Below are 57,671 nucleotides of genomic sequence, written 5' to 3'. Positions count from 1 at the left end.
ATTGTAGCAACCTCTCTATATTGCTGGGTGTACTCATTAAAATCCTTGTATTGATGGTACGCATTCATGAGCTCCACCATGCCGGGATAACGACGGTTCGCCATCTCCTTTAGCCTTTTATCGAACATCAGCCCATTTGAAATATCTGTTGGCACACGTAGTAAATTTGCTGTCTGGCTCTTAATCTTTTCCACATTATTTACCGTCTGGGCAATCGCACTGTCCAGTGCCTGCTCTCGCAAATAAAAAGTAACGCAGCCGCCCACCACCAGCACTGGGATCATGACAATCAGTACGTAGGAGAAGAGCAGCTTATTCCGCATACGCATATTATTCATCAGATGCCGGACTCCACGATACATGCCATCCCTCCCGCGAAATAAGCGCTTACATGTTTTCAGTTTAAAGCTTCACAACATTTATATCCATATTTTCTTGCAAAATAAAAAGGTGGTGAACGGAGTCACCACACTTTACAGATCACGAACTATTTACGTACAAAAGGTTCGATATGCACTCCCTGTGGCAGCTTATGCGGATCTTCCGGGTTGATACGGTCATAGAACATAATGCCATCCAGATGGTCCATTTCATGCTGTACAACAATCGCTGCATAACCCTTAAACGTTAACAGCTCCTGAGTTCCGTCCGGCAAATTGGCCTTGATGCGAATCTTCTCGTAACGCGGTACATATCCGGGTATATACCGATCTACAGACAAGCATCCCTCCCCCTGTTCCAAGTAAATCATGGATGTAGAGTGGCTGACCAGCTTCGGATTAAACAGGGCGTATTCTACCGTTTGGTCTCCGTCCTCATAATAAATAGCACACATTCTTTTATTTAACCCAACCTGGTTGGCGGATAGTCCTACACCCGGGCGCAGCTCATAGCGGGTGGCCAGCTCTTCATTTTGGCTATTTTTCAGATAATCCAGCATCCATTGCATCTGTTGAAGATCCTCTTCAGACAGCGGCAGACATACCGGATCAACCTTTTTGCGCAAAATCGGTTCCCCTTCACGCACGATATCCTTCGTGAGAAGCATGTCCATCGATTGATTGCTCATTCGTCAGCCTCGATTCATTTAAATAAATATACGATCATGTGATGTACAGCAAAAGCTGGAGAATTCCGCGCTTTTCTGCAAGTTTTATCCCATAAATTATATCTATTCATGAAATGAATTGTCAAAATAGAGCGAAAATATCCTCTCTTATAGATTAAGTCATTAAAATATTCATTGCGTTAATTGTTTATCTAATTAAATTATACTTATGCTCTTTGTAGTACTGAACCAAAAACCTCCTAAACCAATGAAGTGTTCAGGAGGTCTTTAACTAGCTTTTCTTACGATTAAGACGGCTGCTCTAATGCTTCAGGTGTTTCACTGAACAGCTTTGCCTTCGGATTCGGCTGTGTCCAGGTATTATAATATTGCGAATTCTTGCCGTAAGAATTGTCAATGACAACATGCGGCATATCAAGCAGACAGGCCAGAATGTGACCGTGCAACCGTGAAGTGCGAACCTCACGGTAAGAACTGAACAGCGTAACCGCCTTGTTCATGAGATGGTCAGTGTACTTGTACCAGAATGTACGGGTAGGCAACGGGCCACCAATTTTCTTATTCAGACGGTAAAACTTTTGGAAATAGACGATCCCCTTCACTTCCAGCGGAGTGAATAAAGTATCCCAGTCCAGACGGTGAGAGGCATCAGCCTCGTCATCGAATTTCTTTTGCCCCCCCACCGTTTCAATATCCGTACGCAGGAAGTACAATACATCCTTCACGGTTTCCGTAGTTGGCTTCAATGGCCAAAGCTGGTGCGCCATATCAGGACATAATGTGATGCTGCACTGGTTCAGCTTATCCTTAGCCCACTGATAAGAGCGTGTATCCCGCACAAACATATGTAGATCCGGGTGAGCATTAAACAGGGCAGCCACCTCATTAGCCTTCTGTTCAGACTGGAAGTGGATCGTCTGCGGCATGATTACAATTCGGTGGTTAGGGAAATCACGAACGATGCGTTCTCGCAAATTTTGGTGATTTGAATATAAGTCGCCAAAGTTGCCACCACCGTGGCATACGATAATCCAGTCGCCCGGAATATGAAGCTGATCGGGAATATCCATGGCGCTATAACGGGCACGGACACGAATATCATTATCCTTAAAGAACGCTTCGGTGCCTTTCATGATCAGTACATCCCCACCGTTATTATAGACGGGATAATCGACATAAATAATATTCGAACCTTGAGGGACTACGTCGAGAATGACGCTTAGCTTATTTTTTAGTTTAGCCATGGGATGCGAATTCGGCATCTTTCAGTTCTCCCTTCCTGCGCTTCTTTTGTATAGTCTGTAAGACAAATGTAATATCACTTTTATCAAATATGATCCGGGATAGCGGAACATTGAAAAACATGGGGAACGAGAACAGCGAGAACGCCAACCGTACACAAGCACCTACAAGCAAAGCAATAGCAATGCCGTCCAGACCGAAGATCGGTGTACAAATAAAAAACAGACCGACGGTGATCGCATAGGCTACAATTTGCCGGAACAGTACCAGTCCCGGACGACCGAGTGCGTTAAAGGCCGAAGCCAAAATCCATGAGCCACCACCAATGATACATTCCAGTGACAGCAGGTAGAACGTTAGCGACGCTTCCAGAAAAGCGGGACCGTACAGCAATCCCAGCATGTATCGTCCAATGAAGAGAGCCGGTACAATGACGATTAGCATCGCAGCCATAGAGATGCGAAAAGCACGACCCACCGTTTCGACAATTTTGCCGTGTTCCATCCCTGTCACCTTCGGGAAGGTGACATTAGTGACGGCATTTTGCACCACATTGAACACACGGGACAAGGCGTAGACAACAGAGTACAGACCGAACGCTTTGGGTGACAGCAGCGCCACAATTACGATTTTGTCCGTTTGTGTGGACAGCGTCCCCATCAACTCCATCCCATACACCCGCGCTCCATAGCTATAATAAGGGCGCAGCACTTGGCGGCTGGTCAACGGACGAAATGCGCGCAAATTCATATGCTTGCGCAAACGGAGGAACGCCCACATGAGCGCAAGGAAACTCGCAGCAAAATTCACTGCCCCCGCCAGTTGCACATTGAGTAAGCCCATCAGCCACAGGGTCACTAGACCGATGAAATTCAGTAACGGATAGTAAAACAACAGACCGTTATATACGCTAAATCGATCCAGTCCTTGCGATAATGCCGTCGTGAGTGCTGTAAGTACCGCTAGCGGTACTGCTGCCGCACAATAAATCTGCGACAGTTGGATGATGTCTGCACCATAGCCATTCAGCCACAACGGCATACATATCCAGGCCACCGCTCCCGCCAACAGACTGGCAGGCAACTGAATCCAGAGCGACAACGCCAGCAGTTCTTCCGTCGTGCCTGTTTTCTTCTTGAGGTTATAAATTAACGATGTTGGCAAGCCGAAGCTCAATACACTGCCGATCAGCGTAGGCCAGAACAGAACAGCCGCCAGTTCACCTTTCCCCTCTACTCCGAGCATACGTGCGGTCAGGATGGAAGTCAGGGTCGTGACGATTAGCACAAAAAAATTGTTAAAGCTTGTGCGCATGATCGTTTTGGCGAGACTGTCACCCGTGAATACTTTCCTTGCTGCTGTCCATGTGCTCATGTTACGTCCAACTCCTGTTCCTTATTAAGCCTCTCGTCTCTATGCTCACATCGCGTCTTTTGACGCACCTCCATCAGCCCACCGTTTTTTTGGAATTGCGCTCAGACAACTGTCCTCCGCTAACAGGCTCCTTCGTACTTGAGAAAATTTCTTTCAGTGCTCTTCTATAGCCTTGAATGGCTTTATGATTTTTTTTGGGTCTTTCCCTCAAAATCTGATACAACGTCGTCCAATATAGGGCTGCATAACCGATCGGCCCAGACCCCTCGTCACGTAGTAGATGAATATGATTCATCACCCGCATATAAGTAACCTGTTCCATATTGTCGCGCGAGGACGGCGATTCGTGATGAAGCAGCGTAAGCGCCGGATTAATATACAATGGACCGCTTTTCATGGCGATACGGGAAAGTAATAAATCCTCGCCGACGCTATAGCTTTGCAACCAAGGTACCGGCTCCAGACTTAGAATCGCATCACGGCGAAATGACATATTACAACCATGAAAAAACTGGGTCTTAAACGTCTTCTTGGCCTTATGCCAGTTGTACATCGAGCCAGACTGACCGCTGAGGGACAATCTTCCTTTGGACAAGGATTGCTGGAACGAAAGCAAGCAGCGAATCGTACCCATGAAACTGTTATTCATTCCCTGTGCTATGCCTCCAACACCAGCTGCCTGCGGATACGCCTCATAGGTGCGCATTAACTCATTCAAGTAGTTGCTCGGCAGCTCAACATCATCGTCAAGGAACAAAATGATGTCACCTTGGGCAAGCTCCACCGTCTTTACACGTGATAACCATAGTCCGGGTTGCTCCTTACGATGATATCGGTAGGCAATTCCCGCTCTGCCCAACTGACGCTCATAACGTTCCAGCACATGCTTTGGCAGTTTTCCGTCATCAATAATCCACAGCTCGGTTTCACATGCCTCTGGTGCTCCCCCCATGGCAATTGAATTGATGCATCGGGTCAGGTCGTCAACCCGATTGCGGGTGCACAGAGCAATGGACAAGCTTAACATCATACTCCCCCTTTATCCTGTCAATGTGTATAAAGCAGATTACTGAACCGCCGGGCCTAAATATTCGTTATATTTTTGCTTACGCGGGTTCAGAATGAACAACACCCCCTGCTTGTATCCATCTGCTGCGTTAAAATTACGGCGCAGCGTTTCTTTGAGCATCAAGTAGGTTAAGGTCCATAAAAGAGCTCCATACTGGATAAATCCCGCCTTTTTTAGGGCAAGAAAATAATAGTGGTTAATTGCTGTCGCCTTGGCTACTTTGCCCGCCTTATCGCGCGAGCTTGGAGATTCATGATGGATGATTTTTAAGTCAGGATTAATCACCAGTTTGCCGTAACGGCTCGCTAACTGGCACATGTACAAGTCGTCAGCCACCGCATAGCTGGTCATCCACGGATACGGCTTCATGTCCCGAAGCGCATCCCTCCGAAATGACATATTGCAGCCATGGAAAAATTCAGTGTCAAAAGTCTCAGTTGCTTCGCTCCAACGCAGCAAAGAACCTGCCAGACTACTGGGTGAGAGCTTGCCAAGGGAAGAAGACATCTGAAAAGTCAAAACGCCAAGCAGCTTTCCTGCCCGGCTTGAATGTAGTCCCTTTGCAATCCCTCCAACACCTACAATCGTTTCATCCTGTTCGTAGGTATCGAGCAAGCGCCGGATATAGAGTTTATCGTCCAGTTCGGCATCATCGTCAAAATACAGCACAATATCATACCGCACGAGAGACAAGGCCTCATAGCGGGATAACCAAACGCCGGGACGACTTTTTTTATAATATTTGAGAACACCTTGAGGCAATCCGGATACCATGTGACGGTACTGTTCAATCTGTTGGTCGGAAATATCGCCGTCATCAACAATCAGCAGTTCTACAGCTGTATGCTCCAATTGCTGCTGTGCAGCAATAGATTGTATACAGCGTGTCAGGTCTTCGATCCGGTTGCGGGTACAAATGATGATGGAGACATCGGACATGCCATTACCTCCTGTGTGTGTATCCAGATGCTTTGGAAGAGATATTCAAAGTTTTTCCAATTGCTGGATTATATATGTTTATTGTATCTTTGACAGCGTTTGAGTGTATATACCTCTTTTGTATACTTTTTCAGTCTCCAAAAGGGTAGACAATCCTCAAAAAAGAGCAAAAAAAATAGGATCGGCCTCTTGCGCCAATCCTAATCTATCCTTGAAAATCCAAAAATAATGTCGCATTCACATACCGACGCGCCATCGACAAAAAATAACTATTTTGCACCGATACCGCTGCTACCAGCAAAGTATTACGCACTGCTTCACACTGGTTGGGGGTCAAGTGCTGTAAACGACAAGTATATTGATCTGCAGCCTGTACCAGCAGTTCTTCTGTCGCAGCTTCCTGCCGCTTCTGTCCTGTAGCAGAATTTCCGTTGTCTTTGGCATACCCTGCTCCTGTCACATCAAGCAGTTGGTCTCCGTTCGCATCCAGTTCTTCAAATAAAGTTGAATATGCAGCGTACAAATCGACCGGCTGAATCAGATCATCCGTATCATCTTCAGGCTGTTGGAACAGGATATGAAATAGCTGACGGATGGATTCAAAATCAAGACATGATTTTAAATCTTCCACGATAAGCAATATGGCTGCCTGGTTGACTGAGTATTTTTTGCCGATCTTCGGAGCGCCGAGAAACTCCTTAAAATCACGTTTGACCCAATTTTGCATAGAGGCGAGTGAGACATGGCTATATTCCACCAGTTGGCCTAGAGAAACAATTTCCTGCAGCGAAAAGGCTGCGCTGTGCTTGCCCTTGATGATTTTATCCAGCACAGGCGTCACTTCGGTATATAGAAATGTCGGCATGGTGCTACCGGAACGGGCAAGATGGCTATGAGTGCGCCTCCAAGCGTCTTGGAGAACAGCCAAAGGCTGCAAATCGCTGCGACCTTCCATGGCCAGCAGCAAATGGGCCATATCACGGCGAGTGAGGGTAAAAGACTCCATCTGCTTTCCTCCCTTTGTTACATTTCAAGTTCATTCGAACTCATCATACGCCCTTAAACTAGGCTTGTAAAGTGAAGCAATGAGCCGTGCGGGTTCTATTATGCCTTATTTTTCGTGTAAATTAGAGGTAGGTGACCTGCTACGATTCCATATGAACCTTGTATATTTTCTTTTAAGTTCTTAAAATAAGTTCAAGTGAACTCAAAACAGAGTTCCTTAAAAAATTGAACGAAAAAGGGATGAGTGAAAATTATATGGGTATAGGTGTCAGTCTATTTTTGTTTGCGGTGTTGATTTTATTTAGTGCTTTCTTCGTGGCTACCGAGTTTGCGATTATTAAAATCCGTTCCAGCCGGGTAGATCAGCTGGTCGTGGAGAACCGTAAAAACGCACTGGCGCTACAAAAAGTCGTCAATAATCTGGACGGCTACCTGTCCGCCTGTCAGCTTGGTATTACGATTACAGCGTTAGGACTCGGTTGGCTCGGTGAACCGACTGTAGTCAAACTGCTGGAGCCTCTCTTTCAACAGCTCAACATCAATGGGGAGTTTTCACATATCCTGGCCTTTATTATTTCATTTGTCATTGTAACTTACCTGCACGTGGTGATCGGCGAACTGGCTCCCAAAACATTGGCGATCCGCAAAGCGGAAGCTGTCAGCCTGTTAACCTCTCCAGTCATCGTGTGGTTTAACCGGATTATGTATCCGTTTATCTGGCTCCTTAACGGCTCGGCCAATCGCCTGGTTCGTCTGTTTGGTCTTCAACCGGCTAGTGAGCATGAAGAAGCGCACTCTCAGGAAGAAATTCAGATCATTTTGTCCGAAAGCGTGGAAAGTGGTAAGATCAATAACACCGAATATGGCTACGTAAATCGTATCTTCGCTTTTGACGAGACCGTTGCCAAAGAAATTATGGTGCCACGTACAGATATGGTATGCTTGTTTACGAATCGCTCGCTCAAAGAAAACATGCAGACTATTCACGAAGAACAGTATACCCGTTTTCCGGTAGCGACAGACAGCAAGGATCAGATCATTGGTATGATTAATACCAAGCAGCTATTCCTTGAGTATGATCGCAATCCCGAGCTTGTTTTCGATAGCCTGATTCAACCGATCCTGACCGTTCCGGAAGTTATTCCCGTCAACACGCTACTGAAACGTATGCAGAAGGAGCAGGTTCATATCGCTCTCCTGGTCGATGAATATGGTGGAACCTCTGGTCTGATTACCATTGAGGACATTTTGGAGGAGATTGTTGGCGAAATCCGGGACGAATTTGATAAGGATGAACGGAAGGAAATCGAGAAACTGACGGAGAACAGTTATTTGATGGATGGTAAAGTGATGCTTTCCGATCTGAGTGATCTGACGGGCTTGACATTGGACGATGAAGACGTGGATACTGTCGGAGGGTGGGTGTATAGCCGGGTTCCGGAACCGAGACAGGGCAAGGAATTCATAGAAGATGATGTGAAATTTATCATTCGAGAAATGGGTAAAAATCGTATTCGTCGGGTAGAAATTATTTTACACCACAAATCCCCGACCTCGGAAATGGAGTCGGAATCGGACACTTCTTCCCAGGAGTGAACCTTTGTGGTCTGAGCGACCAGCATACTGCACTTGGCACTTGCGTTCACTCCTACTGAAATGACATATTTTTAGGGCAAACGACTCAGGTTGTTTGCCCTACATGCGTGTAAGGAGGAGCTAATAAATTGGATATTTTATCATCTATTATTATGGGTATTATTGAAGGGCTGACAGAGTTTTTGCCGGTCTCTTCGACGGGTCACATGATCCTTACGGCTGATCTTCTAGGGTTGAACACCGAGAATGATACGGTCAAAACATTTGAGGTTATCGTACAATTAGGTGCTGTGATGGCGGTCGTTGTATTATACTGGCGCAGATTCCTCAGCCTGTTTGATTTCAGACGCAAAATCTCGTCCCAGCCACGTCTAAACCTGTTACATATTATTTTAGCCATGATCCCTGCGGGATTAATTGGTGTACTGTTCCGTGATGTAATCAAGCAATACTTGTTTGGTCCTGAAACGGTTTTGTACAGTTTGGTCATCGGGGGCTTGCTCATGATCGCGGCTGAAAAATTCCATCCGCCTATTAGATCACATACGTTGGATGAGATCACGTACAAACAAGCCTTTACCATCGGTGTGTTCCAAGTCCTAGCTCTGTGGCCAGGCTTCTCTCGTTCAGGCTCAACTATGTCTGGGGGCCTATTCGCACGTGTAAGCCATACGGCAGCCGCAGAATTTACATTCCTCGTATCTGTTCCGGTCATGCTGGGTGCATCGGGGATTGATATGATTAAAAGTATGGATCATCTGTCTATGAGTGATTTCCCGGTGTTCGCAGCCGGCTTTATTACTGCATTTATCGTTGGTATGCTGGCAATCAAAACGTTCCTCGGTCTGCTCAAGCGCTTGAGCTTGACTACGTTTGCCATCTACCGTTTCGTGCTGGCGGCTGTGTTCTTTTTCATTATTTTGTAATCATTGTTTGGTATCCTACAACCAAAAAGGGATATCCAAGTGGCCTTAAGGTCAGCCTTGGATATCCCTTTTGCTATTTCGCTGCTTGGGTAGATCATCCTGATCTAGATCTACCATGCGAACTAATTACTGTTTGGATTCCAGCGTAGTCAGATATTCCGAAACTTGAGCTGGCGTTTTGGCGTATTTGCTGTGCAAATGAGCAATTTTCTCCCCATTACGGAACACGAGCAGGCTTGGAATGCCACGTACTTGATTTTCTTCGGCAATCGGCTGGAATTTCTCGGCATCCAGCGCAAAGAAACGCTTATCCGCGTTCTCCTTCATAATGCCATCCATAAATTTATCCAGCGTCTTGCAATCTGGACACCAGCTGGTATCAAATTTCACGACGGTTAGACCGTCACCGTTAATTAAATCCTGATATTGCTGCTCAGATTCGATGCGTTCCATTCGTTGGTCCCTCCTAGAGTGAATTGATAATATCTTCACATTCACATATGAATGATAAATCAGGCTTATTCCTATATTGTAATGATTCTTGTATATATTGCAACTGGGATGAGTACATGTTCGAGCGTATACTTCATTTATCCTATTATGGCTCGAGTCAGCGGTATTGCGCGTCATAACGATTGGCTCGGCAGATTTGCTGTAGCGTCTCTCGCTCGTGCTCAGTTAGCGGTGCAATATCTGCTGCAGAAATATTATGCTCCAATTGCCCCAAAGAGCTTGCACCCGGGATCACAGCCGCGACAGCCGGATGAGACAGGCTATAACGGATTGCTGTCTGCTCCATACTACGCTCTGGTCCTGCAAATGCCTTTAATTGCTTGCGCATGTCCAGTAGCTCTGCTTCTTCGTAGTCTAGGTATCCCTTCGCTGCCTTTTCTTCCCCCTTGTCAGCCAATACACCGCTTGCCACGGGTCCACGTGCAATCACGCTAATTCCCCGCTCCTGCAGCAAAGACAATACTTCCTCCTCTGCACGCCGGTCTAGTAAACTATACTGATTCATAACACTAACGATATTCGAGCGTTCCACATATTCACGGATAACATGCGGGCGAATGGAGGAAATACCATAGTAGCGGATGACACCCTCCTGCTGCAGTTGCTCGAAAGCCTCAATGGTTTCATCGATCGGATCGTCAATCGTCCCTCCGTGCAGCTGATACAGGTCGATATAGTCCGTTCCCAGGCGGCGCAGACTCTCTTTAACGGCGGACAGGATATATTTCTTGGACGGGTCCCATCCCCAGCCCTCCTGTCCCGGTATACGCCGATTGCCGACCTTGGTCGCCAGGATAACATCCTGCCGCCGTCCACGGATGGCTGCCCCCACAATTTCTTCATTGCGTCCATGCTGGTACAAATCGGCCGTATCCAACAGATTTACGCCTCTGTCTAATGCTTCATGAATCAAGTAAACGGCTTGCTGCTCCTCCGTACCGATCGACATACATCCCAGGCCGATCTCACCTACCAGCAAATCCGAAGATCCCAGGCGGTTTTTTTTCATGGTTGTCTCCCCCTTACGTTCGTTATTATGTAACATCAGATATTGGATATTTCTTTATTATACGTATTCAAGCGGCCCAAACCAAACTTGAACCGGCTCATTAGTACGGAGGTAAATTCATCCAGTAAAAAAATAAAACGTTTTGGGCTCTTCAATCCATCCTTATCTATAGATTCCCATGAACCGGCCGGACATGGCAGATAAAAAAGGGAGGTCCGCATGGAAGACAAAGAACTTGCAGAGTCCGCCTGCCAAGGGGATGAGGATGCATTTTTCACCTTGATCACCAGACACAACCGACGACTCTACGGCATTGCATACAGCTACCTGCGTAATGAAGCAGATGCACTGGATATGCTTCAAGAAGCCACTTACCGTGCATGGTCCCAATGCAGCAAATTGAGGGATCCCGCGGCGCTGATTCCATGGATCATCCGTATTCTGATGAACTGCTGTATGGAAGAACTCAAGCGACAAAAACGGCGCCGTTCCCAGATTCCTGTTCTTGTCACGGAAGGGGTTGCCGAAATGGTAAGTGACAGCAAGCTGGACATGCAGCAAGCCCTGAGCCGCCTTAAACCCAAATATCGGCAAGCCCTCCTGCTGAGATATTACGATGACATGACCGTACCCGAAATTGCGAAGATACTTGGCAGATCAGAAGGAACCATCAAGACCTGGCTGCATCAAGGGCTGAAGCAGCTGCGGCACAAAATCCATCATGGAGGTGAAATACAGCATGGCTGATCAAGAGGAGTTGTGGTTCAAGCAGCAGGTACAGGAGGCCAAACAAGCTGCCCAACAAGTGTCTGCCGAAGCGATGAATCTGGCTATGCGGCGTGGTATACAGCGGGCCAATAGAGATAAACCCCTTCGGGGCACAGGATTTTGGTCCATACCTGCAGGCAGGCTAAAAATCATAGCCGTTGTTCTGCTCGCCTTGTGTATCGGGGGCGGAATCTGGGGAACCCGGCATTGGCTGACACCGCAAACGGCGACAAAGCCGGTGCAACGACACCATGAAATCCCGACTTATGTAAGTCGTCTTTTCGGTGAGCAGGACAACTTTACACTCGCGCTTCAGCAAGCAGCAGCACATGATATCTATTGGCCAGTAGAACAAAGCTTTATATCCGGAGATTATAAGGTAACCATTGATGGAATGGCTGCGGATAGCCAGCGGATTATTATTTTATATACGGCTGAAAATAAAGGCTCCAAATCCCCCTTGCAGCTGCAAAGCAATGTCAAACCACGGCTGCTTGGTTCGGATGGCAAGCCGTTAGATGGTTCCTTTACTTGGGATACCCGCAGCAAGGCTGGTCCTGATCAGACCGTGGTCTCCAACGTTATGGTCTTTGATTTTGAACAGCCGGGGCAAATCCCCAACGCACTAACCTTGTCCGCAGTCTGGCAGGCTCAGGCCCGGCAAGGTTCTTCTGTCAAGCCCCAGGCAGAACACTTTAGCATTCCCTTGACTTTGAAGCCAGGACCGGATGCTGCACTGCGCGAAGTGAAAGATCTCAACCGGGACATTGCCGTCGAAGACCAGCATATCGAGCTGCGGCGGCTCATCAGGACACCGTTAAGAACGGATGTGGAGATTCGCTTTAAACCTACAGGGGGACGGGAGATTATAGATACGGATCTTTTTATGAGTCTGGTTTCCAGCCAAGTTAACCGTTCTGCCCATCCATCCTATGAAAACCTACTGAAATACGATCGCACCATTACGACCAAGCAAGGACAAATCTATTACTTTACAAGCAGCTTTTTCTCAGAGCATAAACAGATTTGGCTCAATATTAGTAACCTTCGATTGAAACCGGATAAAAGCGTATTTATTACTCTTAATACGATAACCAAAACAATCGTTAAATCTCCGGATAAACACATTAAACTCGATCAATATATTAATAATCCGACACATCAGCGACTTCGTTTGTATTTAAGATACCAGTTTACGGAAAACTCAGGCGGCCTCTATTTTCAAATGGCAAATACGTTCATTGACGGCAGGGGACAGCGACATATACTGGCTGATGCAGGTACCGGCCTGGACGGATTTGTAATCTCAAACCATGAGCAGTATCCGCAGCCACTTACTTTTGAGATCGTGGATTATGGAGGACATTCCCGGGGATTTCCGCAGCCTCTGGAAATTCAGATACGTTAAATCAGCCACTCATCCGAATGCTATCTAAATAAACGCCAAAGGATCGAGATGCCATATCTCTTCCTTTGGCGTTTATGATTAAAAACCAATCTTAAAACATTATTCAAGCAACCACTTAACGGCACGGGGAAACTGGTGCCGAAAGTGATCTATGTGGTGCACGGCTCCCTCAACTTTGATCAGCCATACCTCACGTTCCGTAAAACCATGCGCAAGCAGCACCTCGTGTGCCTGGAGGGTCAACGGTACCATGTCTTTTTGCACATTCGTCTTCCCTTCGCCCTCACGGGTCCCGACAGAGATGTATATACGGTGTGTCCCAGCCATTACAGTGGCAAATGATGCAGATTGCATATAATTGATCATACCGGGAAACCAATACGAACCCGAGATCGAACCAATACGTCCAAATATATGCTGATAACGGAAGGCTGCATACATGGAAATCAGTCCACCCAACGAAGCACCAATCATCCCTGTATGCTCCAACCCAGTTTGCACTGGATATTTTGCCTCGACGTATGGCATTACTTTTGTAACTACAAACGTCAGATACGCATCTCCGCCACCGCCAAAAGCAGGTCTTCCCTCTACTAAAGCAGCTGCCTCCCAAGGCGTATAATCATCCAGCCGATTCACAGGCTGAATGCCCACCAGCATTACACGGGGCAGCTCTCCCGTAGAAAAACCTCTTTCCAGCTCATCCAACCCGCTTAGAAATAAAGAGCTGCCATCCTGTACATACAGCACAGGATACAGCTCATTATGATTCACAGATACGGGAGGTGTATAGACGTGCACAAGATACCCATCTAATGAAATTTCATCTACATGACCTTTCATCCTACATAGTCCCCCATGATGTAAATGTATGCATTACAGTGCAGCATCTATTTCCTTGATCATTTCAGATACGGATTCCAGACCATTACCTGACAGGTACCAGTAGTTAGGATCCAGGTATACAATATGACCGTTTTTATATGCATTGGTTTTCTTCACCAGTTCATTCTCAATGGTTTGTTTACCTGTAACCTGTTCCTTGCCTTCCTCGACCACCACAGCCCCACGGTCAACGACAAAAATATAATCAGGATTTTTTTGCTGTACATATTCAAAAGAAACCTTTTGTCCATGCGTCGATACTTTAATGCCAGGATCTACAGGAGTTACGCCAAAAGCATCATGAATGATACCGAAGCGGGATTGTGAGCCGTATGCACTCAGGCTTCCTTCATTTGTCAGTACGATCAATCCTTTAGCCTTGCTCGCTACAGCCTTGTCATGTACAGCCTTAATGGAGCTATCAATCGCAGCCAGTTCTTGTTTGGCAGCTTCCTCTTTGTCGAAGATTTGCCCCAGCGTTTCAACGTTTTTCTTAAAGGAATTGATATAATCCTTGGTGTCTACAGCCATCGAAATCGTGGGTGCAATTTTGCTCAACTCTTTATATGCATCAGCTTGTCTGCCACCAATGATGATCAGTTCAGGAGAGAGATCACTGATTTTCTCGTAATCCGGCTCAAACAGCGTGCCCGCACTTGCATATTTGGAATCTTTATATTTGTTCAAATACGTAGGAAGATCCTGCTGCGCTACCGCCGCAACGTCTACGCCCAGCTTATCGAGCGTATCCAATGAACCAAAATCAAAAACAACGACATTCTTCGGATTGACTTTGACTTGGACCGGGTTTTCATCCAGTGCGTGTTTGACCGATACAGTTTTGGATTCCGTTGTTGCAGTTGAGGAGCCATCGCCAGTCGCTTCCTGTGTTGCCGGAGCCGCTTTGCCACAGGCCGATACGACCAGTACCAGTGCAAGCATCAGTGTTAAAAACATCAAATTTTTCTTCATTTTACATTCCCCCTAAGTGAAGTACACACAAATTTTATGATCACCGATCTGTTGAATCGGAATATCCATATCGTACAAATCTTTTAATACCTGACTATCTATCATCTCGTCAGCCGTTCCTTGCTTTAGCAATCTGCCATTCTTCATCCCGACAATATGGTCCGAATAGCAGGAAGCAAAGTTAATGTCGTGAAGCACCACCAGAATCGTTTTGCCCAGATCATCCACTAAATTGCGTAGCGTCTTCATAATCTGAACCGAATGCTTCATATCCAAATTGTTCAGCGGCTCATCCAGTAGTATGTATTCCGTGTCCTGTGCCAGAATCATCGCAATAAAAGCCCGCTGCCGCTGTCCCCCACTGAGCAAATCAATATGTTTGTCCTTCATATCCTCCAGTCCCATGTAGGCCATAGACTGCTCTACCATTTTGCGATCCTCGCTGTTCAATCTGCCCTTGGAATACGGAAAACGGCCGAAGCTGACCAGCTCCTTCACGGTTAAGCGGATGTTGACATCATTGGTCTGTTTTAAAATGGATATCTTCCGGGCTAGCTCCTCACTTTTGGTCAGGCTCACGGCCTGTCCGTCAATGAGGATTTCTCCCTCATCACTATCTGTTAGGCGACTGATCATCGACAACAGGGTGCTTTTCCCAGCGCCGTTAGGTCCAATAAAGGAGGTAATGGTGCCTTTAGGTATAGTGACGGACACCTGCTCCACCACATTTTTATTTCCGTAGCGTTTGGTTACGTTTTTGACTTCTACCATGATTTATTCTCCCGCAGCAAAAGGTACAGGAAGTACACCCCCCCGATAAAGTTAATAATGACGCTGACTGTTGTCGATAAGTCGAATACTCTTTCTGCCAGCAGTTGGCACCCTGCCAAAGCAATGACACTAACACAGATGGAGGCCGGAATAATATAACGGTGCTGATAGGTCTTCATCACCTGATAAGCCACATTGGCCACAATTAATCCGAGAAACGTGATCGGCCCGACAAGTGCCGTGGATATGGAGATGAGAATCGCTACAATAATTAGCAATCTTTTGATGATATAACTGTAAGGGAGGCCTAAATTAATGGCATGCTCCCGTCCGAGCGACAGCACGTCCAAGTACTTAATGAACCTCCACGCATAAGCAAATACAAGTACAAGCACGAATACAGAAAGCCATAACAGTTCGGTGTTTACATTACTAAAGCTGGCAAAGCTCTTGTCCTGAATTTTCGCAAATTCATTTGGATCAATCAGTACCTCCATAAAGGTAGACAGACTGTTAAACAGCGTCCCGAACACCAGACCAATCAGCAGAAGTACATAAATTCCCCGTCCATCCTTGCGGAAAATTAACTTGTATAGCAATCCCGCGAACAACACCATCATCCCCACTGACAGCAAAAAGTTTAATTCTTTGCTGGTCGAAATCAATGGGACGGAACCAAATGCAAAAATAATCGTCGTCTGAATCAGCATATACAGTGAATCCAGCCCGATAATACCCGGAGTCAAAATCTTATTATTCGTAACCGTCTGGAAAATAACGGTCGCAAAAGCAATGGAGCCACCTGTCAGAATGAAAGCTGCGACCTTTTTCAATCGTCGCGGCAACGCGTAATGCCAGGTGTGCGGAAGATCGATAAACACAAAAGCAGCAATCAACACAAGTGCGGCAGCGGCTAATATTCCGATTTTTAATTTAGGATTCATAAGCCCTTCTCCTCAGCAGCAAATACAAGAACAACGCGCTCCCGATCACACCAACCGTAAGCCCTACAGATATTTCATACGGATAAATGATCACCCGTCCCAAAATATCGCAAAACAGCACAAAGACGGCGCCCAAGATCGCTGTATGAGCCAGGCTCTTTTTCAGATTATCCCCCATATACATACTGACCAGATTGGGTACAACCAGCCCCAAAAAGGGAATCGTACCAACGGTTAAGATGACAACAGAGGACACCAAAGCCACGATCACCAAACCCACATTGACGGTGCGCTTGTAATGTACGCCCAAGTTGGCTGCAAAATCCTCACCCATACCTGCAATTGTAAAACGATTCGCATATATGTACGCCAACGCGACCAAAGGAACACTAAGATACAGCATCTCATAGCGACCACTCATAATTAGAGAAAAATCCCCCTGCATCCACGAAGAAATGCCCTGAATCAGATTGTATTTGTAAGCAAAAAAAGTCGTCACCGAATTTAAAATGCCCCCAAACATCAGACCAACAAGCAGAATAAATACCGGGTCCTTGAACCGGATTTTATCCAGTATCTTCATGAAAATCAGCGTTCCCCCTAAAGCGAATCCAAAAGCCGTCAGCATCTTCGTCCAAAATCCTGCCGCTCCAAACACCATAATGGCCATCAGCACACCTAATCGTGCCGCATCCATCGTCCCTGCGGTGGTAGGCGAAACAAATCGGTTCCGAGTAAGCTGCTGCATGATGAGCCCGCAGATACTCATACTCGCCCCTGCAATAATGATGCTGATCAAACGTGGGAATCTGCTAATCAGGAGCACCTGCGCTTGATCGTTAGATAAGTGGAACAAATCAAGTGGAGTCACATCATGAACACCGATGAACACCGAGGCGAAGGCTAGTACCAGAATAGCCAGTATTAAATAACGCAATTTCATCTCTAACTAAGGGAGCCTGTCCAATAACTCGTACCAAGCTTCGGCCCTGTCCTCCCCTCCAATAATGATAATCATTATCAAAACAACTAGGATAAATTATAGCAGTGATATTGTATCTGTCAAATTCTTCGAATTGTTTTAAGCATGACCAAACAGCCGTGCGATAACCAGTGAGCAAATACGAGCAAAATCCAGTAAACTAGAAAGAGAGCCCGTGAGTCCATCTATATTTAGTTGTGAAAGCATATAGGAGGAAAAAGATGAACCGCATATTAATCGTTGAAGATGATTTAGCTTTGAGTAATGGCATTACTCTCGCTCTTAAAGGACCTAACAACGAATTTGTGCAAACACATGACCTTAGTACTTCAAAAGAACAATTGGCAAGCGCTGCTTTTGACCTAGTGATTCTTGATCTAAATTTGCCAGATGGAAACGGATTAGATTTTTTAACCGATATTCGTAAAACAACAACTTTACCGGTCATTATTTTAACTGCACATGATATGGAAACAGATATTGTAACTGGCTTGGAATTGGGCGCCGATGACTATATCACTAAGCCCTTCAGTCTGATGGTATTAAGGGCAAGAGTAGACGTCCAGTTAAAAAAGATCAAGCGTGTTCTTGCAGAAACCATTCAGATAGATGCTTTTGCTTTTTCATTTGATAAGATGGCGTTTGCTAAAAAGGGTACACCTGTGGAGCTAAGCAAAACGGAGCAGAAATTGCTTCGCCTCTTAATTGATCATCGTGGGAAGATCCTTACCCGTGATCATTTGGTAGACAGCATCTGGACAGATGGCGCTGAGTATGTGGGCGAAAATGCCTTGTCAGTCACCATAAAAAGGCTACGTGACAAGCTGGAGGACCTTCCTTCCTCTCCTCAGTACATTAAGACTGTGTACGGTATCGGATACACTTGGGCGGTGAAATGAATGACGACCCTGAATTATGCGTGTTTTGGAATTGCTATTACTGCTCTTTTCATAGCCGGGGTTACCATTCTTCTCTATCGTAAGAACGTACATAAAACAATGAAGACTATGGATCATATGATTGAAGCTGCAATTAGTGGCGAGTTTTCAGAGCGTGTTTTTGACGAATCCGTCTTATCAGCAGTAGAGGCCAAGCTTGCGCAATTTCTTTCCATTTGCTCCGTTTCCTCGAAAAATTTGTTGGCAGAAAAAAATAAAATAAACGAGCTCATTTCTGACATCTCGCATCAAACGAAAACACCTATTGCTAACATCATCCTCTACTCACAACTGCTTAATGAATATGATTTGCCACCGGAAGGCTCCACTTGTGTAAAGGCTTTATCCACACAAGCCGAAAAGCTTCATTTCCTAATCCATTCCTTAGTAAAAACATCACGGCTTGAAACAGGGATTATTAAATTGTCGTCAAGGCAGGAGTCAGTTCAGAAGCTACTAACTACTGCACTGGAACAAATTATGCCGAAGGCAAACGCTAAAGGGATTTCGATTACTATGGAGAGTAAAGAAGAAATCCAGGCCTGTTTTGATTTAAAATGGACGGTTGAGGCGATCTATAATATTTTGGACAACGCCGTCAAATATACAGAAATTAGCGGGAATATATTCATTAATGTGAGTGCTTATGATTTATTCTGCCGAATTGATATTACTGATAATGGCATTGGAATTGCTGAGGAAGAACACAGTAAGATTTTCAAGCGCTTCTATCGGTCACAAACTGTAATCTCGCAAGAAGGTGTCGGGATTGGACTATTTTTAGCAAGAGAAATTGTTTCGGCTGGGGGCGGATACATCAAACTATGGTCACGCCGAGGCCGTGGTTCCACCTTCTCGATTTTTCTCCCCATAGACAAGTAATTCTTACAACACTGTTAGATTTCAGAAAGATTGTAGAAAGATTGATATGGTAAAGTCTGTATTGCGAAGTATTGGTGATACAGACTATTTTTCATGGAGGAGAAATGAATGACTCTGTTAAAAACTCAGGAGTTGAAGAAGTATTATGGTAACGGGGATACTGCTGTTCATGCCCTAGATGGGGTGAACCTGGAGGTGAAAAGCGGAGAATTTGTGGCCATTGTCGGTACGTCCGGGAGCGGCAAATCTACCCTTCTCCATATGCTGGGTGGACTTGATCGTCCGACAAGTGGAAACGTTACGATTGACGGTAAAGATATTTTCGCATTAAAAGATGAAGAATTGACTATATTTCGCAGACGAAAAATTGGCTTCGTGTTTCAAAATTACAACCTGGTACCTGTTTTAAATGTCTACGAAAATATTGTGCTTCCGATTGAACTGGATGGTAAAGAACCGGACAAAACCCACATAGATAAAATTGTACATACCTTGGGTCTGGACCAAAAGTTGAATAACCTGCCCAACAATCTATCGGGGGGCCAGCAGCAGCGCGTAGCTATCGCCAGAGCATTGGCAGCCAAGCCCGCGATTGTTTTAGCAGATGAACCCACCGGGAACCTGGACAGTAAAACCAGTCTGGATGTGATGGGATTGATCAAAGTATCCAGCCAGCAGTTCCGCCAAACAATAGTGATGATTACCCACAACGAGGAAATTGCGCAAATGGCAGACCGGATCATCCGTATTGAGGACGGTAAAATAGTCGGCGGTGATACAAAATGATCAAGGTAAAGAACAAAAAAGCAATCCGCAAGCTGGCAGATAAAAGTTTCAAAGTAAACAAAGCCCGTAACCTCATTGCTATTGTTGCTATAGCACTAACCTCATTGCTATTTACAACACTGTTCACTATGGGGATTGGCGCTGGGGAAAGCTTACAACGGGCGACCATGCGTCAGGCAGGTGGAGATGGGCATGCCGTACTTAAATATATAACGGATGACGAATTTAATCATGTCAAGAATCATCCGTTGATCAAGGAAATAGCTTATAACCGTATATTAAGCGACGAAGTTAAAAACGATAAATTTCTAAAACGTCACACAGAGTTCTGGTATTACGATGATGTAGGGATGAAGCTCGGTTTTATTGAGCTTAAAGAGGGGCACAAGCCTGTCGCAGAAAATGAAGTGATCGCAGACTCCAAGACGTTGCAGCTATTGGGTGTTCCTTTGGAGGTTGGAGCACCTTTGAGGCTAAAGCTTGACATACGAGGTAAAGAAGTGCAGCGTGATTTTATCCTTTCCGGCTGGTGGAAAAGCGATCCTGTGTTTAACACAGGACAAATATTCGCCTCCAGATCCTATGTCGATGCTCATGCAAAGGAATTACAAAGCACCTATAAAAAAGATCATTTCTATACAGGAACCATTAGTGCATATATGATGTTCGACAATAGCTTTGATTCGCGAGGAAAGCTCAATAAAGTGATTACCGAAAGTGGATATTCGCTTGACGAAGATGCACCGAACTATATCGCGAGTAATGTAAATTGGGCATACATCTCAACCAATTTTAGTCTAGATACAGAGACCATCATAGCGTTAACTTCTGCCCTGTTACTGATCATGTTTACCGGTTATTTGATCATCTATAACATTTTTCAAATATCGGTGATGCGAGATATCCGTTTCTATGGTCTTTTAAAAACGATTGGTACAAGCGGCAACCAGATTCGTCGGATCATTCGCAGACAGGCGTTAGTTCTTTCAGGGATAGGAATCCCGATTGGATTAATAGCAGGTTTTTTTATCGGTAAATCACTCGTGCCTTTTATTATAAATATGAGTGTATATAACGGTACTGAGATATCGGTATCCCCTAACCCTTGGATTTTTGTCGGATCTGCTCTGTTCGCGCTCATTACTGTAATGATCAGCACTTTCAAGCCAGGCAGAATTGCGGCAGCTGTCTCGCCAGTTGAGGCAGTAAGATACACAGACGGAAATACCAAGGGCGGCCGTAAGCTGAAAAAATCCACTGAAGGCGCTAAAATGATCCACATGGCTCGCTCCAACTTGGGGCGCAATAAAAAACGCACCGTGTTGGTAGTCATCAGTCTTTCGTTAAGCCTTGTACTTCTTAACACGGCCTTCACCCTGTCTCAGAGCATTGATATGGATAAGTTTGTATCCAAATTCAATGACACTGACTTTCTCATTGCTCATGCTGAATATTTTCATCGCCCCTATTTTAGCGGCCCTAAAAATGGGACCTCCGAGAGTTTTATTCAGGCTGTACAGACACAGCCCGGCTTTGAAGAGGGCGGTCGCTTGTACGGCGGCAGATTAGTGCTTACTGTCGAGAATGGAAAATACACCAATGAGGACGATGAGACAGATTCTCGCGGCAACTTCATCGCGGCAGTATATGGGCTGGAAGATTTACCACTGCACCGGTTGCGATTACTAGACGGTGAGCTTGATTTTGAGAAGCTGGCTTCCGGTAAGTATATATTGGAAGGGGTAGATTTAGATGACCATGACATCCCCCAGATGGAAAAGGCTCTGTATAAGGTGGGTGAAAAGGTCACGCTTCACAGTTATATGGGAGCAGCAGAAGCTCCGCTGGATAAAGAGTATACTACGCATGCATTCACAGTACTTGGTCATGTTGCAATTAAATATAGTACCAATTCTGATCGCCGTTCAAGTAAGTATAACTTCTATCTTCCGGCGAATATTTACAAGCCGCTTGCGGAGCAGCCTGCTGTGATGAGCTACGCCTTTAATGTATCCCCTGATCAGGAAGATGCCATGGAGAGCTTTTTAAAAAGTTACACCGAAACTACAGAGCCAGTAATGAACTACACATCCAAGTTTACTTCAATGAATGAGTTTTCAGGTATGCAAAACACCATCATGATGATCGGAGGCACGCTCAGTCTGATTATCGGCCTGATTGGTATCCTCAACTTTGTAAACGCAATTCTGACGAGTATATTGACACGGCGTCAGGAGTTTGCCATGCTGCAAAGTATCGGCATGACCAAAAAGCAATTGCGGGGTATGCTGATTTATGAAGGGCTATATTATGTTCTCGGCACCGCCCTATCCTCCATTTTATTAGGGATCATATTCTCTATTTCAATTGTGAAGCCCCTAAGCAGTATGATGTGGTTTTTGAGCTATCACTTTATAATCTGGCCACTTCTAGTCTTGTTGCCTTTACTGTTCTTGCTTGGGATACTTATACCAATAGCAGTCTATTCTATGAATAACAAACAAAGTATTGTGGAGCGGCTTCGAGAATCAGAGTAGATGCACTTAAAATATGAAAGTAAAATACCCATGAGCGCCAAAAAAGATGACTCCTGATCCATTCAGAGGTCATCTTTTTATGCCTAGAAAGGTTCTTATTTGCAGAACAACTATCCCCTCCACTCTTCCCGTAAAAGCCCCATTCGGATCGAATCATAATACTCTCCATTATAATATCTGCACTTGCGAAGCCTGCCTTCCAGGGTCATGCCCAGCTTCTCTCCAACCTTCATCATCCGATGATTTCCTGACCAGGTTGTAAAGCCTACTCTTACTAGAGGCAATGTATTAAACAAATGGTCGATCCACAATCGAAGTGCTCTCGTACCATAGCCACCACTCCAATACCCCGAATCATAAATACCTATCCCCATTTCAAGCCATTGGGAAGGCTGATGCTCCCAATAGTAGCTTACTGATCCAATGATCTTGCCTTCCACTTCAATGAGCCAAAAGTCATCTTGTCCGATTCGCTTTTCCTTCTCTTTTAAATACTCCTCAAAGGAAAGCTTCTTATGCTCATAGTAGGGTGCATCCCATTGCTTCCATTCCGGTGCTTCTTCCTTGTAAGTTAATGTCCAAAGGGCATGCAGGTCTTCTTCTGTAACAGGCCTAATCGTTAAATCCTTATCCGTATACATCGCGTACACCCCTTTAAATCATAAAATGCTCATTTCTATGTCGGGTTATATGATGCTTTATTGTATCTGCTTTTGCATAATATCGAGTATCTAGTTTATCTATCTTTGGAGCCAGCGCATAATTCATGTTGACAAACAATCAAAAATAATATATCTTAATATCAAGATAATAAATATAAAGAAAAATTTACGGCAACGGTTTATTTTGCTTTGAAAAACCTAATCATATAAAAACCAAGGAGGATAATGACATGAAACTTTTAGGATTGCATCACGTTTCGGCGATTACAGCGGCAGCGGCTAAAAATGTTGATTTTTATACTCAAGTATTGGGACTTCGGTTGATCAAGAAAACGGTGAACCAGGATGATGTTAGTGTGTATCACCTCTTTTATGGAGATGAGCGCGGAACCGCGGGTACGGAAGTCACTTTCTTTGAAATTCCACATGCTGGACAAACTCGTACAGGGAATAACAGCATTTCAGCGCTCTCCCTGCGGGTACCAAACGACAAGGCACTGGACTACTGGAAAAACCGCTTCGAGCAGCTGAATGTAAAACATGGCGAAATTACGGACCAAGCGGGACGCTTGGCGCTTTCGTTCGAGGATTTTGAAGGACAACGCTTCTTCCTCGTTTCAGATGAGCATGATCACGGAGTGCGGGGCGGCACGCCTTGGGAGAAAAGTCCTGTTCCTGCCAAATACGGCATTGTTGGACTTGGGCCGGTTCATCTGACGATTCCCAAAGTGGAGAATACCATCCTTATTCTTGAACAAGTGATGGGCTTCCGCAAAAAAGGCTCCTACCCTTCCCCTGTTGCCGGACAACCGGATGTGGTTATCTACGAAACAGGTGAAGGCGGTACGGGAACTGAAGTTCATCTGGAAGAGCGCAACGATCTGCCACAAGAACGACCAGGACGCGGCAGTGTGCATCACGTTGCTTTCCGTGTTGAAACCGAGGAAGAGCTCAAACAGTGGGTAGACCGTATTGGGCAGCTGCAAATCTCCAACTCGGGTTTTGTAGATCGCTTTTATTTCCGTTCCTTGTACTTCCGTGAGCCAAATGGCATTCTGTTTGAATTGGCTACCGATGGACCTGGCTTTGACACCGACGAGGAATTAGAGTTTCTGGGTGAATCGCTGGCATTGCCTCCATTCTTGGAGCCGCGCCGCGCATCTATTGAAGCTAATCTCAAACCATTGAACACCAAACATGAATAGGATTATATTTGCTCTAAAATCACACAAAGCCGGGACTCCTACATCATGTAGAGGTTCCCGGCTTTTTTTCGTGCAACCGTCCTGCTTTCACCTAAAAAAACATGTCATCTGCATGCTTTTCAGCTTTGACAGGTAAGCAAAATGCCCTTTTTAATTATGCTTACAGCTTTTTATCATCCACGCTGTTCAGCCATGCTTCGATTTCTCCGATTACTGAGGCAATGCAACCATCTTGGAATGGCGAGATGAGTCCAGCCAGCTCAACCAATCCGGTAAAGGATCGACTTCCCCCAGCACGACACAGCTTCAAATAATCTTCCCACGCCGCTGTCCGGTCGATACTCATGCGTTTCCAGAATTGGAACGCGCACAGCTGCGCGAGTGTATAGTCAATATAATAGAACGGAGATTGAAAAATATGTCCCTGCTTGTGCCAGAATCCGCCCTTTTCGAGGTACTCGTTGCCTTCATAATCCAGATGCGGTTTATACTTACGTTCAATGGAGCGCCATGCGCTTTTACGTTCGGCTGGGGTCCAATCCGGATGTTCGTATACGGCATGTTGGAATTCATCCACGGCTACGCCGTAAGGAACGAACAGCAACGACGAAGATAGATGTTCAAAGTGATATTTGTCCGTATCTTCCTCGAAGAACAGATTCATCCAGGGCCATGCAAAAAACTCCATGCTCATAGAGTGAATCTCAGCCGCCTCCATCGTTGGCCAATGGTACTCGGGAATTTCAAAATGTCGGCTTTCATAGACCTGGAAGGCATGACCTGCTTCATGCGTCAATACGTCGATATCACCGGACGTACCATTGAAATTGGAGAAAATAAACGGCGTGCCATATTCGCTCAAAAATGTACAATAGCCTCCACTTTGTTTTCCCTTTTTGCTGATCAAATCCATTAATCCACGTTCGATCATAAAGCTGAAAAATTCATGTGTTTCCGCTGAAAGCTCCTCATACATGCGTGCTCCATTACGAAGGATCCACTCCGGGTCACCTTTAGGCGTAGGATTGCCTGACAAGAAGTTGAAGCCCTCGTCGTAATAACGGAGCTGATCTACTCCGATCCGCTCGCGCTGGCGCTCTTTCAGCTTGGTTGCCAGAGGAACGATGTGCTTCAGCACCTGCTCGCGGAAATTGGCTACCATCTCTGCGTTGTAATCTGTACGTCCCAAGCGGGCATAGCCCAATTCTACAAAGTTGTCATAGCCCAGCTTGTGTGCCATGCGTGTACGTACCTTCACCAGTTCATCATAAATCCGGTCCAGCTCGTCCTCATGCTCACTCATAAATTGATACTTGGCCTCGGAGGCCTGTTTGCGTGTCTCGCGGTTGGTTGCCATTTCAAATGGCAGGAGCTGTGACAATGTGCGTTCTTCCCCCTCGAACGGGATCTTCGCTGAGGCAATTAATTGGGCATATTCCGAAGTCAACTTATTTTCCTGCTGCAAATCCTCAATGATATCCGGGTGGAACGACTTGAGCGCCACCTCGGCAATACTGAAAAGCTGGCTCCCCCATTGGCTCTCCAACTCAGCTCTAAATGGAGACTCCACCAACGCCCGGTAATAATCGGTTACATACTCTTGGATAACCGGCATGAAATCATCAGCGTACTCTTGCTCCGCTTTGTAAAAAGCATCTTCCGTATCAATGGAGTGCCGAACTTCCACCAATTGCAATTGCGTTTCCACGTTACTGCGCAGCTTGTTAATCGCATGAATAACTTCATTTTGACGTTCTACATTGTCCGCTTCACGAAACTGCTGCAACAGCATTTTAAACCGCTGTTCAATTTCAGGTTGCACTGGTCGGCTATAAGCCATTTCGCTGAATAATGTCATTGCTTCGTTTCCCCCTTTAATGTAATAAATCTGATGCCTATTATACAGTACGATTAGACCAAACTGGAAGCTGGAATGCCAAAATAATACAACCTTAAAAGCCGCAATACCATGTATTGCGGCTTTTATGCCTCATCTAACTCTATATATCAAAAAGTCACTGTAAAAAAACAATCTAATATATATCCAGTCTAATGGAGATTTATAAGTATCTCTAGGATCGCAGACCTTCGTACCTTTATTGATTTTGCAAACGGTGTGCCACATGCAGGGTCGGACCAACAAATTCATTAAGCTTGAAGCCACCTTCAATGGCCTGTGTAATGAATTTCTTGGCCTGATCCACAGCTTCACGTACAGTCAGCCCTTGTGCCAAACCAGCCGTTACCGCAGCCGAAGTGGTACAGCCTGCACCGTGGGTAAAGTTGGTTTGTACAACATCCGCTTCAAACCAGTCAAAAGTGATTCCGTCATACAGCAGATCCATCGCTTTACCTGCGCGAATTTTGCCACGGTCCTTGATCAGCACATGCTTAGCACCACGCTCGTGGATAATAGCAGCCGCTTCCTGCATCTGCTCCAGTGTGGTGATCGGTCCTTTCTTCGCCAGCTGCGAAGCCTCGAACAAGTTCGGTGTTACCAGATCAGCGCCAGGAATCAACAATTCCAGCATGGCCTCTGTATTTTCCGGCTGAAGCACTTCATCCGTGCCTTTGCAGACCATAACCGGGTCAATCACAATCCGTTTCAGATCATGCTTTTTCAAATGGCTGGCAACCAGTTCGATGATATCTACAGAACCCAGCATCCCGGTCTTCATTGCATCAAAACCGATACCTTCCAATACAGTACGCAGCTGCGCCTCAACCACGTCCAACGCAACAGGATATACAAGATGGTTCCAGGTTTTAGGTTCCATCGCAACTACGGTAGTCAATACAGTCATGCCATATACGCCAAGCTCCTGAAAGGTTTTCAGGTCCGCCTGAATACCTGCTCCGCCGCTTGTGTCGGAGCCGGCTATCGTTAGTGTTTTGGGAATCGTCATTAGTACATGCTCTCCTTCACTTTCTGTGCTGCATTTATCCTAATCCTGCATGCGAAACTTGTCAACGCGCAAAACAGTCCTTTCCATACGAAAAGTCACAAGAACCAGCAACAGCTAAAAAACGAGAATATCCCCCTTTGAAATGAGAACATCCTCGTAAGTACGTGTTATATGAAGAATTTGAATGAAATTTAGACTTATAAATACCCACCCGTACTGTGATCATAGGCATGATCTTTTTCATTTGCCCGTACGCCGAGGCAAAAACTCTGATACAACTGCTGCTGTCTTGGGGTAGCAAAATTCCGGTGCTGCTCAAATAAAGCCATACAACCAATGATATGCTCGGTATAGCTGTTATCGACAGACAGTTGCAGGCAATGTAGTGTTTGTTCCAACCCTTCGGGGTAATCGCCTTTTCGAAAATAATATTCCGCATACACCTTACAAAAGGAGGCAAAGCGAAATGCATTAAAGTGCTTGCGATAATGTGTGTCCCATTGTTCCGGGGCAAGCTCCCAGAAACTCTTGAGTTGCTGGCTGAACAGCTCCAGCTCGGCATCCACGAAATAACCAAACCGATTCGCTGATTCGAGCAACGTATTCAAGCCTTCCAATGTCTCATCCGGATGCTCGCGCAGGTAAGTAATATATTCATAGATTGCAGAGGTGTTGCCCATTTTGATTTCTATACAAAGTCGGTTGCCCTGTGCATATACACGATGCAGGTTGACTACTTTCCAGCCTTCCTCGTCCAAACCCTCAAACCAGCTTAAATCTGCATAACCTTCAATCCATTGCTTGGATTCCTCATATCTACCCTGAAACTCATAGCAGCTGGCCTTGAGCAGATGCCCTTGAGCATAGTAATAAACGAGCGGCTTAAGCAGCTCCAGGTGCTCATCTCCAAAACGGTTCCGATTGCGATACAATGCCTGCGCCAGCTCTCTTAGCTCGTCCGCATACATTTCCATCTCGGACCATTGCATTTTTAAAGCAAACACTTGAGATAGCATATGTAAGCCTTCCAGTGCATAAATTTCCGGTAGACGACTACGGTATAAATGGAATTGTACAGCAGCCTTCAAGTTCCGTTGGTTATCCTTAATCTGAATCTGGAATATGCGAAAATAGCTAATCGCCAACCGTTCGGAGTGGGTATACTTCTCACTCTCAATAACACAATCATACAAAAGCATGGAGGCTTCATGTCGGCCATCCTCAAACATCGCTTCTGCAGTCTCAAAAATAGCCGGAATATTTGATAAATCGTCCATCAAATAGCCTAGCACACTGCGTATACAGTCCAGCTTGTTCAACTCTGAGCAACGAAGAAGAAATGGACGCAACCTTCTCCAGTGGGGCAAGGAATGAATAAAACACTCATCTACATACATCTCGAACAAAGATCCTTCTTCCAATCCCATCGCCTCAGTAATCAGATCAAGCTGATTAACTGAAATAGGCCGTGGTGGGTTTCGGTTAAGTATACCGCTAAGTGTACCCGGATTTACCTTGGAAGCATCTGCAAAACATTGCATCGAAATACCTTCACTTTGAATATACTTTTCTATCTGTGCGCGGATCGTGGTGTTTTTTTCCAAAGGGACACCCCCTCAAACGAATGATGGTGACTTTTTCATTACCTTTTAAACCAAAATTTGTTTAATCAAAGTATATGTCTAATTATACGAGAGGTCAATAACTTTAAACACGACTCAGGACATACAAAATCACGAGTTTCGTACGATTTTAAATCTGTTTTATGAAAAAAGACCGTCCTCTGAGAGACAGTCTTTCTCTATTATTTTGATGCTGTGGACTTAGAAGATCACAACTTGCAAAATGATTTAGAATCACCGAAAATCAAGAGCAAACTTAGCATATCCTTCTACCGTCAGCCCTTCATAAAGCAACTCAGAATAAGCATTGGCGACATGCGTTGCTTGCGGCGAGGTTAGGAACGTCACATGTGGACGACCCGACCATGGGGCGAGGGACCAGTGACCGTCAGCCTTTGGCGTCAACGTCTTCATATGCCGCACATACTCAGTCAGCACATGTCGGTTCTCATCCGGGGAAGCCAGTATAATTCGCTCTCCACCCGGATTAACCAGCGCAGAGGAGAATGCGCGATAGTTATTCGTAACAACCAGATAACTCCGCTGCATATCCATTGGTTCCCCTTCAAAAGACATATGAATGATTCTGTGCGCTTCTAGGTCCTTTAATTCCCCGGCAGTATCATATCTGGCTGGCTGTGTTACATCAATCTGATACGTGATGCCATCGATGATATCGAAATTAAAGCTCGGAAAATCAGAATTAATCAGCTCTTGTTCCTCCTCTGCCGAAGGATCAATTTGCCGGAATTGACCAGCAGACCACTCAAGCCACTCCCGAATTTCCGCTCCGCTCAACCGAACGACATGCAGCGTATTCGGAAAATTGTATAGATCGGCAATATGCTTGATCGCCAGTGTTCCCGCCGGAATATCGGTATAATACGCCGGACCGTATCTTCCGCCTGTTTTAAAAGGAGCTGCTGCCGACAGAACGGGCAACCCTTCATACTCGCTCCCTTGTAGCTGCTGCTTCACATACCAAATTTGTGCATCATTGACGAGCTGAACCGAAGCATCATCCATCACCTGGGCAAAAAAGCTGTTCACCGCTACTGTCGTTCGACCTACAGGTGCACGAATATAATCCAGTGTTCCAGCATGTTCAGCTGCTACCGCCTGCTGAATAGCAGTATCTGGTTGGACGAGTGCTTCCTTGCGTATCGGGTCATACACCGGGCGTACCTCGGCAGCAGATGCAGCCACTTGCCACTTTCCTCCAATAAGAGCCAGATCCAGATCAATGATACCCAGATGATCTCCCCAGAAGCCCGGCTCTACTGCTGGAATGCCATGAATGGTGCCCTGCTCTGCATTAACACCTGTCATACCTATAAACGAAGGGCCAGGAAATACTTTATGTGCATGACCAAACACAATGGCATCGATCCCTTCCACCCTGCTCAGATGCAGCACCGCATTTTCCATATTCGGAGTTTCGGGAATATCCTCAAAGCCTGCATGAGGCATAGCAATAATGAGATCGGCTCCCGCTGCCTGCATTTCTGGAATAAATCGTCTGGCAGTTTCCAGCATATCTTTGACGATAACTTTCCCTTCCAGCCATGCCTTGTCCCATTGCATAATTTGCGGAGGTACAAAGCCGATGACACCCACCTTCAGCAGATGCTTGTTGCCTGCTTCATCCTCTACTGTCTTATCCAGCAATCGATAAGGCGTAAAGTAGTTTTGTTCTTCCTTTCCTGCTATATAAATGTTGGCATTCACGTAAGGAAATTGCGCTCCTCGAAGACAAGTCTGCAAATATTCCAACCCATAGTTAAATTCATGATTACCGATACTGCCTGCCTCGTATCCCAGCAGATTCATTGCTTTATAGGCGGGATGCACCTCACTTGGGTCCTGTTGGAGCCGCTGTACAGCGTAATCTCCCATTGGATTCCCCTGAATTACATCTCCGTTATCCAGCAGCAGGTGATTGGGCACCTCTGCCCGGGCCTTATGAATCAGACTCGCGGTTTGCGCCAGACCATAATGCTGCGTTTCCTGATCCATATAGTAATCATAATTCCACAAGCTGACATGCAGATCGGTGGTAACCATAATGCGGAATTTCACCTTCCCAGCACCTGCATGTTCCCGCCCTGTCTTATCATTAACGTCCAAAATATCCAATCTTGTTCTCTCCCTCAGCTTCGGTCATAGAGCTTGAATAAGTCTAACAAAGCACTGTTAAGAGAATGTTAAAATAAGCAATTCGCTTAAGTACAGCCTACGGCCTCTAGCAAATGATAAATTTTACATCATTTTTACCAAAGTCAGGAGTGCTTTTTACCCTACCTGTGGGACTAGCTGTTAAGATTTGGTTTGTCACTGAATTTACAGGTTTTTTAAATTTTCGTTATTACGATGTTTAGGGGGAAATTATTTTGTTCAAAAAAGCACTGACCTTGTGCATGACCTTCACACTGGCAGCGGGTTTAGCCGCTTGTGGCTCAAATGCAAGCAATAACAACAGCGCCTCCACTCCGGGTACAGATGGCTCTAAAAACGAAAGCACAGCCTATGTCCCTAAGGAGTTAAAGGTACAATTCGTTCCTTCTCAAAATGCAGATACCCTCGAAGCCAAAGCTAAACCGCTCGAAAAACTGCTGGGGGACAAGCTCGGAATCCCGGTGAAAGTAACCGTATCTCCTGACTACAATACGATTGTGGAAGCCATGTCTTCCAAACAGGTAGATGTAGGGTTCCTTCCGCCTAATGCTTATGTACTGGCACACGATAACCGTAAAGCGGCCGACTTGCTCCTGCAAGCTCAACGCTATGGCATTGAAGATGCCACAGGCAAGGACACGACTGAAAAAGTAAACTTTTATAAAGCAATGATCGTGGTGAAAAAGGATTCTCCAATTCAAAGTCTGGCTGATCTGAAAGGCAAGAAGGTTGGCTGGCAAAATGTAACCTCCTCCGCAGGCTATGTGTACCCCGCAGCAGAGCTGAAAAAAGCTGGCGTGGACCCGGACACAGATGTGCAGGGTGTGACGATCAAAGGCCACGACGCTGCTATTCTGGCACTGCTGAACGGTCAGGTTGATGCTGTCGCTGTTTTCCAGGATGCACGTAACACAGTGAAGAAGGAAATCCCGGACGTATTTGAAAAAACACGTGTCATTCATTACACAGCTAAAATTCCAAATGACACCGTCAGCGTACGTTCTGATATGGATCAAACATGGAGAGACAAAATCGCCCAAGCCTTTATTGACATTGCTAACGACCCTGAGGGCGGCGAAATCATTAAAGAAATTTACACCCATGTAGGTTATGAAAAGGGCGACGATAAAAACTTCGATTCTGTGCGTGAATACGCCGAAGCTGTCGGCCAAGCGGTAAAGTAACAGGTACGAAACAGGCTTTACGAATGACAGGGCAGCACCGTCCATGTATTCATGGCGGTGTTGTTTTCATTCCACCCTATCGGGGAGAAAGTTGGGAGCATATGATTGAATTTCGAAACGTATCGAAAACATACCCGAACGGCACCAAAGGGTTGAATAATATTAATTTGACGATTCAGGAGGGAGAAATGGTCGTCATTGTCGGCTTATCCGGTGCGGGTAAGTCCACCCTGCTGCGTTCCATTAACCGACTGCATGACATCACGTCCGGGGACATCGTTGTAGGCGGCAAGTCTGTTACGTCTGCCGGAAGCAGCGAGCTGCGGCGTATTCGCCGTGATATCGGTATGATCTTTCAAAGCTTTAATCTGGTTAAGCGTTCGACGGTGCTTCGCAACGTACTTTCCGGCCGCGTTGGTTATCATTCGACGCTGCGGACCATTCTCGGTCTCTTCCCGAAGGAAGATATCGAGCTGGCACTAACGGCGCTAGAACGCGTGAATATCCGGGAAAAAGCTTACAGCCGAGCCGATGAGCTGTCCGGTGGCCAACAGCAGCGTGTATCCATCGCGCGTGCTCTGGCGCAGGAGGCTAAAATCATTCTGGCAGACGAGCCTGTCGCGTCGCTTGATCCACTGACCACCCGCCAGGTGATGGACGATCTCCAGCGAATCAACCGTGAAATGCAGATTACGACCATTGTCAATCTGCATTTCATTGATCTGGCGCGCGAATATGCAACACGGATCATCGGATTACGCGCTGGAGAGGTCGTCTTTGACGGCACACCGGAGGAAGCTACGGATGAAGCCTTTGCGGAGATCTATGGCCGGGCCATCAAGCATGATGAACTGCTGGGAGTGGGATCATGAACCCCGACTCTACTGTCCAGCCGCTCTCTTCGACGCAACCGTCACCATCTGCTGGACCGCCCCAGCCAAGTAAGCCGCCCGCAGGGCCACCTTTGCCAGGACGCTACAAGCGTTACGCCACCTGGATGATTTTTATCGTGGTGCTGGTAGCCTGCTCCATTCATACAGATGCCACGCCTTACCAATTGATCGTTGGCTTACCGGAAATGGGCAAATTGCTGGAGGAAATGTTTCCTCCAGACTGGAGTTACCTGCCTACCATCTGGAAACCGATGCTGGAAACGATCCAGATCGCTATTGTCGGCACGACACTGGGAGCTATATTAGCAATCCCTGTCGCGTTGCTGTGCGCCTATAATGTGATGCCGCGCAAGCTGATCTCGCTGCCGATGCGCACGATCCTGAATCTGGTACGGACGATTCCCGATTTGCTGTTTGCCTCGATCTTTGTGGCTGTATTCGGCATCGGACCGTTTGCAGGGATGCTTGCCCTGCTCTTCTTCTCCTTCGGGATCATAGCCAAGCTGACCTTTGAGGCGATTGAAGCCATTGATCCCGGACCACTGGAGGCTATGACTGCTGTTGGTGCAAGCCGCATTCAAGTTATCGCCTTTGGTGTGGTTCCGCAGGCATTGCCTTATTTTGTGTCGTACTTGCTGTATACCTTTGAGGTTAATGTGCGTGCAGCATCTGTTCTGGGGCTCGTTGGCGCTGGCGGCATCGGTCTGCTGCTTGACCGTTCCCTTGGGCTGTTCCGATATGACCGGGCAAGCATTATTATTCTACTGACCCTCGTCATCGTCCTCGCGATTGATTACGGCAGTAACCTGCTACGGAGGAAGTTATTATGAATGATCCTACGCTTCGCAGACCTATTGGCTCCCGCCTGCGCTTTTGGGCGTTAGCTATTCTGCTAATTATCATTTACATTTGGGCTTTTCGCGGGATGCAGTTTGAAGGATTACAGGGGACGGCCAAAAGCGTCTCTGTCGCGATATTGGACGGTTTCCTTCATCCCGACTGGTCGTTTGTCTACATCCCTGAGGGGGAGGATTTGCTGCGTGGGTTGCTGGATACGCTGGTTATTTCAGTGCTCGGAACCTTCGTGTCCGCATTTGTCTGCCTGCCGTTTGCCTTTTGGGCATCCAGCAATATGAGCCGTCTACGCCCTTTATCAGGTAGCGGGAAGTTTGTACTTAGTGTCATCCGGGTATTTCCCGAAATGATCGTCGCCATTCTATTCATTAAAGCCGTAGGTCCCGGCTCGTTTGCAGGTGTGCTTGCCCTCGGCATTCACTCCATTGGCATGCTGGCCAAGCTTTTCTCAGAAACGATTGAAAGTGTGGATCACGGGCCGCAGGAAGCTCTGATCGCGTGCGGTGCCAACCGTTGGCAGGTCATTTTCTTCGCCGTGCTGCCGCAGGTGATTCCACAGTTTCTATCCTATTCGCTCTATCGTTTTGAAATTAACATCCGGTCCGCAACCACGCTCGGTCTGGTTGGTGCAGGTGGTATTGGTACTCCGCTGCTGTTTGCACTCCAAATGCGCAACTGGAACCGTGTAGGCGTCATTTTACTCGGCATTGTAGTCTTGATCATTTTGACGGATCTGGTATCCGGCTGGTTGCGCAAACGGATCGTGTAATTAAAAGTCTCTAAATCAACAAAAGTCTCTCCGGTGTAAAAGGGACCTGCTATGCCCCCATTCACTCGGAAGAGGCTTTTGCTGTTCAACAACTCCCAGCTAATTCATCTATGACCCGCCGGACTTCCTCTGCCGTATTGTAAAAATGCGGAGCCACACGAATAATATCCTTTCGTGCCGACACAATCATATTTCGGCTCCGCAAACGCCTCTCTACCGCCGACACATCGGCTACTTCAACAGCGAGCAGACTTGGTAAAGTGCCTCCTCGATCAGGTATGCGCATGTGTAACCCTTTGCTACGTCCATATTCAACAGAAAAGTCCAACAGTTCATTCATATAGGTCTGAATGTTCATGACCCCAATTTCCAACAGTAGCTTTAAGGCTGCATTAGCGGCAAAAATGCTAATGAAGGAAGGTAATCCTGTCTCAAAGCGGCGGGTTCCCGCTGCCGGAACCGGATGAGCAATATCAAACCGGGAGGCGGGCTCCTGTCCGAGCCAGCCCGTAAGACGGGGCTTGAAGCGCTCTATTCGGTCCTTGCTTATATAAAGAAAAGCCACTCCCGGTATCCCCAGCATATATTTGCGTGCTCCCGCGACCAGAATATCTATTCCCATCGCCTTTACATCCACCGGAATCATTCCTGCAGACTGATAGGCATCCACGAACAGTAACGCCTGATTTCGGTGAGCTATATGTGCAATGGATTTGAGATCATGCTGAAACCCGTTGGTATAATTCACATGGGACACCATAATAAGTGCAGTATTCTCCGTAACATGCTCCTCATACTGCTCTATGGTTACTTCTCCCTCCGTAGAAGGGATACAGCAAATATGATCACGAAACATCTCCTGTGCCTGCCAGATGTGTCCTACCGTCGGAAAGTCGGTATCTGCATACACAATCCCTTCTTTTCCGGGTGCATAAGGAAGGGCAGTAGCCACACCAGCAATCGCCTCAGAGGCTGAGGCCATCACCGCAATTTCGTCAGGCTCCGCCCCAATGAGCTTGGCAAAATGCCCTCTGGCTTCTTCCAAACGTGCCATAGATAGGTCGCCGTTAAGACCGTGTTGCAGCAAGCTTCGATGATATTCCTCAATGGCAGCAGAAACCGGTCTCGATATCGCCCCCTGGGAACAGCTCCCTACATGGATATGTGAGGACAGCACCGGAAACAACTGACGGTAGGACTGAAACGGATGTTTCATATTTCCCCTCGCTCCTCCTGGGCACACCAACGTGCCTTGATATGATCATTTTATTATCCATATAAGCCACCTTAGAACAAGGGCCTCTCTTCCCATCTTCTCGCCGTTAACAGACGATAGACACAAAGAGAGGCCCTGTTGGATCATATACACAATTATTAATTAATGCACGCGTTTGCGTCCAAACCAGCTTTTAAGCACCAAGGTTGCCAAAGCAAGTAGCAGCAACAACGAGGCCACTGCAAAAGATGCCGAGAACTGATACTCGTTATACAAAATCTCCACATGCAGCGGAAGTGTATTTGTCTCTCCCCGAATATGTCCCGACACGACGGACACTGCACCAAACTCACCCATGGCTCTCGCATTACACAGAATAATGCCATATAGCAAACCCCACTTGATGTTCGGCAGCGTCACTTTCCAGAAAATGCGCCAGCCGCGCGCACCCAGCGTGACCGCCGCTTCCTCCTCCTGCTGCCCCTGGTCTTCCATCAGCGGAATAAGCTCGCGCGCCACAAAAGGAAATGTAATGAACAGCGTTGCCAAAATAATGCCCGGCAAAGCAAATATAATTTTAATATCATGCTCGTCCAGCCACGGTCCAAGCCAGCCCTGTGCGCCAAACACTAATACATACATCAGGCCTCCGACGACAGGCGAGATCGCAAAAGGTAAATCAATCAAGGTGACCAGCACACCTTTGCCGCGAAAATGAAATTTTGTGATCAGCCAGGCGGCCGCTACACCAAATACCGTATTCAGCGGAACCGTTATCGCTGCCACCAGCAGCGTCAACCGTAATGCAGACATGGCATCCGGATCCCGTAGCGCTTCAACGTATACGCTCCATCCCTGCTTAAGTGCTTCGGTAAGCACGACGATTAGCGGCAATACCAACACCCAGAGCAAGGCTAAAAAAGCAGCACTAATGAGCGTCCACTTTACCCAAGGGGCTTCGGTTGTAACCCTATTGGGCGGTGCGGATGAAGGCACTGGTGCAGAAGCAAGCTCCTGCCCAGTTATCGCTTGTGACATGATGTATCCCTCCTTGAACACGGGGTTAATGCGCAGACCTCTGCTGTCTGCATGCTAACGTTAGACAGTTGCGTTAGACTGCACGGCGCCGCGACCAGCGCTGAAAACTGTTAATCACGAATAACAGTACGAATGAAATGACCAACAGCATCAACGCCACCGCCGTAGCCCCTGCATAGTCATTTTGCTCCAGCTTGGACATAATGAGCAGCGGAGCAATCTCGGTCTTCATCGGCATATTTCCAGAAATGAAGACGACAGAGCCGTACTCGCCAATGCCGCGGGCAAAGGCAAGCGCAAAACCCGTCAGCAGCGGTGGTACCAGTTCCGGCACAATAACGCTGCGGAAGGTACGCCATCTGTCCGCTCCCAGCGTAGCAGCCACTTCCTCCTCATCCTTGTCCAGCTCCTCCAGCACCGGCTGAACTGTCCGTACGACGAACGGAATGCCAATAAACATCAACGCGAGCGTAATCCCCGTCTGTGAGTATGCCATTTTCCACCCAAGCGGTTCGAATAGTGAGCCGATCCAGCCGTTCTGTGCATATAGAGCGGTCAACGCAACCCCTGCCACCGCCGTGGGCAAAGCAAAGGGCAGATCAATGACCGCATCAAAAACTCGTTTCCCCGGAAATTCATAACGCACCAGTACCCAGGCGATCAATAAACCGAGAAACAGATCGATCAGCGCCGCGGCTGCGGCACACAAAAAGCTCACCTTGTAGGAAGCCAGCACCCTGGCATCAGTCGCCACGTCCCAAAATTTCTCCCACGTCAGCCCGGTTGAATTCAGGAGCAGTGCTGATAATGGCACCAGCACCACCAGACTGAGATACAGTACACTATAACCCATTGTTAACCCGAATCCGGGAAGTACGCGTTTTCGGGTGGCTTGCATTTGACTCATGTTCTGTCCATCCCTCTCTGCATCCTTTGACTATGTGGCACTCGCGCCTACCGATCACTCGCCTTTACACTCCACTTATGTTATGAACTACCAGGTACATAAATCTGGTCAAAAATACCCTTGTCACTAAAATGCTTTTGCTGTGTCTCTTTCCATGTCCCAAATACATCCTTCAAGGTTACGAGCTCCAGCTTAGGAAATTGATCCTTGAACTTTGCCGTCACACTCTCCAATGTTGGGCGATAGTAATTTTCGGCAGCAATGGTCTGCCCTTCTTCACTGTACAAATATTTCAGGTACGCGTCCGCCACCTCGCGTGTACCTTTTTTATCTACCACCTTATCGACTACCGCTACCGGAGGTTCAGCCAAAATACTGATCGATGGATATACGATATCGAATTTATCCGCACCTAGCTCCTTCACAGAGAGCAGTGCTTCATTTTCCCAAGCGATCAGCACATCGCCAATTCCACGCTCTACGAAAGTCGTCGTCGCTCCACGTGCTCCGCTATCCAGTACCGGCACATGCTTATACAGCTCCTGTACAAACTGCTGGGCTTTGGCTTCATCGTTATTGTTCTTTTTGAGCGCATAGGCCCAGGCTGCAAGATAGTTCCAGCGGGCTCCGCCCGATGTTTTAGGGTTCGGTGTAATGACCTGCACATCGCCGCGGATCAAATCGTCCCAGTCCTTGATCCCCTTCGGGTTCCCTTTACGTACCAATAACACGATGGTTGATGTGTACGGGGAACTGTTATGCTCATATTTACTTTGCCATCCCTCTTTAACAAGTCCTTTTTCCTGTAACGCATCAATATCATAGCCCAGGGCCAGTGTAACCACATCTGCATCCAGTCCGTCCTGTACAGAGCGGCTTTGCTTGCCAGATCCTCCGTGGGATTGCTTGATCGTGACCTTTTGCCCTTTCTCCTTCTCCCAATGGGCGGCAAACGCTTTATTATATGCTTCATACAACTCACGGGTCGGATCATAAGAAACATTGAGCAACTCCACTTCCTTGGAGCTAGAAGCAGAGCTACCATCCGCCTGCGTCCCTTCCTTGCTTGCCCCACAAGCACTTAGCATCATTGTTAAAACCAAAGATAGTCCGAGAATAAGCCGAATTTTGTGTTTCTTCTTCATCAAGACACCCCTCATTCTATGTAATTTGTAAATACACATTCATTTACGCCTGTTATTTACAGACACAATCAAAAAAAAGGGCGGAGAATTCCCTGATGCAGCCCTGATAGGTCAAACCTGTCGCGTGTACAGTGTCTGCCTGCTGTTCCTAGAGGTTCTCCGCCAGAATGGCGAGGTTATACTTTCATGCTTTAATTCTTTAATTCCTACCTGTTTAATGAGTTATAGGGATATAATACGAGAGTTTATGAGGGATGTCAAACCTTTTTTTGGTATGGGATGATCTAATAATTTGCTTTCTTCAAGGGGGGGACAGTCAGAAACATTGTATCCGTTTCCGACCGCCTAGAGGGCATGGGCACACGTGGAATATGACTTAGTTGGCTACCGTTTCAAGATTGATCGAAAAAACTCCAAATTGCTTCGGATTGTCCGTAGCTCTTCTCAGCCACAGCTCACCCGATCCCACCATAACTCCCTGATAATTAACAAACAAATCATCTGTCTTTTGGTTCACTAGCGCCTCACGAATCGCGTCCGTAAAGATCTGATCATATTTAGCCAGAAAATCTTTCTTGTTCGGAATCGTTAGCGACTTTTCACTATCATTGACACGCAGAGGGTACAAAATATAATTGGCTACCTTCTCCTTGTCATTGTCGGCAACAGCCTTCTGCAACGCTTTGAATGTGTCCAAAAACGCTTTTTGATCTTGAATACCTGCTACCTCAAAAGGATTTTGAGATGCATTGGGCGCTGCAGGAGAAGAAGATGTATCTGATGAAGTAGCTGGGGCGGAAGGAGCTGACTTTTGCGCATCAGTACCGCTGTTTTCTGCACTCTCGCTCTCTTTAGTTGCTTTGTCACTTTGGGCTGAACCGTTCTGATTGCCTCTAGCACTGTTCTCGATCATGCTTGTACTGCCTCCAGCATCACTCGGTTCAGCATTATTATCCTGGCCGCAGCCTGTAAGAGCTACAAATGTAAGTGTAAGTAAAATGGCTGTAAGTGACAGCCTCCGTGACATTTTGTGATTATCGGATTCATGTTTTTTGGGCACAACGGGTCATCCTTTCTGCTTTCTACTCTGACCTATTCTGTTCATTAAGTCTTCAACCGTTCTATTGTAACATAAGTAGACTAATGACCGCATGTCGTGCCCATTCTGGAAGTAGCTTACAGTGTAATATATGCGAAGGTTTTAACGTTTCCTTGCGATCCATCGTCCGTACTTACTTTCAAAATTAGCTCTTTCGAGGAGTCTTTCGTAGCTTTGTCTTGCCCCTCCGGCTTTACAAACAGCAGATCGTGGCGTTCTCCCGGCTGCAACGTTCTGCTGGAAAACTCGCTCGTTGACCCTTGCAAGTCTAATCCATTCGCACTATTGAGCTTGTATTGTACGGGCTGCTTGCCTGTATTCTTGATACTGATGTACAACTTGCGCCCCTCTTCAAATCTAAAGCTCGTTTGTCCTTGTCCTCCAAATTGCATTCTTTGGTCATGTACGACACGCTTCGCTGCTTCCCCTTGCTTATTTTGCATGTTAAGTGGAGCTGCCTGGTGCGTTACACTCGCCGTTGATGTATAGGTGTTCGTCGAAACGCTCATATTGGCAAAAGCGACATAACCTACGATCCCCCCCGCCACACCCATCCAAACCCATTTTTCCACCATTCCATATCCCTCCTTCACAAAATATACTGGAGCTATGCTGTATGAAGTCAGTCGTCACCGTGATTGTACAGATGGAACGGCTTTATCTTAGCATCGTCCATAAACATGTCTATGTTGCCATGATGTTCAGGTTTATAAATAAACACACCAGGGATAAGCTTCTCCAATTCATCTGCTGCTTCTTTATCCATGTTCAATCTACCGATACGTTCGTGAGCGATGTTCATGATCCAATCCTCGCCATCGGCATTCTGGAAACACAAATCTTCTGGCAATTTCGGATGCACCCAGGAAAACAGGCTGGACGCTGCTCGCTTTAATATTTTTCCAGCCTCAGGCGTGCATTGGTACCGGTAAAAGGTTCCGGCTGTGTAGGCAATGGAATGCTTTCCCCTCATTTCCTCATAAGAGTGGGTGGACAGCAAAAAAGAATTCAAACGCTGTAACAACTCTTTGAACACAACCTCCTTGTCGCTCAACCCATCCTCATCTTCTGTCACCCATTTATGTACGACTAACATAAACGTGTCTGCCCGTTTCATAGCATAATCAATCAGTCTTTCATAAGCTGTCCCACGAACATCACTGTACAAACGGAACATGTCTCCCCTCCTTTGAGCTGTCCTGCGCCCTGACAATAAAAAAAGCCAAACTCATATCTATTATGAGTCTGGCTGTCATATTTTTCAAACTTGTTCAAAGGAATCCATACGGTGGCTCTCTATCTAGATCATCCATATGAGTAGATTACACGTTCAACGTGTTACGGGACTTTTTCTTATCCAGCACACTATATACCACAAAGATAATTAAATAAACGGCAATCAACAAAGTAGAGAACAAATACATTGTTTTATAAGACGTTAATCCGGCAACCATCCCCAGGATCAAAGATCCGCCTCCAACCCCCAAATCGAAAAAATTATAAAAGGAGCCTACAGCGTCCTCTCGCTCATCTTCTCCGACTACACTGATTGCCCAAGCCTGTAGAGCTGGAAAAATAGCTCCAAAACTCGAACCATACAGCACAGCAGCAATTAAAAATTGTAGCTCGGTCCGTGATGAAGCCACCATAACGATGGCGACAATAAGCACAATTCCTGCGGGGATCAAGATATAAGCTGGACCTTTAGTATCAAAAATTCTACCGGACACCAGCCGAACGAGGAAGCTTGCCATTGCCACCGTAAAGAAGAACCAGGCCGCATTGGTAAAACCCTGCTCCTTGGCAAATAAGGCCACGAAAGACATCACGCCCCCTGCCACCACGCCAATTAGCAGCACAAGACCAGATTGCAGCAGCACTCTTTTTTCAAATAATTTAAATAGAACCCTCTTTTTGTCCTTTGCTGTATCTGCCGTCGTGGGGTTCGCAGAACGGCGACGAACCCATATGCTCATCACAAGCGACAGCAGCAAAATTATAGCTCCCGTGGAAAATAGCCCGCTAAAACCTGCCACATGAAGCATCCATATGCCAAGCAGGGGGCCGACTGAAATCGCTACGGTTTCACCTACGCCAAAGTAGCCCATTCCTTCCCCCATACGATGAGGAGGCAAATCATCTGATGCTGAGGTAGCATACAATGTGCTCGCAATACCGAATCCAAAACCATGCACTAGCCGAAAGACTAACAGCAATACCAAACTGGTGGAAAGCATGTAGCTTCCTGTTGCCAGCATACAAATCACAACTCCAATAATCAGTACATATTTCTTGTCCAAAAGCTGGATCAGTGTGCCGGAGAATGGACGAATCAATATAGCTGAGCACATAAACACGCCTGTCACCAAGCCAATCTGTGACGGACTGCCGCCAAGACTTTCCACAAACAATGGCAACGTGGGCATAAGCATTTCAAATGCCATAAATAATAGAGCGTTGGATATCATCAAAAATATAAAATTTCTGGACCAAAAGGTTTCTTTCACAGACACAACTCTCTTCCCCCAATAAGATCATGTTTATTTCAAAAGCTTAGATGTTCAGTCCAAAATCAAGCCATGCCAGTAAATATCCCAGGAGCTTTCCAGACGCGGATCAAAACCAGCGGTGCCGTTGTACACCAGTTCTACCAGCATCCCTTCAATCAAATTCATATAGGCTGTAGTGGCAGATTGAACTGAAACGCGAAGCTTAACCGACGTTTCGGCTGCCAGCCACTCATACACCAAGCTGGTTTTGTGCTGTACATAGCGTGTAACCAAAGCCTGAACCTGGTTTTCCAGCGCAGATGGAATCAGAAATCCGACATACAGAATCAAACGCAGATTCATGGCGCTCTCATAGCGCTCTTTGAATTCAATAATTAATCCTCGCAAAACAGCTTCAAGTGATTGTTCAGCTTGAGCTTGAAAATAACGATCCAGCTCCAAAATTTCTTGGTCTACCGCATCCGCAAATATGTCTAAGAACAAATCGTCTTTGCTTTTAAAATGAGCATAAATAGACTGCTTTTTGATTCCTACCTCATCAGCAATCAATTGTAGGGAGGCGGCATCGTATCCCTTTCTCGCAAATTGCTTTAGGCTTGCTGTTTTAATTTTCTGTAGTGTCATGTGTTCCCTCCCATAACCTTACGAACGGTCGTCAGTTTATGAATTTAGTATAGTTCCCTCACTAGAAATTGACAACCGCTTTTTTAATTCCACCGCTCAGTTGCCTGAGCTGAGAACAAAAAAAGCCGGAAGCCCTCTAATGTAAGGGCTCCGGCTCTATAACTATTGATCTGCTAACGCCTTATACTATACAGCTACAGCTTACTCTGTCACCGTTCCATAGATCAGCACAGGTGCTTCCGCGTGATCCGCAATACGGATGTTCGCGTAGATTTTCTCTATTACTTGGTCCACGTCTTCACGGTTCGCATGGATTGTAACCAGTGAATCGCCTTTTTGAATCGCATCGCCGACTTTTTTGTTCAGCATCAAGCCGACAGCCAAATCAATCTCGGATTCTTTGGTCGCACGGCCTGCTCCCAGTAGCATCGCGGCAGTACCGATTTCGTCAGCCACGATTTCAGCTACCACGCCGTCCTGCTTTGCAGGTACTTCAATAAGATACTGCGCTTGTGGCAAGCGTTCTGGATGATCCACTACAGAAGCGTCGCCGCCTTGGTTCGCAATAAACTCTTTGAATTTCTCCAGTGCTTTGCCGTTACGAATGACCTCTTTAAGCTTCTCTTCGGCGTTTTCGAGGGAGTCTGCTTTACCGGCCAAAAATACCATCTGACTGCCCAAAGCCATACACAGCTCTTCCAGATCTTTGGGTCCTTCGCCGCGCAATGTATCGATCGCTTCTTTAACTTCCAGTGAGTTCCCGATAGCCAGCCCCAACGGTTGACTCATGTCGGAAATAACTGCCATGGTCTTGCGACCCACATTGTTCCCGATACTTACCATGGCATGTGCCAGCTCTTTGGCATCTTCTACTGTTTTCATGAATGCGCCCGCACCTGTCTTGACATCCAGAACGATGGCATCAGAGCCGGCAGCGATTTTCTTACTCATAATCGAGCTGGCAATCAACGGAATTGAATTTACCGTTGCTGTAACGTCACGCAAGGCATACAATTTTTTATCCGCAGGTGTCAGGTTGCCGCTTTGTCCGACGACCGCAATTTTGCTGCGATTCACCAAATCTACGAATTCATCCTTGCTGATCTCTACGTGAAAGCCTGCAATGGCCTCCAGCTTGTCGATCGTTCCGCCCGTGTGCCCGAGGCCGCGACCTGACATTTTCGCTACCGGAATGTCTAAGGCTGCTACAAGCGGAGCCAGTACCAGTGTTGTCGTATCACCCACACCGCCAGTGGAGTGCTTATCGACCTTTACACCTTCAATCGCGGACAAGTCAATCGTATCTCCTGAATGAACCATTGCCATGGTCAAATCTGCACGTTCCCGTTCGTTCATATCTTTGAAGAAAATAGACATCGCCAATGCACTGACCTGATAATCAGGAATTTCACCCTGAGTATAGCCTTGGATAATAAAGTTAATTTCCTCAGTGCTCAGTTCTTTTCCGTCACGTTTTTTTTCAATCAAGTCTACCATTCTCATATGTCATTTCTCCTCACTGTGCGTATGATCGTTTACAGGGATACTGCTGTATCCAGTGCAACTTCCATCATTTCTTTAAACGTGGTTTGCCGTTCCTCTGCCGTCGTTTCCTCACCTGTCAGCAAATGATCACTTACCGTCAGAATGGTCAGTGCGTTTACACCAAACTTGGCTGCCAGCGTGTATAAAGCCGAAGTCTCCATCTCCACACCCAGCACGCCGTATTCCATCAGCTTTTGTACCACTGATTTGTCATCACGGTAGAAGCTGTCTGAGCTGAATACGTTGCCGACATGCATGTTCAAGCCTTTGGCAACACCGCGATCATAAGCGCCCTTTAAGAGAGGGAAGCTGGCAATCGGTGAGAAATCATAGCCGCCAAAGATATGGCGGTTCATGCCAGAGTCTGTACAGGATGCCTGTGCCAAAATGACGTCACGAACGTGTACATGCTCCTTCATTCCACCGCAAGTACCCACACGGAACAAGTTTTTCACACCATACTCGCTAATCAGTTCGTTGACATAAATACTGATGGAAGGCAGCCCCATCCCGGTTCCCTGTACAGACAGGCGTTTGCCTTGGTACGTTCCCGTGAATCCGAGCATTCCGCGTACCTCGTTGTAGCAGGTCACGTCCTCCAGATACGTTTCAGCGATAAATTTTGCCCGTAGCGGGTCTCCTGGCAGCAAAATCGTTTCCGCAATCTCTCCAGGTTTGGCTCCAATGTGTACACTCATGTTTTTTATTCCTCCGTCCCATTTGTCCGTGCTTATATCGTTACTCATATCGTTACTAATAACTTTTGCCTGCACTCTTGCTGGCGTCTAGATTACTGAAGCTCTGCCAAAAAGCTAGTTCCGTGTTCAGGCAGTTTAACACCAAAGTTATCCGCTACGGTTGCTCCAATATCCGCAAACGTCTTGCGAACCGCCAGTTCTTTGCCTCCAGCTGCAAAACGAGGGGAATACACCAGCAAAGGCACATATTCGCGGGTATGATCCGTTCCGCGATAGGTTGGGTCATTCCCATGATCCGCGGTGATGATCAGCAGATCGTCATCGGTCATTTTGGCGAATACCTCGGGCAGACGGGCATCGTAATCGTCCAAGGCTTGACCGTATCCCTGCGGATCACGGCGGTGGCCGTATACAGCATCAAAGTCCACCAAATTCAAAAAGCTTAATCCGGTGAATTCTTCATCCAGCGTAGCCACCAGCTTATCCATGCCATCCATGTTGGACACTGTGCGCACTGCCTTCGTTACACCCTCGCCGTCATAAATGTCAGAGATTTTACCCAAGGCGATTACATCCAGGCCTGCATCCTTCAGTTCATTCATTGTGGTGCGACCAAAGGGCTTGAGCGCATAGTCATGTCGATTGGAGGTACGAGAGAAGTTCCCTGCTTCACCTACGAACGGACGGGCAATAATGCGACCCAGCATGTACGGATCTTCCAGCGTGATTTTACGACAGAACTCACAAATCTCATAGAGCTCCTTCAAAGGTACAACTTCCTCATGCGCCGCAATTTGCAGCACTGAATCTGCTGAGGTATAGATGATGAGTGCACCTGTTTTCACATGTTCTTCGCCTAGTTCGTCAATGATTTCTGTGCCACTGGCTGGCTTGTTGCCAATAACTTTACGACCTGCATGCTCCTCAATGCGCTGGATCAGCTCATCTGGAAACCCATCCGGGAATACACGGAAAGGAACTGCAATATTCAATCCCATGATTTCCCAATGGCCTGTCATCGTGTCCTTGCCGTTGGAGGCTTCCTGCATTTTGGTGTAATATGCGAGTGGCTTATCGGCCACCGGTACCCCTTCTATGGAACGAATGTTGGACAGACCGAGCTTACCCATATTCGGCATGTTCAGACCACCGCGTTCGCGCGCAATATGACCAAGTGTATCTACATCATAATCATCAAACTGGGCAGCATCCGGTGCTTCGCCAATACCAACCGAGTCCATAACGACCAAGTGAATCCGTTTAAATTTAGACATCATAAAAATCCTTTCCTGATTCGCTGTTTTTTTTACAAAAACAACCCTGCAATCGTTGCCGACAGCACGCTAACCAGCGTTGCTCCGTACAACAGCTTCAGACCAAAACGGGCCACTACATTTCCCTGTTTTTCATGCAGACCCTTTACAGCCCCGGAAATGATACCGATGGATGAGAAGTTTGCAAAAGATACGAGGAATACCGATACGATCCCGACCGTACGCTCAGACAAGCCTGTTTGTTTGGTCAGATCCAGCATGGCCACAAATTCGTTGGATACAAGCTTGGTAGCCATAATGCTGCCCGCCTGTACTGCCTCGTTCCACGGAATCCCCATAACAAAGGCGAACGGTGCAAACACAAAGCCAAGCAGCGCCTGAAAGCTGATCCCAAACAACCAGGAGAAAATGCCGTTAACCATGGCAATCAGCGCCACAAAGCCGATCAGCATCGCAGCTACCGTAATAGCAACCTTGAAACCGTCCATAATATATTCCCCGAGCATTTCGAAGAAGGACTGCTTCTCTTCTTCTTGAACCTCCAGTAAATCGTCTTCCTTCTCAATCTTGTACGGATTAATAATGGAAGCGATAATAAAGCCGCCAAACAGGTTCAGCACCAATGCGGTAACCACATATTTGGGGTTCAACATTTGCATGTAGGCTCCCACAATCGACATGGACACCGTAGACATCGCAGATGCACACAATGTGTACAGCCGATGTTTTGGCAGCAGACCAATTTGCTTCTTAACGGAAATAAACACCTCGGATTGACCCAAGATAGCCGAAGCTACAGCGTTGTAGGATTCCAGTTTACCCATTCCGTTTACTTTGCTCAAGACAAGCCCGATATATTTAATAATAAAAGGCAGCACTTTGATATATTGCAAAATCCCGATCAATGCGGAAATGAACACGATCGGCAGCAGTACTCCAATGAAGAACGGTGCCGCCCCTTCATTCGCAATTCCGCCAAATACAAAGTTGATCCCTTCGCTTGCATACCCCAAAAGACTGTTGAAGCCAGCTGCAAAACCTTTGACTAGAATTTCACCAATCTCTGTATTCAGCAGTACGAAAGCAAGCGCTGCTTGCAGAACAACCATAACTATCAGCGGACGATACCTGATTTTACGTTTGTCACTGCTGGCAACGTAAGTAAGTGCAAATACAACGAGCAATCCCACCAAAGCGATTACATATTTCATTTCAATTCCCCCTCATTACATTAAGCGCTTACATTGCCTATAAAAAGAATGCGCCCCAAAGAGGCATTCTTTTTTTTATTTCCCCAGATCCGCAGGTCGAAAGGCACCCGGCAGTAATTGATCCACCGTCCACTCTTCCGTATTGCCATGAAGGTTTGTCAGATAAATTTTGGTGTCTTGATGAGCAAATTCGGAAATGACCTGACGACAGGCCCCACATGGAGACACAGGTCCTTCCGTATCAGCTGCTACCGCAATCGAATCAATTTTTCGGCAGCCTTCGGATACCATTTTGAAAATCGCTGTCCGCTCTGCACAATTGCATAAGCCGTAGGAGGCATTTTCCACATTGCATCCGTGATAAATTGTGCCATCGCTTCCGAGAACCGCAGCACCCACTTGAAAATTCGAATACGGAACATATGCCTGATTACGCGCCTCAAGCGCTTTCTGAATCAATTGATCCTTCATTGCGAATCCCTCCATGACTTTAAAATAAACTTAGTAGGAAGATGTAGATTGCTCGCCCTCGATGATTTTCACACCGGAACTTGCACCGATCCGACTTGCGCCAGCTTCTACTAATTTTTGTACGTCTTCCAAGCTGCGTACGCCGCCGGAAGCTTTAACCCCAATATCAGGTCCTACTGTTTTGCGCATCAAAGCTACGTCTTCCACAGTAGCTCCACCTGTAGAGAAACCCGTCGAAGTTTTCACAAAATTCGCTCCGGCTTTGACGGACAGCTCACACGCCAGCACCTTCTCTTCGTCTGTCAGCAGGCAGGTTTCGATAATTACTTTTACCAGTGTACCCGCAGCCGCTTCCACAACCGCACGGATATCCTGCTCAACGAGCTGTACATCACGCGCCTTCAAAGCGCCTATGTTAATGACCATATCAATTTCAGTTGCACCGTTAGCAATAGCATCTTTCGTTTCGAACGCTTTCGTCGCCGATGTATTGGCTCCCAGTGGAAATCCAATAACCGTACAGATAGCCACGCCTGTGCCTGCGAGCTGTTCGGCTGCATAAGCTACCCACGCCGGATTCACACATACAGAAGCAAACTGGTATTTTTTTGCCTCAGCAGTCAGTTTTGTAATTTCATCTTTCGTCGCATCTGCACGCAACAATGTATGGTCGATTAATGCTGCAATGTTCATATCTAAAAGCTCCTTCATTTAATAAATAGTGTGAAGAAAATGAATCGTTTATTTCTCTGTGATGAGATCATCATAGCACGGCTCTGAACATATGTAAAACACATTTTGAAATTATGTTCAAGCTTGTACACAGGCCGTTCACCTACAATTCATGTTACCCTGTAGGTACACGCCGTAACCATGTTTAATTGAATTGAGGCCAACATGTTCTATTGCAAAAGTGCTTGTGCCGTAAACTGGTCCGTCACCAAGATATTCGCATACTTGCCACGCAGCGATGCCCGAATGGCCTCTACTTTGCGCTGACCCCCAGCTACAAGGATGGACTTCTCCTTCTTTCGCAGCTCAGGTAAATCAATTCCAACGGTACGGCTGTTGATTTCCTGACTGCATATGTTGCCCTCATCGTCAAAAAAGCGCGAGCAAATATCGCCCTTGCCGATCTTTTGCAGCAGCTTCTGCTCTTCATGGTTAAAGTAACCTAAGCGAAACAGCAGCGCATCCTCCTTGACCGTACCCACCGTAAACACCGCAATGTTCGCCTGCTTGCCAAGTTGAATGATACGCTGGATATGCCGATCCTTCTCGACCATTCTCTTAACAGCTTGACTGTCGAAAATCACGGGCAGCGGCAAATACCGAGCTATGGTGTTAAAGGCTTCTGCGAACAAATTTACGGTTTCCACGGCATAAGTGTTGACATGTGAATGGCTTACGCCTCCTTTGAGCTGAACCACCTCAACTCCCTTGACCTGCTTTTGCTGGAGATGAAGCGCCACCGCATGCATGGTTGTTCCCCATGTCACTCCAATAATATCAGCATCCTGTACCGTTTCATGCAAATAATCGGCTGCTTTTTTGCTAATATGCTTCTTGATCTCCTGATATTCATTTAATGGCGAATAACAGACCAGCACGGTATCCAGCCCGTATTTCTTTTTCACCTGCTCTCCGAGCGCGTCCATATCCTCCATCGGGTCCACAATACTGATCCGCACGTATCCCTGTTCCTTGGCAGCCTGAAGTAACCGCGATACTGTAGGACGTGAAACCCCAAGTCTGACCGCGATATCTTGCTGACTGTAATCGTTCAGATAGTATAATCTGGCTGCCTCGATACTTAATCGCTGCTTTTCATGATCCATTCTACCTCAACCCGCTTATCTTAAAATGTAGTGCCGTCGGACATAGCCTTAGCTCCAACATTATATATGTAGGGAAACTCGAAGCCACGCTTTGTCCGTTCGGCTGTTATTTTGGAAGATTTAACTGCTCGTTTGTGATATTCTGTGATTAACTAAAACCATTTTACCGCATCCTCCACTTTATCGTTCCATCTGTCAAAACGCAATAGTTAACCCAATTTACCGCCAGTTCACAACTTGTGATGGACTTATCTGAATATGTAAGGAGAATTGCTATGTCTGAATTTATTGTGTGCAGTCTGGCGGACAAGAAGTTCGCGTTAAACTTTCTGGAAGTAGAAGAAGTCATGAATGCCAAAAAAGGGACGCCGCTCCCCTTTTCCGAAGCATGGCATGAAGGAATGGTGACCATTCGTGGTGATGTATTTACAATCCTTAATCTACGCAAAAAACTGCTTCTTCCCGCATCGAGCGACTCCTCCGAGGACAAAATGATTTTGCTCAGTCGTGCGAAGATTGCCCTGCTTGTCGATCTGGTAGAGGATACGGCATCTGCTGAAGACAGTCAGCTACAAAACAATGAGGAAGAATGGCAACGCGAATTGTTTCCTACTGTGATGGAGCATCGGGGTGCTCTCATTCCGGTGATCGATATGGACGCTTTTCTCGCATCCACCAAGACGAACTAAAATGAAAAATACTCCCAAACCTTGAGCCAGCTTACCTCATCGTTCGGGAGTATTTTCCTTTATTGGAGTCCTTGCCCCTCTTTCATATGAACTAAAGTGTTTAGCTGCTCCAGCAGCGTATTTCCGCCAGTCAGCGATATCGTACCAATTTTCTCGCAGATCTTTTCCATGAATTCCAGCTCTTTGAGTCGATAGAGGGTGGCGTTTTCGTCCATCAGCTTGGCCGTATTGAGCAGACTACGAGTGGATGCCGTCTCTTCACGTCGTGTGATGAGGTTAGCTTGCGCCTTCTTCTCTGCCAACAGCACCGTATTCAGGATATCCTTGATATCCCCCGGCAAAATAATATCCTTCACCCCTGCTGACGTAAAAGTCACCCCATATTCCCCGCTCTGCTCATTCAGTCGAGTCAAGACATATTCCGCAATCTCCTGCTTCATTTTCAGCAGATCATCCAGCTTCATAGTGCCCACGTATTCACGCAGCAGCAGTTGAAGCATAATGTACATTTGCTCCTCGTATGCTCTGAATTCCAACGCCCGCAGCGGGTCGATGATACGATACTGACAGACAAAGTTAAGGCGCAGCGTGATTTTGTCCTCTGTCATGATTTCCTGACCCATCAGGTCCATCTGTTGCTGTCGCATATCTAGTGTTTTGATCTCTGTATTCACCGTGGACAACCAGAAATAATATTTGCCCGGTTTTAGTTCACCTTGCAGCACATTATCGTAATACAAAAAGCCCAATTCATGACTGGCCACCTGAAGGGCTTTCCAGAAGCCCGGTGTCTTGGACAAGAAGGCTTGCCCCAAAGCCTTATCAATTGCAGGCTGCCACGTATCTGCACGAACAAAACGATGCTCCTTGAGCATGTTCCAAAATGCATATTTCCCTGCTGTCAGCAGTTCCACAAACCGATTGTCCTCATAATGCAACACATATTCATGGTCCTCTACATCAATGACAGTCAATTGCTCCAGCAATAGAGGATCTGTCAAAAACAAACGAATATCGTGATCTGGTACAAAAAAAGGGGCGGATACATTTAAAATTTCAACGGCTTCCTGCTGAAATGTCTTCAATAGGTAAGTCCCTGGGTGCAGCAACTTGTGATAGCTTCCTTTTTTGAACAGCAGTCCGCGCTCATCGGCTTTAATCGTTATCTTCTTAAACATCGTATCACTCCTAGTATTAATAATCCTCAACTTAAAAATAGGCTTCTTCGTATGTATGGCGGCTTCGCTTATTCGCACGTTGAGTCAAAACACATTTTTAAAATGAGGATTTCTCCATTTTTGTTTGTTGTAGTAGGGTTAGTGACCCTTGCAGAGCATCCCTCCGGCGTGGAGGGCGGGGCCAAGCTTAAGGAAAAAGAAAGGGGCCGCCTGTTCCCGTGTTCCGGGGATGGAATTCACCAGCTCAACATCGACTGTGAATCCGTATTCCCGAAGCCTCGGGTCCTGTCGGCGCTTACTCTCTCCGGTATCCGCTGGCCGCATAGCCATCGCCCCGGTATCTGTCATCAAGACCAGACATGGGATGCTCTTATTGGGGTCTTTTCATTGTGTTATTCGATCATTCGAACACTCTACCAGAAGTCGCGTGGAAGGCGATTGGGAATCGAACCCTTAATGTTGGTGGATGCATCAGATTTACAGGATACCTGACCCGATCAGGGCAGGCACTGCGGGACCATTGGAAATCCTCGCCTCGGTAATATCTTCCTGCATCAGCCGTTATCATTATTACGCACCCTTGCATTCACGAACATGGCGAAAGTATTACGACCCCATAAAAAACAAAAAAAGACACGGAGGAAGCATAACTGCTTCCCTCGTGTCGTTCTCTTACCATTCACCTTATAGCTCTTTTTGGCATTTTACCATGATAAATTTGAATGGAGGTTTACTTTCCATATTTTTATGTGGCTCAACAATTTCCGAAATTTCTATTAGTCCATATTTTTCGAATTCTTGTTTTATTGAGTCAGAATCATAAAAAAACATTTTTACCCCTTCCATGATCTCGAAATAGTCTTTATCCAGTTGTTTTCCCTTTCCATACATTGGAGCTTCTTTTGAAATCGTAGTAAAAATCATATATCCGTTTGGCTTTAGTTGATGATAGCAATCTCTAATAAACTTATCTCTCTCACGCTTATTCAACAAATGAATAAGTGCATAACAAAATATACCGTCATAAAGCTTGTTATCAAAAGGCATATCCGTTACGGAGCCATGAAAAACACTAATATTAAGCTCTTTTTGTCTCGCCAAATCAATCGCTGTTTTTGAAATCTCAATACCTGTTACATCTATTCCGTTATCAACAAAAACCTTGGCATTTCTACCATATCCAATACCAGGTATCAATATATCCTTAACGTTCTTTGCAAGAAAAAAGTCCTTTGTCAGGATTGCTGAGTCTGAAGGTTCAAAGCCCCACATCATCTGATTTTCTATAAAACTTGATTCCCAAAATTCTGTCATACCTGTTCTCCTCTATATTTATCATATCCAAAGTTTTGTATAGGAGTAAGCCCTTTAACATAGCCCAAATTATTGAACGATGGCTTTCCCCGTTAATGCATCAATGTTAATCTGTTTTCCACTGTAAAGCGAGACCGTTTGGGATAGGTAGACCAGTCTTGGCCCAGTTTGATCCCCATTTCGATTTGACAGGGCATAGGCAAGCATTAACGGCCGATATTGTAGATATGTCTCGGTTGCCTCCTGTACTGTGGCCGTGCCCTTCAGCTCCGGAAGGAGAGAGTGTTCACGTATGGATCGGCGGTTTATAAATCCATTCGCCTTGCCTGTATACGGATCAACCGTTACGATATAAGCTTCATCTGCCTTATCACTTAGAACAGGTATCCCCTTGTAGCTCCGCACATATTCGAACTCCCAGTCCCCTGAGGCTACCGGAGAAGGAACAGCCGGACTGGCTATTTGACTGAGCTGAACTTCATTAACTTCGGGATCAATCCATTTTTTTAGAAATCGAAGTGCTTCATCAGATGCCTGCTGCTCTGTGACAACCAGCCTTGTGTTTGGGGCGCGTGGTATTAAGATTTCCCTTACTTGCCCTGTATAATTATCAACCGTTAAGCGATAGCGCCTACCGTTTGCTTCTTCCCAGCTATACTGGATAAGATGGTTGGACGCATCTTTATTGCAGGAGTAGGCCAACCCTTTTAATGGCGAACCAGCTTGCTCCTCTAACAGCTTTTGGGCATCGTATGAGTTGCGGACAATGGATGCTGGTTCTTTTCCGTCCATAGAAATGGTCTGAACCCCCCTGGAGGCAATGAGTCCGTCGTAATCAAAGCCGTTGTTTCCATAGCTGTATTGCATTTCACCGGATACGGCGTCGATATACCAGAAAGGCAGTGTCATAGAAGAATAGCGATTATAGGTTTCACCCACCGCCGGTGTGTAATCAAGGAATGGCTGCGACTGACCAGTCGATGGCTGCTCAATATAACGAAGCTTCATTTGGCTGACAAGTTTGGCCTTGGCATCCGTCAGACTTAATGCTTTCGAGGGGTCAGGCAGGTCTGCAAGCCTATAATAGGCTGCATCTTTTCGGAACTGTGTCACTTCACCTCCGCTATTAACGGTGACATGGATCGTATCTCCAAGAACAGGCAGACCCTTGTAATATCTTATATACTGAACACCTTGCTCAAAATTAACGATTTGATAGTTTTTCCGATCCTGCTGTAATACCTGATCCAGAAATTGATTAGCCTGCTTTACAGCCAGAGCTTGGCTCGGTGCTTTTATCACGGAGGTTTCCCCTGCTTGTTCTATAGAATAACCCGTAAGAGCTGTGCCCTTTTCTTGGGAAGCCACCATCATGATCTTTCCAGGGGACTCCTTGCTGCTGAACGTCAAGGAACGCTCGTTTGCAGAGATATTTTTATTCTCCAATACAAGGCTGGAGTCCATCTGTGGAATAAAGCCACCCAACTGGTCTATGAGTGCCTGCTCAGCGGGAATGAGTCTGTTATAAGCCACAATCCGTCCCGAGCCATCCACCCACACAGAAAGGTCAGTATGCCTCTGCGGTGAGGATGATTGCTCTCGAAACGTCACATTAATACCTGTAATATCAAGCTTCATGAAACCAAATTCAGGCTTACGGATTTCGTGCGCGTCGGAGAGCATGTAATTATCCCCAGCCAGTATGTGAACAAAATTCTCCGCCTTCTCCTTCGCTACACGTAAGGAGGGAGCATGATCACGGTCCTCTGCGGTAAACCAGTTAAATTGCTCCAACTCACCGCTCTCTTCGTTCACATAGACGGTTGCCCTGGTGTTTCCTTGGCCTGTAAGTTCAGCCAGGACCCAGTCATCTGGACTGTTTTTGATGCTTAATTGGTAAGTCTTAAGCTCCGGAACAGCCTGAAACATTGGCGTTAGGGCTTGCTCTACCCGCTTCATAAGTGGCTGTTCTACAGCCTCGGAGTTCGAAGACATGGTAGTGGGAACTGAATTCATCAGGGCTGATTGCCATACCAAAAATCCTATGATCACCGCTGCGGTTACCGATACCACGGCCATCCAAGAGCGCCGCATACGCCGTTGTGTATAACGGGCTGCTTTTTGGCGTATCCGCTCCTCCAAAGGATAATGAAATGATATATGGTTAGCTGATTGGCGGCTGATCTTACGGACAGTTTCACGCAGCTGTTGATCTACGTCCATGGTATACCCTCCCTCTTCAGTATCGCTTTAAAATGCTGTCTTGCCCGGTATAGACGAGTTCGTACCGCCTTCACGGATATCCCGAGCACCTGAGATACTTCCTTGATGCTCAAATCCTCATAATAGTGAAGTATAAGAATTTCCCTGTAGCGAACGGAAGCCGCCATCAATTGGCGAGCAACGTCCTCTTTTGCAATTTTCCCCATTAGAGCATCTTCAGCGGATGGTTCCCTGGGTGTTTCAATGGGCGTCTCTTTCTTCAAGGTAGAGAAAATTTTACGGAACGACCATGAACGCAAATACTTTTTGGATTCATTAATCGCTATCCGGTATAACCATGTTTTCATGCTGCTCTCTTGCCGAAAGGAGTCCCAGCCGCGAAATGCCTTTAAAAATACCTCCTGCGTAATATCTTCGGCCATCGTCCGGTCCTTAACAATCAGGAAAACGAGTGACAACACACTGTCACCGTAGTCATTCATCATAATTTCCAGAGCGGTATTCCTAGTCATATGTGAGAGCTGGCTATTTTTCTTCATCTCCGCATACACAATGTAAATCCCCCTTACCCAATAAGCTGCAGATATGTATTTGATCCATGTGAAGGCAAATCGTCACAGTAAATTCCTAACGTTCCTCATTTGTCAGTAGCAACCATTTCACGATATATTTCAGCATTCAGTTTATACTCCTCCAATAATTAGGCTATCGAAGTAAAAAAACCGCGAAATGCGCGGTTTCAACATGTAAAAAGTTTTCAAATACTTTTTATTTATATCAAATTTGGATAGATGGTGAATAAATAAAACGTGAAAGAAAAATGAATAACCTCGTTATTGATTGACCAGCACTATCATCTCCAACTCAGGAATAAACATCCTCTGAAGCGTTTCATGCGAAATGAGGTACGGCTTGATTATGATTGGTATGGGCATCCGCTCGAACGGGTCCATGTCCATTTCATCGCCGTCATGGTCGTGCCAGGAATAATCGACGATCTCCCCATTGACCATGCGCTAACACTGTAATCACGATTGGTAAACAGGGCGTCCTTTGACCGTATTCATGCATGTCGTTCATTGATACACCTTTTAGATACGCAGAGTCCTCAAAGGTTGAACGAAACGAAAAAAACGCTGGAGGATTCCGGCAAAATCGTACAATTGATATCCTTCACTAAGGCTCTAAATCCATCAAAGCACCAAACATTTGATTCCCTGTGGTAAAACATATATAAGAGCATAACTCTGCGATTTCAGCATCTGTAAATTCCCTTCGCAACATATCGAATGTCCCCTGATTAATGGAATCGCGACTTTTCAGAAATAAATCAGCGAAGGCAACAGCCAGACTGACTCTCGAATCCTCTATATTCTGTTCCGGCTTTCCTTTAGCCTGACAGTATTTGCACTTATTACCAAAAGCGAGCGTACGACGAACCTGTTCTTTCAGCTCAGCACTTAAATTTCCATGCTCATAGAAAGCATCCTCCAGATTACTCCAATGCTTTAAAATTTCCTTGTTGTGCCCGAGCAGCCGTTGAAACTTCGTGTTCCCTATGTTCGAATACGGTAATCTAACCACACAATCCTCTCCTTCCTTATCCAAAATTATAAGTTTAAATTTCATGATAGTCCTTTACATTCGAAAAGAAATATGTACTATTCATTAACATATAATATTTATTTTTAAATTGGAGGTTCAATATGAAATTTGATAGCATAGATCTGCTTATTATTGATGAACTGGCACGAGATTCTCGATTGTCCATGAGAGAATTGGGGAAAATTATAAACCTGTCCCCC

General features: G+C 46.2%; 56 protein-coding genes (2 of these 56 running past the window's edge). 16 read left to right on the top strand and 40 right to left on the bottom strand.

The features are described 5' to 3' along the window. From OIU26_RS18685 to OIU26_RS18655, 7 genes are all read right to left on the bottom strand, one after another. Nucleotides 1-362, bottom strand: the beginning of a protein-coding gene (locus OIU26_RS18685; RefSeq protein WP_013373120.1) for a cache domain-containing sensor histidine kinase. 1,429 nt of this gene lie to the left of the window's left edge; the window shows 362 of its 1,791 coding nt (coding positions 1-362); its start codon is at nt 360-362; the stop codon falls past the left edge of the window. Between the two features lie 125 nt (nt 363-487). Further along, a complete protein-coding gene (gene def, locus OIU26_RS18680; protein WP_016324730.1) occupies nt 488-1,069 on the bottom strand; it encodes a peptide deformylase in 582 nt (193 codons plus the stop codon). Nucleotides 1,070-1,356: 287 nt separating this feature from the next. Then, a complete protein-coding gene (locus OIU26_RS18675; protein ID WP_064963580.1) occupies nt 1,357-2,331 on the bottom strand; it encodes a polysaccharide pyruvyl transferase family protein in 975 nt (324 codons plus the stop codon). Beyond that, a complete protein-coding gene (locus OIU26_RS18670) occupies nt 2,306-3,685 on the bottom strand; it encodes a lipopolysaccharide biosynthesis protein (protein ID WP_102163506.1) in 1,380 nt (459 codons plus the stop codon). Before OIU26_RS18670 ends, OIU26_RS18675 begins: the two co-directional genes overlap by 26 nt. 73 nt (nt 3,686-3,758) lie before the next feature. Beyond that, nucleotides 3,759-4,712 (bottom strand): glycosyltransferase family 2 protein, encoded by a 954-nt coding sequence (locus tag OIU26_RS18665; protein ID WP_436449171.1) that lies wholly within the window; start codon nt 4,710-4,712, stop codon nt 3,759-3,761. Nucleotides 4,713-4,751: 39 nt separating this feature from the next. Then, entirely contained in the window at nt 4,752-5,693 is a 942-nt protein-coding gene (locus OIU26_RS18660) for a glycosyltransferase family 2 protein (protein WP_016820344.1), read from the bottom strand. 205 nt (nt 5,694-5,898) lie between these two features. Next, on the bottom strand, nt 5,899-6,699 hold the full coding sequence (locus tag OIU26_RS18655; RefSeq protein ID WP_058711501.1) for a DUF1836 domain-containing protein: 801 nt from the start codon (nt 6,697-6,699) through the stop codon (nt 5,899-5,901). Between the two features lie 254 nt (nt 6,700-6,953). Here OIU26_RS18655 and OIU26_RS18650 point away from each other — a divergent pair, with 254 nt between their 5' ends. Continuing rightward, entirely contained in the window at nt 6,954-8,294 is a 1,341-nt protein-coding gene (locus tag OIU26_RS18650; protein ID WP_192811785.1) for a hemolysin family protein, read from the top strand. Nucleotides 8,295-8,422: 128 nt separating this feature from the next. Then, nucleotides 8,423-9,220 (top strand): undecaprenyl-diphosphate phosphatase, encoded by a 798-nt coding sequence (gene bacA, locus OIU26_RS18645; protein ID WP_013373128.1) that lies wholly within the window; start codon nt 8,423-8,425, stop codon nt 9,218-9,220. Between the two features lie 126 nt (nt 9,221-9,346). Here the strand turns inward: bacA and OIU26_RS18640 are convergent, their stop codons facing one another. Both OIU26_RS18640 and OIU26_RS18635 read right to left on the bottom strand, forming a co-directional pair. Continuing rightward, nucleotides 9,347-9,673 carry a thioredoxin family protein gene (locus OIU26_RS18640; RefSeq protein ID WP_019688638.1) on the bottom strand — a complete coding sequence of 109 codons (327 nt, stop codon included), beginning with the start codon at nt 9,671-9,673 and terminating at the stop codon, nt 9,347-9,349. 157 nt (nt 9,674-9,830) lie between these two features. Continuing rightward, nucleotides 9,831-10,742 carry an aldo/keto reductase gene (locus OIU26_RS18635; RefSeq protein WP_165082574.1) on the bottom strand — a complete coding sequence of 304 codons (912 nt, stop codon included), beginning with the start codon at nt 10,740-10,742 and terminating at the stop codon, nt 9,831-9,833. A 219-nt stretch (nt 10,743-10,961) separates the two neighbouring features. Here OIU26_RS18635 and OIU26_RS18630 point away from each other — a divergent pair, with 219 nt between their 5' ends. Together OIU26_RS18630 and OIU26_RS18625 are read left to right on the top strand one after the other, a co-directional pair. Further along, a complete protein-coding gene (locus tag OIU26_RS18630) occupies nt 10,962-11,489 on the top strand; it encodes an RNA polymerase sigma factor (protein WP_264217645.1) in 528 nt (175 codons plus the stop codon). Next, the gene (locus OIU26_RS18625) at nt 11,482-12,918 is read left to right on the top strand and encodes a hypothetical protein (protein WP_264217644.1); all 1,437 of its coding nucleotides are present in this window, start codon (nt 11,482-11,484) and stop codon (nt 12,916-12,918) included. Before OIU26_RS18630 ends, OIU26_RS18625 begins: the two co-directional genes overlap by 8 nt. Before the next feature lie 99 nt (nt 12,919-13,017). Here OIU26_RS18625 and OIU26_RS18620 read toward each other — a convergent pair whose 3' ends face one another. Genes OIU26_RS18620 through OIU26_RS18600 form a run of 5 tightly spaced genes read right to left on the bottom strand, consistent with a single transcriptional unit; the run spans nt 13,018 to nt 17,433 of the window. After that, nucleotides 13,018-13,761, bottom strand: coding sequence for an alpha/beta hydrolase-fold protein (locus tag OIU26_RS18620; protein ID WP_264217643.1), 744 nt, complete (start codon nt 13,759-13,761; stop codon nt 13,018-13,020). A gap of 33 nt (nt 13,762-13,794) precedes the next feature. After that, nucleotides 13,795-14,775, bottom strand: coding sequence for a siderophore ABC transporter substrate-binding protein (locus OIU26_RS18615; protein WP_264217642.1), 981 nt, complete (start codon nt 14,773-14,775; stop codon nt 13,795-13,797). A gap of 12 nt (nt 14,776-14,787) precedes the next feature. Beyond that, nucleotides 14,788-15,546 (bottom strand): iron ABC transporter ATP-binding protein, encoded by a 759-nt coding sequence (locus tag OIU26_RS18610; protein WP_013373133.1) that lies wholly within the window; start codon nt 15,544-15,546, stop codon nt 14,788-14,790. Then, complete coding sequence (locus OIU26_RS18605) at nt 15,540-16,490, bottom strand: iron chelate uptake ABC transporter family permease subunit (RefSeq protein WP_017425553.1); 951 nt, start codon at nt 16,488-16,490, stop codon at nt 15,540-15,542. Before OIU26_RS18605 ends, OIU26_RS18610 begins: the two co-directional genes overlap by 7 nt. Further along, entirely contained in the window at nt 16,480-17,433 is a 954-nt protein-coding gene (locus tag OIU26_RS18600; protein ID WP_264217641.1) for an ABC transporter permease, read from the bottom strand. The genes OIU26_RS18605 and OIU26_RS18600 overlap by 11 nt, the downstream gene beginning before the upstream one ends. Nucleotides 17,434-17,693: 260 nt before the next feature. Between OIU26_RS18600 and OIU26_RS18595 the strand changes: the two genes are divergently transcribed. The 4 genes from OIU26_RS18595 (at nt 17,694) to OIU26_RS18580 (ending at nt 22,615) form a co-directional block, all read left to right on the top strand. Beyond that, a complete protein-coding gene (locus OIU26_RS18595; protein WP_025674742.1) occupies nt 17,694-18,371 on the top strand; it encodes a response regulator transcription factor in 678 nt (225 codons plus the stop codon). Then, nucleotides 18,372-19,292 (top strand): sensor histidine kinase, encoded by a 921-nt coding sequence (locus OIU26_RS18590; RefSeq protein WP_064963589.1) that lies wholly within the window; start codon nt 18,372-18,374, stop codon nt 19,290-19,292. Nucleotides 19,293-19,400: 108 nt separating this feature from the next. Continuing rightward, nucleotides 19,401-20,078 carry an ABC transporter ATP-binding protein gene (locus OIU26_RS18585; RefSeq protein ID WP_264217640.1) on the top strand — a complete coding sequence of 226 codons (678 nt, stop codon included), beginning with the start codon at nt 19,401-19,403 and terminating at the stop codon, nt 20,076-20,078. Beyond that, the gene (locus tag OIU26_RS18580; RefSeq protein WP_264217639.1) at nt 20,075-22,615 is read left to right on the top strand and encodes an ABC transporter permease; all 2,541 of its coding nucleotides are present in this window, start codon (nt 20,075-20,077) and stop codon (nt 22,613-22,615) included. The genes OIU26_RS18585 and OIU26_RS18580 overlap by 4 nt, the downstream gene beginning before the upstream one ends. A gap of 110 nt (nt 22,616-22,725) precedes the next feature. Here OIU26_RS18580 and OIU26_RS18575 read toward each other — a convergent pair whose 3' ends face one another. Next, on the bottom strand, nt 22,726-23,256 hold the full coding sequence (locus OIU26_RS18575; protein ID WP_264217638.1) for a GNAT family N-acetyltransferase: 531 nt from the start codon (nt 23,254-23,256) through the stop codon (nt 22,726-22,728). Between the two features lie 251 nt (nt 23,257-23,507). Here OIU26_RS18575 and OIU26_RS18570 point away from each other — a divergent pair, with 251 nt between their 5' ends. Continuing rightward, a complete protein-coding gene (locus tag OIU26_RS18570; RefSeq protein WP_264217637.1) occupies nt 23,508-24,482 on the top strand; it encodes a ring-cleaving dioxygenase in 975 nt (324 codons plus the stop codon). A gap of 160 nt (nt 24,483-24,642) precedes the next feature. Here the strand turns inward: OIU26_RS18570 and OIU26_RS18565 are convergent, their stop codons facing one another. From OIU26_RS18565 to OIU26_RS18550, 4 genes are all read right to left on the bottom strand, one after another. Beyond that, nucleotides 24,643-26,340 carry a M3 family oligoendopeptidase gene (locus tag OIU26_RS18565; protein ID WP_264217636.1) on the bottom strand — a complete coding sequence of 566 codons (1,698 nt, stop codon included), beginning with the start codon at nt 26,338-26,340 and terminating at the stop codon, nt 24,643-24,645. Between the two features lie 238 nt (nt 26,341-26,578). Then, entirely contained in the window at nt 26,579-27,388 is an 810-nt protein-coding gene (gene thiD, locus OIU26_RS18560; RefSeq protein ID WP_016820369.1) for a bifunctional hydroxymethylpyrimidine kinase/phosphomethylpyrimidine kinase, read from the bottom strand. A gap of 197 nt (nt 27,389-27,585) precedes the next feature. After that, nucleotides 27,586-28,992 (bottom strand): DNA-binding protein, encoded by a 1,407-nt coding sequence (locus OIU26_RS18555; protein WP_264217635.1) that lies wholly within the window; start codon nt 28,990-28,992, stop codon nt 27,586-27,588. A gap of 252 nt (nt 28,993-29,244) precedes the next feature. Next, nucleotides 29,245-31,146, bottom strand: coding sequence for a bifunctional 2',3'-cyclic-nucleotide 2'-phosphodiesterase/3'-nucleotidase (locus tag OIU26_RS18550; RefSeq protein WP_264217634.1), 1,902 nt, complete (start codon nt 31,144-31,146; stop codon nt 29,245-29,247). 254 nt (nt 31,147-31,400) lie between these two features. Here OIU26_RS18550 and OIU26_RS18545 point away from each other — a divergent pair, with 254 nt between their 5' ends. From OIU26_RS18545 to phnE (OIU26_RS18530), 4 genes are all read left to right on the top strand, one after another. Further along, on the top strand, nt 31,401-32,369 hold the full coding sequence (locus OIU26_RS18545; RefSeq protein ID WP_013373161.1) for a phosphate/phosphite/phosphonate ABC transporter substrate-binding protein: 969 nt from the start codon (nt 31,401-31,403) through the stop codon (nt 32,367-32,369). A 101-nt stretch (nt 32,370-32,470) separates the two neighbouring features. Continuing rightward, complete coding sequence (gene phnC, locus OIU26_RS18540; RefSeq protein ID WP_029514360.1) at nt 32,471-33,241, top strand: phosphonate ABC transporter ATP-binding protein; 771 nt, start codon at nt 32,471-32,473, stop codon at nt 33,239-33,241. Beyond that, entirely contained in the window at nt 33,238-34,092 is an 855-nt protein-coding gene (phnE, locus tag OIU26_RS18535; RefSeq protein WP_264217633.1) for a phosphonate ABC transporter, permease protein PhnE, read from the top strand. Before phnC ends, phnE (OIU26_RS18535) begins: the two co-directional genes overlap by 4 nt. Then, complete coding sequence (gene phnE / locus OIU26_RS18530) at nt 34,089-34,886, top strand: phosphonate ABC transporter, permease protein PhnE (RefSeq protein WP_025674718.1); 798 nt, start codon at nt 34,089-34,091, stop codon at nt 34,884-34,886. Before phnE (OIU26_RS18535) ends, phnE (OIU26_RS18530) begins: the two co-directional genes overlap by 4 nt. A gap of 85 nt (nt 34,887-34,971) precedes the next feature. Here phnE (OIU26_RS18530) and OIU26_RS18525 read toward each other — a convergent pair whose 3' ends face one another. The 16 genes from OIU26_RS18525 to OIU26_RS18450 form a co-directional block, all read right to left on the bottom strand. Further along, a complete protein-coding gene (locus tag OIU26_RS18525) occupies nt 34,972-36,102 on the bottom strand; it encodes an aminotransferase class V-fold PLP-dependent enzyme (protein ID WP_165082596.1) in 1,131 nt (376 codons plus the stop codon). 162 nt (nt 36,103-36,264) lie between these two features. Continuing rightward, nucleotides 36,265-37,140 (bottom strand): sulfate ABC transporter permease subunit CysW, encoded by an 876-nt coding sequence (cysW, locus tag OIU26_RS18520; protein ID WP_264217632.1) that lies wholly within the window; start codon nt 37,138-37,140, stop codon nt 36,265-36,267. Nucleotides 37,141-37,213: 73 nt separating this feature from the next. Then, entirely contained in the window at nt 37,214-38,047 is an 834-nt protein-coding gene (cysT, locus tag OIU26_RS18515; protein ID WP_264217631.1) for a sulfate ABC transporter permease subunit CysT, read from the bottom strand. An 80-nt stretch (nt 38,048-38,127) separates the two neighbouring features. Further along, nucleotides 38,128-39,192 (bottom strand): sulfate ABC transporter substrate-binding protein, encoded by a 1,065-nt coding sequence (locus OIU26_RS18510; protein ID WP_436449167.1) that lies wholly within the window; start codon nt 39,190-39,192, stop codon nt 38,128-38,130. A gap of 376 nt (nt 39,193-39,568) precedes the next feature. Next, nucleotides 39,569-40,252, bottom strand: coding sequence for a hypothetical protein (locus tag OIU26_RS18505; RefSeq protein WP_264217630.1), 684 nt, complete (start codon nt 40,250-40,252; stop codon nt 39,569-39,571). Nucleotides 40,253-40,368: 116 nt separating this feature from the next. Then, complete coding sequence (locus OIU26_RS18500) at nt 40,369-40,866, bottom strand: hypothetical protein (protein WP_264217629.1); 498 nt, start codon at nt 40,864-40,866, stop codon at nt 40,369-40,371. Nucleotides 40,867-40,913: 47 nt separating this feature from the next. After that, complete coding sequence (locus OIU26_RS18495; RefSeq protein WP_264217628.1) at nt 40,914-41,468, bottom strand: hypothetical protein; 555 nt, start codon at nt 41,466-41,468, stop codon at nt 40,914-40,916. Nucleotides 41,469-41,613: 145 nt separating this feature from the next. Continuing rightward, on the bottom strand, nt 41,614-42,804 hold the full coding sequence (locus OIU26_RS18490) for an MFS transporter (RefSeq protein WP_264217627.1): 1,191 nt from the start codon (nt 42,802-42,804) through the stop codon (nt 41,614-41,616). A 48-nt stretch (nt 42,805-42,852) separates the two neighbouring features. Further along, nucleotides 42,853-43,425 carry a TetR/AcrR family transcriptional regulator gene (locus tag OIU26_RS18485; protein ID WP_264217626.1) on the bottom strand — a complete coding sequence of 191 codons (573 nt, stop codon included), beginning with the start codon at nt 43,423-43,425 and terminating at the stop codon, nt 42,853-42,855. Nucleotides 43,426-43,626: 201 nt separating this feature from the next. After that, the gene (locus tag OIU26_RS18480; protein ID WP_264217625.1) at nt 43,627-44,928 is read right to left on the bottom strand and encodes a pyrimidine-nucleoside phosphorylase; all 1,302 of its coding nucleotides are present in this window, start codon (nt 44,926-44,928) and stop codon (nt 43,627-43,629) included. A 32-nt stretch (nt 44,929-44,960) separates the two neighbouring features. After that, nucleotides 44,961-45,668 carry a purine-nucleoside phosphorylase gene (gene deoD / locus OIU26_RS18475; RefSeq protein WP_013373173.1) on the bottom strand — a complete coding sequence of 236 codons (708 nt, stop codon included), beginning with the start codon at nt 45,666-45,668 and terminating at the stop codon, nt 44,961-44,963. 92 nt (nt 45,669-45,760) lie between these two features. After that, on the bottom strand, nt 45,761-46,945 hold the full coding sequence (gene deoB, locus OIU26_RS18470; RefSeq protein ID WP_264217624.1) for a phosphopentomutase: 1,185 nt from the start codon (nt 46,943-46,945) through the stop codon (nt 45,761-45,763). A gap of 29 nt (nt 46,946-46,974) precedes the next feature. After that, a complete protein-coding gene (locus OIU26_RS18465; protein WP_264217623.1) occupies nt 46,975-48,153 on the bottom strand; it encodes a NupC/NupG family nucleoside CNT transporter in 1,179 nt (392 codons plus the stop codon). Nucleotides 48,154-48,228: 75 nt separating this feature from the next. Then, entirely contained in the window at nt 48,229-48,624 is a 396-nt protein-coding gene (locus OIU26_RS18460; RefSeq protein ID WP_016820386.1) for a cytidine deaminase, read from the bottom strand. Nucleotides 48,625-48,654: 30 nt separating this feature from the next. Continuing rightward, the gene (gene deoC, locus OIU26_RS18455; protein ID WP_016820387.1) at nt 48,655-49,317 is read right to left on the bottom strand and encodes a deoxyribose-phosphate aldolase; all 663 of its coding nucleotides are present in this window, start codon (nt 49,315-49,317) and stop codon (nt 48,655-48,657) included. A gap of 209 nt (nt 49,318-49,526) precedes the next feature. Then, a complete protein-coding gene (locus tag OIU26_RS18450; protein WP_013373178.1) occupies nt 49,527-50,462 on the bottom strand; it encodes a sugar-binding transcriptional regulator in 936 nt (311 codons plus the stop codon). Nucleotides 50,463-50,737: 275 nt separating this feature from the next. Here OIU26_RS18450 and OIU26_RS18445 point away from each other — a divergent pair, with 275 nt between their 5' ends. Then, entirely contained in the window at nt 50,738-51,151 is a 414-nt protein-coding gene (locus OIU26_RS18445; protein WP_137079309.1) for a chemotaxis protein CheW, read from the top strand. 59 nt (nt 51,152-51,210) lie between these two features. Here OIU26_RS18445 and OIU26_RS18440 read toward each other — a convergent pair whose 3' ends face one another. The 4 genes from OIU26_RS18440 to OIU26_RS18425 form a co-directional block, all read right to left on the bottom strand. Further along, a complete protein-coding gene (locus OIU26_RS18440; protein WP_264217622.1) occupies nt 51,211-52,329 on the bottom strand; it encodes a slipin family protein in 1,119 nt (372 codons plus the stop codon). Between the two features lie 684 nt (nt 52,330-53,013). Next, a complete protein-coding gene (locus OIU26_RS18435; RefSeq protein WP_264217621.1) occupies nt 53,014-53,643 on the bottom strand; it encodes a class I SAM-dependent methyltransferase in 630 nt (209 codons plus the stop codon). 69 nt (nt 53,644-53,712) lie between these two features. Further along, the gene (locus tag OIU26_RS18430) at nt 53,713-55,866 is read right to left on the bottom strand and encodes a YcdB/YcdC domain-containing protein (RefSeq protein WP_264217620.1); all 2,154 of its coding nucleotides are present in this window, start codon (nt 55,864-55,866) and stop codon (nt 53,713-53,715) included. Further along, the gene (locus OIU26_RS18425) at nt 55,857-56,378 is read right to left on the bottom strand and encodes a sigma-70 family RNA polymerase sigma factor (protein WP_244491559.1); all 522 of its coding nucleotides are present in this window, start codon (nt 56,376-56,378) and stop codon (nt 55,857-55,859) included. Before OIU26_RS18425 ends, OIU26_RS18430 begins: the two co-directional genes overlap by 10 nt. Before the next feature lie 381 nt (nt 56,379-56,759). Between OIU26_RS18425 and OIU26_RS18420 the strand changes: the two genes are divergently transcribed. Next, the gene (locus tag OIU26_RS18420; RefSeq protein WP_264217619.1) at nt 56,760-56,894 is read left to right on the top strand and encodes a hypothetical protein; all 135 of its coding nucleotides are present in this window, start codon (nt 56,760-56,762) and stop codon (nt 56,892-56,894) included. A 148-nt stretch (nt 56,895-57,042) separates the two neighbouring features. On the opposite strand, the gene OIU26_RS18415 is transcribed toward OIU26_RS18420, so the two are convergent. Beyond that, on the bottom strand, nt 57,043-57,450 hold the full coding sequence (locus OIU26_RS18415; RefSeq protein ID WP_264217618.1) for a carboxymuconolactone decarboxylase family protein: 408 nt from the start codon (nt 57,448-57,450) through the stop codon (nt 57,043-57,045). Between the two features lie 122 nt (nt 57,451-57,572). Between OIU26_RS18415 and OIU26_RS18410 the strand changes: the two genes are divergently transcribed. Then, nucleotides 57,573-57,671, top strand: the 5' portion of a protein-coding gene (locus OIU26_RS18410; protein ID WP_058712605.1) for an Lrp/AsnC family transcriptional regulator. 351 nt of this gene lie beyond the right edge of the window; 99 of the gene's 450 nt are visible here — the first part of the coding sequence; it begins with the start codon at nt 57,573-57,575; its stop codon lies beyond the right edge, outside the window.

Origin of the sequence: Paenibacillus sp. BT-177 (assembly GCF_025846815.2) — a bacterium.
In the GTDB taxonomy this organism is placed as follows: Bacteria; Bacillota; Bacilli; order Paenibacillales; family Paenibacillaceae; genus Paenibacillus; species Paenibacillus polymyxa_C.
This window is presented reverse-complemented; position numbering and strand designations above follow the sequence as displayed.

Coding starts and splice junctions, on each gene's coding strand:
- OIU26_RS18510 (WP_436449167.1), bottom strand. CDS start 39,192: ATGAAGAAGAAACACAAAATTCGGCTTATTCTCGGACTATCTTTGGTT.
- OIU26_RS18640 (WP_019688638.1), bottom strand. CDS start 9,673: ATGGAACGCATCGAATCTGAGCAGCAATATCAGGATTTAATTAACGGT.
- OIU26_RS18625 (WP_264217644.1), top strand. CDS start 11,482: ATGGCTGATCAAGAGGAGTTGTGGTTCAAGCAGCAGGTACAGGAGGCC.
- OIU26_RS18525 (WP_165082596.1), bottom strand. CDS start 36,102: ATGAAACATCCGTTTCAGTCCTACCGTCAGTTGTTTCCGGTGCTGTCC.
- OIU26_RS18480 (WP_264217625.1), bottom strand. CDS start 44,928: ATGAGAATGGTAGACTTGATTGAAAAAAAACGTGACGGAAAAGAACTG.
- OIU26_RS18605 (WP_017425553.1), bottom strand. CDS start 16,490: ATGAATCCTAAATTAAAAATCGGAATATTAGCCGCTGCCGCACTTGTG.
- OIU26_RS18585 (WP_264217640.1), top strand. CDS start 19,401: ATGACTCTGTTAAAAACTCAGGAGTTGAAGAAGTATTATGGTAACGGG.
- OIU26_RS18435 (WP_264217621.1), bottom strand. CDS start 53,643: ATGACAGAATTTTGGGAATCAAGTTTTATAGAAAATCAGATGATGTGG.
- OIU26_RS18590 (WP_064963589.1), top strand. CDS start 18,372: ATGACGACCCTGAATTATGCGTGTTTTGGAATTGCTATTACTGCTCTT.
- OIU26_RS18630 (WP_264217645.1), top strand. CDS start 10,962: ATGGAAGACAAAGAACTTGCAGAGTCCGCCTGCCAAGGGGATGAGGAT.
- OIU26_RS18460 (WP_016820386.1), bottom strand. CDS start 48,624: ATGAAGGATCAATTGATTCAGAAAGCGCTTGAGGCGCGTAATCAGGCA.
- OIU26_RS18635 (WP_165082574.1), bottom strand. CDS start 10,742: ATGAAAAAAAACCGCCTGGGATCTTCGGATTTGCTGGTAGGTGAGATC.
- deoC (WP_016820387.1), bottom strand. CDS start 49,317: ATGAACATTGCAGCATTAATCGACCATACATTGTTGCGTGCAGATGCG.
- OIU26_RS18440 (WP_264217622.1), bottom strand. CDS start 52,329: ATGTTTAAGAAGATAACGATTAAAGCCGATGAGCGCGGACTGCTGTTC.
- OIU26_RS18595 (WP_025674742.1), top strand. CDS start 17,694: ATGAACCGCATATTAATCGTTGAAGATGATTTAGCTTTGAGTAATGGC.
- OIU26_RS18670 (WP_102163506.1), bottom strand. CDS start 3,685: ATGAGCACATGGACAGCAGCAAGGAAAGTATTCACGGGTGACAGTCTC.
- OIU26_RS18650 (WP_192811785.1), top strand. CDS start 6,954: ATGGGTATAGGTGTCAGTCTATTTTTGTTTGCGGTGTTGATTTTATTT.
- OIU26_RS18660 (WP_016820344.1), bottom strand. CDS start 5,693: ATGTCCGATGTCTCCATCATCATTTGTACCCGCAACCGGATCGAAGAC.
- OIU26_RS18575 (WP_264217638.1), bottom strand. CDS start 23,256: ATGTATACGGATAAGGATTTAACGATTAGGCCTGTTACAGAAGAAGAC.
- OIU26_RS18620 (WP_264217643.1), bottom strand. CDS start 13,761: ATGAAAGGTCATGTAGATGAAATTTCATTAGATGGGTATCTTGTGCAC.
- thiD (WP_016820369.1), bottom strand. CDS start 27,388: ATGACGATTCCCAAAACACTAACGATAGCCGGCTCCGACACAAGCGGC.
- deoB (WP_264217624.1), bottom strand. CDS start 46,945: ATGATGTCTAAATTTAAACGGATTCACTTGGTCGTTATGGACTCGGTT.
- OIU26_RS18615 (WP_264217642.1), bottom strand. CDS start 14,775: ATGAAGAAAAATTTGATGTTTTTAACACTGATGCTTGCACTGGTACTG.
- phnE (WP_025674718.1), top strand. CDS start 34,089: ATGAATGATCCTACGCTTCGCAGACCTATTGGCTCCCGCCTGCGCTTT.
- OIU26_RS18420 (WP_264217619.1), top strand. CDS start 56,760: ATGCGAAATGAGGTACGGCTTGATTATGATTGGTATGGGCATCCGCTC.
- OIU26_RS18580 (WP_264217639.1), top strand. CDS start 20,075: ATGATCAAGGTAAAGAACAAAAAAGCAATCCGCAAGCTGGCAGATAAA.
- phnE (WP_264217633.1), top strand. CDS start 33,238: ATGAACCCCGACTCTACTGTCCAGCCGCTCTCTTCGACGCAACCGTCA.
- OIU26_RS18610 (WP_013373133.1), bottom strand. CDS start 15,546: ATGGTAGAAGTCAAAAACGTAACCAAACGCTACGGAAATAAAAATGTG.
- OIU26_RS18500 (WP_264217629.1), bottom strand. CDS start 40,866: ATGGTGGAAAAATGGGTTTGGATGGGTGTGGCGGGGGGGATCGTAGGT.
- OIU26_RS18430 (WP_264217620.1), bottom strand. CDS start 55,866: ATGGACGTAGATCAACAGCTGCGTGAAACTGTCCGTAAGATCAGCCGC.
- phnC (WP_029514360.1), top strand. CDS start 32,471: ATGATTGAATTTCGAAACGTATCGAAAACATACCCGAACGGCACCAAA.
- OIU26_RS18425 (WP_244491559.1), bottom strand. CDS start 56,378: ATGACTAGGAATACCGCTCTGGAAATTATGATGAATGACTACGGTGAC.
- OIU26_RS18565 (WP_264217636.1), bottom strand. CDS start 26,340: ATGACATTATTCAGCGAAATGGCTTATAGCCGACCAGTGCAACCTGAA.
- OIU26_RS18570 (WP_264217637.1), top strand. CDS start 23,508: ATGAAACTTTTAGGATTGCATCACGTTTCGGCGATTACAGCGGCAGCG.
- OIU26_RS18445 (WP_137079309.1), top strand. CDS start 50,738: ATGTCTGAATTTATTGTGTGCAGTCTGGCGGACAAGAAGTTCGCGTTA.
- OIU26_RS18465 (WP_264217623.1), bottom strand. CDS start 48,153: ATGAAATATGTAATCGCTTTGGTGGGATTGCTCGTTGTATTTGCACTT.
- OIU26_RS18600 (WP_264217641.1), bottom strand. CDS start 17,433: ATGAAATTGCGTTATTTAATACTGGCTATTCTGGTACTAGCCTTCGCC.
- OIU26_RS18485 (WP_264217626.1), bottom strand. CDS start 43,425: ATGACACTACAGAAAATTAAAACAGCAAGCCTAAAGCAATTTGCGAGA.
- deoD (WP_013373173.1), bottom strand. CDS start 45,668: ATGAGTGTACACATTGGAGCCAAACCTGGAGAGATTGCGGAAACGATT.
- OIU26_RS18655 (WP_058711501.1), bottom strand. CDS start 6,699: ATGGAGTCTTTTACCCTCACTCGCCGTGATATGGCCCATTTGCTGCTG.
- OIU26_RS18665 (WP_436449171.1), bottom strand. CDS start 4,712: ATGTTAAGCTTGTCCATTGCTCTGTGCACCCGCAATCGGGTTGACGAC.
- OIU26_RS18675 (WP_064963580.1), bottom strand. CDS start 2,331: ATGCCGAATTCGCATCCCATGGCTAAACTAAAAAATAAGCTAAGCGTC.
- OIU26_RS18450 (WP_013373178.1), bottom strand. CDS start 50,462: ATGGATCATGAAAAGCAGCGATTAAGTATCGAGGCAGCCAGATTATAC.
- cysW (WP_264217632.1), bottom strand. CDS start 37,140: ATGTCACAAGCGATAACTGGGCAGGAGCTTGCTTCTGCACCAGTGCCT.
- OIU26_RS18495 (WP_264217628.1), bottom strand. CDS start 41,468: ATGTTCCGTTTGTACAGTGATGTTCGTGGGACAGCTTATGAAAGACTG.
- cysT (WP_264217631.1), bottom strand. CDS start 38,047: ATGAGTCAAATGCAAGCCACCCGAAAACGCGTACTTCCCGGATTCGGG.
- def (WP_016324730.1), bottom strand. CDS start 1,069: ATGAGCAATCAATCGATGGACATGCTTCTCACGAAGGATATCGTGCGT.